We start from the raw sequence: 57,671 nt of genomic DNA on the forward strand, positions 1-57,671 counted from the left end.
GCATATGTGAATTCGCGATTTCACTCACATACCGCGATACTTGCGTTAACGATGCTAACTGCGCTTCCGAAATGACATTATAATGAAGCTTTAATTGAAGGTTGGGAATGATGGAGCTCAGATTGGCATTCCCGCAGCGCTCGCCGTAGCCGTTAATGGTGCCTTGCACCTGTCCGGCGCCTGCCTGCACCGCAGCCAAGCTGTTGGCGACGCCAAGCTCGCAGTCATTGTGGGCATGAATGCCTACCGGCGTGCTGATGTTTTCTTTGACCGCCTTTACGATCGAAGAAATCTCACCTGGCAGCGATCCGCCATTGGTGTCGCACAGGACGATCCAGTCAGCGCCGGCATCCTGGGCTTTGCGAATCGTTTGCAGCGCGTAGTCCGAATTGTTCTTAAAGCCATCGAAGAAATGCTCTGCGTCATAGATGACTTCCAATCCCTTGCTTTTTAAATAACGGACGGAATCGTAAATCATCGCCAAATTTTCTTCAAGTGTCGTTTGGATCGCCGTATGCACGTGGAAATCCCAAGATTTACCAAATATTGTGGCGACCTTCACGCCGGAATCGATCAGTCGGTTGAGATTGATGTCGTCCTCTGCGCGGATATCCTTCCGTCTGGTGCTTCCGAACGCTGTAATCTTGGCATTAGCAAATTTCATATCACGTACACGATCGAAAAATTCAATATCTTTGCTGTTGCTGCCCGGCCATCCGCCTTCAATATAATGAACCCCTAGCTCATCGAGCTTACGGGCAATTTTGATTTTATCCTCGACGGATAAGCTGATGCCTTCTCCTTGAGTTCCGTCGCGCAGCGTAGTATCGAAGATTTTGACTGATGTTGGCATGGTTTTCCTCCTTCAGAAGCTCGCAAATTGGCCGTTAACGTTATTCATTGATGTGAGTGAGCGCGCTTTAAAGCGTTAATGTATAATTTACGATTATAACATAGTTCTTGAATTATGGACATCATAACGCAAAAATACGTTTGCCTCAAAGCCTATTTTTTCGTATGCTGAAATTGCCTTCTTATAGAAGGCTATTATTCGTGAGGAAGGTGAAGGATGTCTGTTCAAAATTATTACCCAAAGCAAGGCAGAGTCATCCTTCATATTGACATGAATGCCTTCTACTGTTCCGTACATGAAGCGGTGGAGCCGCACTTGTATAAAGGGAAGCCGCTGGCCGTCGCCGGCAGCGTTGAGCTTCGTAAAGGCATCATCGTGACCTCCTCGTATGTGGCCCGCAGCATGGGCATCAAGACCGGCATGCAGGTACGACAGGCGCTGCGCATATGCCCGGATCTGATTTTGATCCGTCCTGATTTTGATTTATACCGCGACTTCTCGCGGCGCTTTATGAAGATTGCTTATAGTTATTCACCGATGGTCGAATCGATGTCAATCGATGAATGCTATGTAGATATAACAGGCTCCAAGCAATTCGGAACACCGATGGAAATCGCCACGCAAATTCAAAATCGGATTATGGATGAGCTCCATTTGCCATGCTCGATCGGCGTTGCGCCGAATAAGCTGCTGGCGAAGATGGGCTCGGATATGAAGAAACCGAACGGCATTACCGTAGTGCGCTTACGCGATGTGCCCAGCTTGTTCTGGGATAAGCCGTGCAATGAGCTGTACGGAATTGGCAGGAAGACAGCCGATAAACTAAAGAAGCTGAACATCTATACGCTGGGGCAGCTGGCGAAAGGGGATGAGCGGCTCCTGACCAAACATTTTGGCATTATGGGAGCGCATCTCAAGCAAGCCGCGAACGGTATTGACCATTCGGTCGTCAATCCCGAGCAGGAGCAGAGCAAGTCGATTGGCCATACTACGACACTGCCGAATGATGTAACCAGCAAGAAAGAAGTGTATCGCGTGTTTCTGAATTTGGCCGATCAAGTGGCGCGGCGGCTGCGCAGGCAAAAGTTAATGTCGGCGACTGTGCAAATAACAATTCGCGATCCGGAGATGCGCACGATCACACGTTCGGTGACTTTGCAGACGCCGACGGAGCATCTCGATGATATTTATCATACAGCCTGTGGTCTCTATGATCATCACTGGGAGGAAGGCGAGCCGATCCGGCTGCTGGGCATCACGCTGCAAAATTTATCCGCCAAAGAAGATACCGCCATTCAACTCGATTTATTCGACTATGAGAAGCAGCCGAAGCGGGATCAGCTGAACCGAATTATGGATGAGCTGCGCGATAAATTCGGCGAGAATGCGATATTGACGGCCGGCATGATGGGCGACGACCCGTCTGCACTGATCCGTAATCATAAAACGCGGGGGACTTCGCTGCAGATGGATCATTTAAAACATAACCCGATTCACCGGGAAGAATAGGATGTCATAGAAAATAGGGGAGTTGGATCATGGCCTACTGTATGGGGTTCGCAGGCTTTTCCGATAGCGGCAAAACGACTTTGATCGTGAAGGTTCTTGAAGAGCTGCGGCGTCGGGGTCACCGTGTCGCTGTATTAAAGCATGACGGACATGGGCATTATAAAGAGGCGGAAGGCGCTGACTCCACAGCTTTCGTTGAAGCTGGAGCGGACGCGGTCGTCACGATTTCCCCGAATGGCGTACATCGCTATGAGAAGAAAGAGGCTCCGGATCTGCAGGAGCAGTTGGCCGAACTGGCCCATTATGACCTGGTGCTAATCGAAGGTTTTAAGAAGGATAAGCATCCAAAGGTCGCTGTTTTTCGTACAATAGAACAAAGCCGTATCTTGGAAGAGCTGGACCCGGCACCGATCGGCATTATAACGGAGCTGGCGTTTGAATCCGGAGGAATTCCTGTATTTAGGCCCGATGAGCCCCAAGCAATCAGCGAATTCGTCGAATTTTGTTCAAAGGCTCGTCAATATTAAGGTTTGAACTTTACAAGCATTTATATTATATTTTACATGAGGATATCTTGAGGAGGAGTACAAAGATGGCAAAGTATACGTTTGTTGATAAAGAGACCTGCATCGCTTGCGGCGCATGCGGAGCAACTGCCCCTGACATCTATGATTACGACGATGAGGGCTTGGCTGAAGTTATTTTCGACGGTGATGGTAATAAAGGGGTAACTGAAATTCCTGAAGATCTGTACGATGATCTGCAGGATGCACAAGATGGCTGCCCAACTGACTCCATCAAAGTGGCAGATTCACCTTTCAACTAATCAAAATCAGTTCCTGATTTTGTGACAATCGAAAATGTCGAAAGAGCTCATTTCCTGCATGGGAATGGGCTCTTTTTTTGTTCGATGATGTCAAATCGCGCAACATTTTCATTGCCAATTCATAGATGACCATTCTACAATGAAGCTAGTAAAAGTGCGGGAGGAAACTATGGGCAAGAAGTGGCTGCAACCTTTAGCAGCAGGCCTCGTGATCATGCTGGTAGCCATATATTGTTACACGGTGAGCGCGAACGGCTTGTTTTATTTTATTGAAAACCCACTGCAAGACAACATGCGCAAAGCCAAAACGCTCGATGAGCGGCAGCCTGACGATCGGATCAAAATTGTCAAAATCGATCAGCACTCCCTCGACGCCATTGGTAAGTTCCCTTGGGACCGGGCGGTATATGCACAAGTCATAGAGAAGCTGGAGCAGTCGGGAGCCGCGGCGATCGGCATCGACGTGGTCATGGCTGAGCCCTCCAAAAACTCCGCGGATGATTTAGCGCTGGCTGATGTTCTGGCTAAATACCACAATGTCATCCTGCCTGTTCAATTCAATTATCCCCCCAAGCAGCAGGTTGGCGATCTTATTCCGGAGAAGATTGACTATCCGTCGCCTACGCTAAGCGCGAATCCAAAGCAGATGGCTCATATCAACGTCTTCGTGGATAAAGACGGCAAAGCGCGCAAACTGCCTCTTGGTTTGCCGGATGAGAAAGGGCAATACGTGCCTGCTTTCAGTGTTGCGCTGGCTAATCTTATGCTGAACGATGGCGATAAGGTCATACGAAATGAGGCTAACGGACAATGGATGCGCGGATCGGCGGCAATCCCGGCGGACGGACGCAATCAGGTCACGACGGAGTTCTATACGAAGCCCAGACAGCAGATGGATGCGGAAACCGGTTATGAGACTTTATCGTTCGTCGATGTGCTGGAGAGCGCTAAGCCACTGCCGTTGCAAGGGGCGATTGTACTGGTCGGTCCGTACGTGACGGGCATGCTCGATGAATATCCAACACCGGTCAGTGCGGTGAAAATGTTCGGAATTGAGATTCACGCCAATATGATTCAGACGCTGCTGGAAGGCAAGTATTACCGCGAGGCTGGCAAGCCCGCTGGCATCGGGATCATTCTACTAGTATCCCTAGCGGCAATGTATATTTTTAATAGATTCAAAGGTAGAACTGCGCTATTATTTTTTATTGGCTTATTTGTTTTATACGGTGTCGTATGGATCGTGCTGTATATGGTTTGCTCCTGGTTAGCGCCGCTTGTCTATCCGCAGTTTGCGCTGGCGGCGGTCTACATATGGTCAATTGTGAGCCACTATCTGGACGAACGCAAAGAGCGCAACCGGGTAACCGGGATCTTCGGCCGCTTCGTATCGAAGAGCGTTGTCGATGAACTGCTGCAATCCGGCGAAGAGGTGAAGTTGGGCGGCAGCCGTAAAGATATCACACTTATTTTCGTTGATATCCGCGGGTTTACGCCGATGTCGGAGCGCCTCGAACCCGAGCAGGTCATTCAAGTGCTGAATGAATATTTGGATGTGTGCACGAAGGCGATTTTTAAGTTTAGTGGAACGCTCGATAAGTTTATCGGCGATGGTGTCATGGCGATGTTCGGCGCCCCGATTGCCTACGATGACCATCCGGAAATGGCGGTGCGTGCCGCCATTGAAATGAAATCGCAAGCGAACCTGCTGGAGCAAAAATTGATTGAAAAGTACGGCATCGGTGTCAAGTTCGGACTTGGCATTAATAGTGGGCCGGCGGTCGTCGGCAACATCGGATCTGAGGCGTTGAGACTGGATTATACGGCCATCGGCGATACCGTGAACTTAGCCGCTAGACTGGAATCCAATGCTAAGCCGGGCCAAATTTTGATCAGTGAGCATACATATGCGCGGGTGAAAGATCTGTTTGCGATCGAACCTGTCGGAGAAATCAAAGTCAAAGGAAAAGAACTGCCGGTTATGGTTTATGAAGTGATCGGGAACTTGTCTTGAGATTGAGGAGGAAGCCCTATGCAAGTGGCAAGGAAAATAATTTCGTTATGTTTAAGTTGTTGTCTATTGTTTAGCTTGCTGTCGATGGCACTGGCAAAGCCCGTTGATGCCAAAACCGTCAGGGTGGCGGCGATCACTTCGCTGAGCGGGCAGGTCACGGTGAAAAAAGGCGGCGGCTCCCAAGTGTACGATGCGTATCTGGACATGAGCTTAAATCAAGGCGACACCATTATGACCGGAGCGGATGCTTCGGTGAAGCTGGATCTCAGCAATGGCGACGCGGACATTACACTTGGGGCCAATGCGGAGGTAAATGTCTCTGATTTGAATACGTCAGGCGGCAGCAAGAAGTCCAAGCTCAAAATATGGGCGGGAGCGCTGTGGGTGAAAGTCAAATCGCTGGTCGGCTCGGATGACGAGTTTGAAGTAGAGACGCCGACGGCGGTTATGGGTGTGCGCGGAACGCAATTTTTCGTCGGAGTTGACCCTGTTACAGGGCAAATCAAAATGGCTGTAGGCGCAGGAAAGGTTTCAGCTTCGACGGTTACAACCGGTTCGGACAACCGTCAAACGGTGCAAATTACATATCTGTACCCGACACAGCAGATTGCCCTTGATGCTCGCGATGAGGTGCAGGACTTGTCGTTAAAAGTCCAAATGGTCGATTTGGCAGCGTTCATTCAATCGGCATCCCCAGAAGTAATCAAAGCGATCATTGAGAATAAAGCGGCTATTGATAAGGAGAACGATGCTTTCATTGCCAATAAAAGGAAAGAATTGGAATCGGGTGGCTTGGTTCCTGACGGCACTTCCTTATATGCGCCTGATCTGGCTGCGCTGGATAAAGTGAAGGCGAATTTGGACAATCTGGTGGGCAATATTGCGAAGCAAGCGGTTAGCAGCAGTAAAATCAGCAAGGCGGACATGGATAAACTCGTGGCGCAGACGAACGGGAAAATGAGCCCGACAGACCGCAAGCTCGTTCTGGACGATGTCCAGGACTTGGATAAGACTGCCGGTGTGGATCCAGAGCTGGAGAAGCGGAAGCAAGAAGCTTTGAAGAAGCTTGAGGCCGAGAAGTTGGCCAAACAGACGGCTGAGCAGCAAAAGCTGGCCGAGCTCAAGAAGCAGCTCGAAGCTCAGCTGAAAGCGGCGGAAGAAGCTAAGCAGAAAGCGGAAGAGGCGAGTAAGAAAGCGGAAGCCGAAGCGAAGGCGAAAGCGGAGGCAGAGCTGAAGAAGTCGATGTCTGATATAGAGAAGAAGGCGTACGACGAGGCGAAAAATGGCGGGAGCACGGCTCCTGTAACTGGCGGTGGCAGTGGTGGCAGCAGTGGCGGTGGCGGGAACGATCCGGGAACTCCGGCAAAACCTGCTCCGAGCGTAACGCTAAGCCGGTCGTCCACTGGTAGCAACAATTTTAACTTAAATGTTCAAATGAGTGATTTTGGTACGGAACATGCGCTGTATGCGGTTGAAGTTCATCTGCAGTATGCGCAAAGGCTTCATGGGCAGCAATACGGCATCTATACGAGCGTAGGTCAAAATAAGGAAGTGACTGTAAGCCATGAGGGCAGTGGCCGTATTTTCCAGACAGACACAAGTGTAGAGAGTGCTTATGATTATACAACCAATGATACTAGTGCCAACGTGGCTAATCATGAATTGATTTATACTGTGACGAACTTCGGTTCAGGGTCATCGGAAATTTCGTTCAGCGGGACGAAGACGCTGGTTAGCATTCCGTTTTCATTTTATGGGCCTGTGGCTGAAGATGCGTTAAAGACAATGAAAGTCGGCTATATCAAACTTGTGAAAAAAGACGGTTCGGAAGCAGCGACAGTCACAGTCGTACCCTTGAACATTCAAGGTTGAGCGCTTCCGCAATGACCGAACGAAAGGGGAGCACGATGAAATCTTTTAAATATATCCTTATCCCGTCGCTGGTTGCTGTAGTATGCCTGGCCGGTTCGCCAGTCTCGGCAGCCTCGGCTGCCTCGACGGCTAGCTTATCCGGAGATGCTTTGCTGACCGGTAGCGGCCGGATCATGGCGGATGTCACGACACTCGCTGGGATCGGCGATTTTGACGCGAAAGACGGCGATGCCCTAGACGCAGCGTTCAGAGCGCCGAGCGGCATCCTGCAGTTGGCGGATGGCAGTATCCTGGTCGCTGATTCGCGCAATCAGACGATACGGAGAATCGCGAATGGCCAGGTGACAACTTATGCCGGACCTGCACTCCCCGTGGCCACGAACAGCCTAGGATTTCCGAAGGGCTACCTGCTGGACGGCAAGTCGTCGGCAGCGTTCTTCGACACCCCGACTGGGCTTTCTGCCGATGCCAAAGGGCAAGTCTATGTGGCTGATGCGGGCAACAATGCGATTCGCAAGATCGATGCCAATGGCCAGGTGACAACTTTGGCGGGCAGCGGTGTCTTGGGAAATGAAGACGGGCAAGGGGGCAAGGCGACGTTCAACCATCCAAGCGATGTGGCGGTCGCCCCAGACGGGACGGTCTACGTGGCGGATACGCTCAATCATCTGATCCGCAAAATCACGCCGAACGGGGCGGTCACGACGCTGAACGCGGCTTCGACTAGAGCTGTTCAAGTTCGTCCGGGCGAGGCTGCGTTTGCCGGAGATTATGAGGATGGCCCGCTATCTGCGGCGAAGTTCAATGAACCGTCCGGCTTGGCTTTGGACAGTCAAGGAAATCTGTTCGTCAGCGATGCGGGCAATCAGTGCATTCGGTATATCGATTTGCAAACGAATACCGTTACAACGCTTGCCGGCAAGCCGGCGTTCGCGAATGGCAGTTCCATTTATGGCAAAAATGAACTGTACGCTCCAGGTGATTATACCGACGGTGCTGCGCTGCAAGCCAGGTTTGATTACCCTAAAGGCTTGGCGGTTACGTCCGAAGGCGGCTTGCTGATTGCTGACAGCTTGAACCATGCGATCCGTTATTTGTTCCACGGTCAAGTCACGACAATTGCCGGAACGATGCAAACTGGGGAAGCGGACGGTGTGGAGCAAGCGGCTTCGTTCTATGCACCGACGGATGTGCTGGTGACAGCGCAGGGCAATATTGTGGCAGCGGATACGCTAAATAACAAAATCCGTGTCATCAGCCCGTATCATTTGCCGCAGGATCTGGCAGCGGATGATCAGGTGAAGGTCGTGAACGGCCATACGCGGATTCAATTCGATGCGCAGCCGGAAATTCGCGATGGACGCACGATGGTGCCAGTGCGCGCAATCAGTGAAGCTTTTGGCTATGAAGTGAAATATGTGCAGCGTGAAGGCGGAGCGGTTGTGCAGTTGATCAAAGGCGACGTAACCGTCGAGCTGACGATCGGTCAGACCGGTGTGATGCGTAAGCAAGGGAACAGCCTAGAGAAGACTCAGGAAACCGATGCGGCGCCTTACGTGAAAGAAGGACGCACCTTCGTGCCGGTTCGTTTCTTTGCCGAGCAAATCGGCTTGAATGTGCAGTGGGATGCGCCTCATCGGACGGCCATTTTGCGTACAAATTCGTACTTGGATTAAGTGGATACACTTGCAAAAGCTGCTTCTAGGTAGGAAGGACTACCTTTGGGGGCAGCTTTTTTGTGCCTTCATTTCGTGGTAAATTTAGCCGATAATACGGGGAGAAGATCCATTTAAGGAGGCGTGCTGGTTGAAAAAGAACCGATATGAAGACCAGTTGGAGCGATTTTTCCAGCATAATCCAGTCGAAGATCCCTTGTATTTAAAACGCTACGTGAAAGAGCATCCTGATCATAAAATGGCTTGGTACCTCTTGGGCCGAGAGTATGCGGCACAGGGCAAAGAGGGCAAAGCGGCATATTGTTTTGCGCAGTCAGGAGAAATTTACGAAGCTTTCGAGAAGCAAAAAATTGTCGTGGAGGGACCGGATTCTCCCGCAATAGAGAAGGCGGCGCGGGCCGGGCGCGGCAAATTTGGGCGCAGAGGCAAGCGGGTGGCTTTGCTGGCAATGCTGCTGCCGTTCCTTCTGCTGGGCCCCATCGTCCCGGCGAGTGACAAACACTCGCCGAGGGGAGGGACGCCTTCGGAGCCGGCGAATGCAGTTGGCGCAGTGGCTTCAAGCGCTCTGCCGCTTCAAGAGGATGCAGCCAAGCTTAAGCTATATTATCCGGAAGGGGCGTGGGGAACACTGCTGCAGCGCATTCTCACGGCTCCGCATGAAGCGGCAGGTGAGGCGGTTATCCTGCAGGCTCCCAAGAGCGCTGACGGCGCTTGGGAGGAGTGGAATAAGGCGGTGAGGCCGCTGCTCTCCATCGCACGTGGTGGCAGCGATGCGTCGGCGGCAACGCTCAGCTATTACAATGCCCAGCTGTGCGGCTGCCAGGCTGCGGACAGTGCGCCGCTGCTGCCGGCCGTCGAGAGCTGGGTGCAGGAGCGCGAGCAGGCGGCGGTCCTGCAGAGCGCCATTGCGGCGTACCGGCAGAAGAGCGGAACGCTGCCGCAGCAGCCGGAGCAGCTGGCCCAGGCCTACCCGGACAACTTGTTGCCCGGGTTGACGCCGGCCATGCAGGCGATGTTTCCGCAAGCGCTGAAGGTGGCGCAGGCTGGCGGACCGGCGCGGGGCGCCGAGCAGGCCGCGCAGCCGCCTGCGGCTGAGCCTGGCGCAGCGGCTGGGGCTGAGGCAGCAGCAGCTGCCCAGGGCCGGGCGAGCGCCGCTCCTTTGTCGGAGCCGCTGCGCATCCTTGTCGATACCGACAAGCATCGCTTGGCGCTCGTGAGCGGCAACTTCCTCATCCGCAGCTACCCTGTCGGATTAGGCGGGGAGAAGACGCCGGAGGGCGATTTTGTGATCAGCGAGAAAGTGCGGAATCCCAATGGTAAGTCCAATGGGGAGTTTGGCAGCCGCGGCATGACGCTCTCCGATACGCTGTATGCGATTCACGGCACGAACAAGCCGTCGAGCATTGGCAAAGATGAGTCGCATGGCTGCATTCGGATGAAACAGGCGGACGTCGAGGAGCTGTATGACATGGTTCCGGCGCAAACGAAGGTGACGATCGGCAAAGGGATTGTGCCGGATGCGCCGGAAGGTGACGGGGATGGCAGCGGTGCCGGGCGGGGGAATCCGGCGCAGGCCTTTAAGCTTCCGCTGCAAACGACCGACAGCAACCCGAACAAAGTTTACAAGTGGTTGGATTAAGGTGGATGCGGCGTGGATGGCAGCCTGAGCGGTTTTACCGTAAGAAGGGGCGCTCAGCAGGCGGTGATAGGTCGGAGCGGCTGCAGTCCGACTTTGCCGAATTGGAGCAGATCGGCGGCAAGGCGTAGCAGCTGTAGCTCGATTTTGCCGAACTACAACCTGCTTATCGCCCGTCAACGCTCAATTTCAGCTCTCCAAGCAGGCAGAATCGGACTGCAGCGCCTTTATCGCAATATAAGCTGCTTCCAATTGTGCAAAACCTGACTGCAGAGATTTCGCCTAGTGAGGCGCAGCTGACTAATACGACTGACCTGCACATCTCGAAGAACGAACGGGCTGAGGCCCGCAAGCTAAGGTTAAACAACAAAAGGCTCCAGCAAAAGGAGCCTTGACAACAAAATAGAAAGCGATTACAATTTTCTTTGTGAAGGATTTGATCGTTTTATTCGAAGTTATTTGTTTAAAACGAGCAGTATGCTCATCACAATGATGATAAGTAACATGACAGAAGCAGTCCAGATGATCGCTTTTTTGTTGACTTCATCTTTCGGTTTACGTGTCGCTACAACGGGTTTGCGTTTGGGCATGGGATCGCCTACTTCCTGATAAATTGGGCTTATGCCTCTATCTTATCATAACTAGAACCAATCATTGAATATGAATATTTATGCGGATGCGAAAAATCATAGGTTGACGACCATGTCATTTTATTGTAATATTTAATCACACAAGTGAAATAAAACAATTTAATATGTCAGTTTTAATAACATGTTACCGCAAGGGCATTAGTTATTGAAGAGCGCTTTATATCTTCTATAACTATGCCCTTTTTTATTTTCCCATTGATCCTGCTTGAAAGGGGTTGGTCGCACGCGGATTTGATCGACATGGCTTAAGCTTAGTAACCCTAGAAAGAGAAAAGGTTCCACCAGAATTTATTAAAAAAAGGGAGAAGATGGACACATGAATATGAAAAAATGGTCTACAATGGGCTTGGCTGCATCGATGGTTCTCGTAGCTGCCGGCTGCGGCAAAACAGCTGCGCCAGCATCTGAAACTACTAAACCGGCTGCTTCGACAGCGCCTACAGCTGCGGCTACGGCTGCTGCTTCTGCGGCTCCTACCGCTGCTGCTGCAAAAAAATTAACGGGTGATTTCGAAATTCAATACTTTGTCGGCGGTTACGGCGACAAATGGTGGAAAAAAGTTATTGCTGACTTCCAGGCAGCAAACCCAGATTTGAAAATTAAAGAAAGTGCGGGACCAAAAATCAACGAACAAATGAAACCCCGTTGGATCGCTGGTAACCCACCTGATTTCGTATATATCGATGGTCCTGAGCTGTTCGACCGTCAAATGGTTACAGACGGCTTGCTTGAAGATTTGACTGAATGGTACAAAGATGCGAAAAACGTCGACGGTGACAAAATCTCCGATTTGCTCGCTCAACAGCCGCCGCAATATGATGGCAAAATCTATAACATTCCTTTCGTCTTGAACTCATGGGGTATCTTCTACGATAAAGCCCTGTTCAAAGACAAAGGCTGGGCGGAGCCGAAAGATTTTGAAGACTTCATGAAACAGAGCGAAGCGATCAAAGCTGCCGGCATTAATCCATTTATCCATACTGGTAAATACCCTTACTACATCAACGGCGCGTTCCTGTTCCCAGCGATCGTGTCGGCGAACAATAACGATTACAAGCTGCTGCAAGATATGGCAAACAATAACCCGGAAGCTTGGAAGAACCCGGCTATTCTGAAAGGCTTGGACAAAATCGTGCAAATGCGCGACAAGGGATTCATTGATAAAGCATCCGTACAAATCAACCACACGGATTCCCAATCCTTGTTCCTGCAGCATAAAGACGCCTTCATCCCGAACGGACTGTGGCTGCCGAACGAAATGGCGAAAGACGTTCCACAAGGCTTCGATTTCGGCTTCATTCCATCCATTACGCAAGATAAAGGCGGCAAAGTGGTAGCTAACACATCTACAGCAACATTCGCTATCGCGAAAAAAGCGAAGAACAAAGATGCAGCGAAAGCGTTTATGCAATTCGTATTTGCTAAAGCGCAAGCTGGTCAATGGGCTGAGCTGAGCGGTGCGCCTTCCAACATCAAAGGTGACATCAGCTCTTCCAAAGCGCCTAACTTCGTTAAGGATGCTGCGAAATACCTGTCCTCCAGCGACACAGTAGTCGTTCCAACGGTTTCCTTCGCTGCAGACGTGGATAAAGCGATGCAAGATGCTACCGTCGCGCTCACGATCGGCACGATTACACCGCAAGAGTGGGTTAAACGTGTATCTGACGTTGTAGCTAAGCAGAAGAAGTAAATCTTAGAGAGACAGCGCGGAGGATAAGTGAGGCTGCCCGCCTTACTTGTTCTCCGCAATTTTACTGATAGGACGGTGAAGAGAGAATGAAGACTAGCTCAAAAAAGTTGAGCAGAAACCTGTTCATTGCTTCGTTCATCATTCCGACATTTTTGTTCTTCTGCTTGTTTACAGTATACCCTGTCATACAGGCACTCCAAAAATCGTTGTATGATTGGTCGGGGATGTCAGAAAACAGTAAGTTTATCGGTTTTGACAACTTTAAAGACATGTTCAATGACCCTATTATTTGGACAGCCATTGGCAATGATTATTTTCTCGTTGTCGGCAAAGTCATTGGGATCATGCTGTTGGCGACATTTTTCGCCGTAGCGTTAACCCGGTTTAGATTACGCAGCGCCGGATTTTTTCGAGCGATTTTCTTTATCCCGAATGTCATCTCCGTCGTCGTTATCGGCGTGCTTTGGAACTTCATTTATAACCCGCAAATCGGCTTTCTGAACGCGTTCTTAGCGCTCTTCACGGGAAGTAAAGTAGACATTACTTGGCTGGGCTTTCCCAAACATACGATTTGGATGCTTTTGCCGCCTACCATTTGGGCAGGTATCGGTTTTTATATGATCCTGATGATTGCCGCAATCGTGAATATTCCTGCTTCTTATTATGAAGCAGCTAATATAGACGGAGCGGGTCAATGGTCGCAATTCCGCAACATCACCATGCCGCTCATCTGGGAGCAAATTAAAGTTTCAATTATTAATATCGTTATCACGACATTGAACGGATCGTTCGTTATTGTGCAGTTGATGACCAATGGCGGGCAGCCCGACAATACCACGCATGTTATGGGATCTTATCTGTATCGGATGGCCTTTCAACAGTATCACTTCGGCTACGGAGCCGCCATCGGCGTGGCGATCCTGATCATTTCCCTGATTACGACGCTTATTCTGCAGCGGATCATGCGTCAGGAAACGATCGAAATGCATTAATGCCGTCAACGAACAGGATACGGGGAAGGAGACCATACATATGGCGATTAAAAATCCGTTAGCCAAGCTCATCATCTGGGTCGTACTTCTGATATGGGGTATTGCCGTTATTTATCCGCTCTTGTGGACACTGCTCGACGCTTTGAAAAATAATGAGCAGTTTTTCCTGAATATGCCATGGGCGCTGCCGAAGTTTCCGCTACTGTGGTCAAACTTTAGCTATGTCTGGACCAAGTACAATTTTAGCACCTACTTTTTAAATTCCATTGTCGTGACGGTCGGCAGTACGCTCTTAGGGATGATTTTGTCTGCGATGACGGCCTACATTCTCGCCAGATACGAGTTCAAAGGCAGCAATGTGCTGTTCACCATCTACGTCGCTTCGATGATGATTCCGTTCGCGCTCGCCTTAATCCCATTATTTTTCTTGCTGAACGATCTGCAACTGGTGAACACGTGGCTGGGCTTGATTCTCGTCTATGCGGCGCTGAACCTGCCATTCGGGATCTTCCTCCTGGTCGGCTTCTATAAGTCTCTGCCAAAAGAAATCGAAGAGGCGGCGATCATCGACGGCACCTCGCATTACGGAACGTTTTTTCGGGTGATGCTGCCTTTATCGCAGCCGGGGCTGATCACAGTGATGATCACAAATATGCTGAATAACTGGAATGAGTACTTTCTCGGGGTCGTTCTCACGAATGAACCTACCAAATACACGCTGCCGATCGGACTTGCGGTGATGCAAGCGGAGATGCAGTATCGCGTCGAGTGGGGACCACTGTTCGCGGGACTGCTCATCACGACGCTGCCTACGCTGGTGATCTACATTGTTTTCCAGCGGCAGATTGCGAGCGGTATTACAGCAGGGGCTGTAAAATAAGCTTGTTTTTCGAGAAAAAACACCTTATCCTAGAGGATTTTATCCTTTCGGGAAGGTGTTCTTTCTACTATAATTGGTGATAAACAGAGGCAAACAAGATTCGGCCAAACTTGTGAGCATAACTAGGTGAACTTAGATGAAATTAATGTATATTCTGCAGAAAATCGGACGTTCCTTAATGATTCCTATCGCGGTGCTGCCGGCAGCATCAATCCTTTTGCGCATTGGTAAAATGAAATTCGACGACCCGCTGCTCATCCAGTTAGCGCAGATTTTTGAATCTGGCGGCAGCGCGATTTTTGATCACTTGCCGTTGATCTTCGCAGTCGGCATCGCCATCGGACTGACCTCGGGCGACGGCATTGCCGCACTCGCGGCGACGGTCGGATATCTGGTCTTCGACAACGTCCTGAAGCATTTCCAGGCAGGGACGGATGCGGCGGACCAGCTGGATATGGGGGTGCTCGGCGGGATGCTGGTCGGCATGCTGTCCGCCACATTTTTCGAGCGGTTCCAACATGTGCAGCTGCCGAAATCGCTAGGTTTTTTTGGCGGCAAGCGATTTGTTCCCTTGATTACAGCCTTGGCAATGGTGCTGCTTGGCGCTGTTATGGGGTTGATCTGGCCCCCTGTGCAGAAGGGGATCAGCTCGATCGGTCTGTGGATCGTGGAGAATGGCAATGCCGGCGTATTCATCTACGGATTTATGAACCGGCTGCTCATTCCTACCGGACTTCATCATATCATTAATAATATCGCGTGGTTCCAGATCGGCGATTACGTCACACCAACTGGCAAAGTATTCCATGGGGATATTTCGAGATTTTTTGCCGGAGATCCGGATGCGGGGATGTTTACGACAGGATTTTATCCGGTATTCATGTTCGGCTTGCCGGCTGCAGCGTTTGCAATGATCCGTGGTGCTTCCCTAGCGAATCGGCCCATTTTTGTACCACTGATGCTCAGTGCCAGCTTGACCAGCTTTCTGACAGGGATTACGGAGCCTATTGAATTTGCCTTTATGTTCGTGGCCCCGGGGCTTTATGTCATTCACGCCTTCCTCACTGGGATTTCTATGATAATAATGGAAATTTTGCATGTGAAGATGGGGTTTGGCTTCTCGGCGGGCTTCATCGATTTCGTACTTAATTGGAATATATCCACCAAACCATTATGGGTGATAGTTGTTGGTTTCGGCTATTTCTTCCTATATTACTTTACATTTCGCGCCTATTTGCACTTCTTCCCAATGAAGCTTCCCGGCCGTGAAGAGGCGCAGGATCAGGAACAGGCGGAAGAGCGGGTCCCCACCGAAGATACCAAGGAACTGCGGATCTTGAATATTCTCCAGCAAATCGGCGGACCTTCGAATATTATCTCTGTTGATGCATGCATTACACGGCTTCGGCTGCTGGTCAAAGAGGATCAGCAAATCATCGATAACGAGCTGAAGCAGCTCGGCGCCATCGGCGTGATCAGGCTGGGCAAAGGCAACGTCCATATTGTCTTCGGAACGGAATCCGAACAAATTCGCGAAAGCATACGGCCATTGCTTCAGGCTTACAAACAGAAATCAGGACAGGCCTAAGATCTCGGAGGTGTCTTATGATTGTACGGACTATTGTGCATGTGCTATCGCATAATGTAGTGATGGCGCATCTCTCAACAGGTAAAAATTCTATCGCTTTCGGCAAAGGCATCGGCTTCAAAAAAACGCCAGGCATGGCTATCGCCGAGATTGATGTCACACAGGAATTTTTACTGCATACGTCCGAGGTGCTTAAAAATTACGAGCAAATCTTAAATGCAGTTGATGTGAAAATTATCGGCATCACCGAGGAAGTTATCGCCTATGCGCAAAGCATGCTGGAAGGCGCCTTCTCCGAGACGATTCACGCATCGCTGGTCGATCATATTAATTTTGCGGTGGAAAGGCAAAAGCGCGGCATTTTCATCACGAACCCATTCGCCTATGAAATTCAGTACATGTATCCGGAGGAGTACAAAGTTGCCAAGAAGTCGGTTGATTTCCTCAACGAGCATCTGGACGTGAAGCTTCCCGAAGACGAAGTCGCTTATCTGGCGATGCACTTCAACGGTGCGAGAAAGAAAGAGCAAGCCTCCGACTCCTTGGCTGTCGTCAGGGTCGTGTCGCAGACGATTGAAGCGGCGAAGGAACTTGGCTTTAACTTTGATGATTCCTTTTCAACACTGCGCTTCATCAGTCATTTGAAGGGGTTAATCGAACGGGTGAAGCACAAGAAGACGCTGCAAAACACGCTGCTTGCCAAAATCAAAGAGGAGTACGGAGACACCTACGTCAAAGCGAAAGTTCTTTCGCTGCTGCTGACCGATTCGCTGCAAATGGAAGTGCCTGATGATGAAGCTGGATACTTGACGATGCATCTGGAGCGTTTGCTGCAGCGATCGGAAGCCTAATAGCTCATATTCTTTTCTCAATCCCTTGCGGCCTTATGGATGCGGGGATTTTTCATTTGAAGTTGGCTGCTGCGATTGCATAATTAGACATTGTCAGCTAAACTGTCTGTTAGAGTCTTTAGAGAACGGAGTGCATGGACATGCTGTATAAGAAGTTAGCAAAACCCGTCTTGTTCAAGATGGACCCAGAGAAAGCGCATCATCTTACGATTGACGGACTGAGCACAGTAGGTGCTGTTCCCGGAGGGAAGCAGCTCCTGAAATCGATGTATGGCGTTCCCTATTCGCCGATGATGGCGCAGCAATTATGGGAAATCGAATTCACGAATCCAATCGGACTTGCTGCCGGTTTAGATAAGAACGCCAAGGCGGTACCAGGATTTTCGCAGCTGGGATTTGGTTTTATGGAAGTCGGCACGATTACGCCGAAGCCGCAAGCCGGCAATGAGCAGCCGCGTTTGTTCCGCTTACCGGTGGACGAGGCGCTGATCAACCGCATGGGCTTCAACAATGTCGGTGTGGCCGAAATGGCCCGCAATCTGCAGAAGAGCGGCAAGCGGGACATTCCTGTGGCCATCAACATCGGGAAAAATAAAGTGACGCCGAATGAGCAGGCGGAAGAGGATTATCGCGCATGTATTCAAGCTTTGTATACTTATGGGGACTTCTTCGTGGTGAATATCAGCTCACCAAATACGCCGGATTTGCGTAATTTACAGCATGGGAATGATTTGTGCAGATTACTGGATGCGGTAATGGATGAGATGCAGATTCAAATGGAAAAGCATCGCCATCCGGGTAAACCAGTCCTGGTGAAGATCGCACCGGATCTGACGGATGAAGAGCTGGAAATGACAGCCAGAACGATCAAGGAAAGCGGCGTATCGGGCATCATTGCCACGAATACGACGTTAAGTCGTGCTGGCCTTCGTCATCCGAATAAAGATCAAGCAGGCGGCCTTAGCGGCAAGCCGTTAACGAAGCGGTCGACAGAAGTAATTCGTCGCATTTATCAACTGACGGAAGGAAAGCTGCCGATCATCGGATCGGGCGGGATCTTCACCGCGCAGGATGCTTACGATAAAATCAGGGCCGGCGCGAGTCTGGTTGAGGTGTACTCGGCGCTCATCTACGAAGGGCCTGAGCTTCTCCGTCGTTTGAATGAAGGGCTTCAACAATTACTTAAGCGGGATGGCTTTACACATATTTCCCAGGCAATCGGCGCAGATCAGAAGTGACTTCATTTGGAATGGAGGACAAATAGATGGATGGACGAGACTGGAAAAAGTTTCTTCTGCCTTATGAGCAAGCAGTGGAAGAATTGAAAGTGAAATTTAAGACGCTTCGCGGCGAACTCAAAGCGAGGGACGAATATTCCCCCATTGAATTTGTTACGGGACGTGTGAAGAAGATTTCCAGCGTGTTGGATAAAGCCAAGCGGCTTAACGTTCCGATGGATCAGCTGGAATCGGGCATTGAGGATATCGCCGGCATTCGCATCATGTGCCAATTCGAGGAAGATATTGTGCGACTGGCTGAATCGGTCCGAGCTAGACAAGATATGAGCATTGTCTATGAGAAAGATTATATTACGAATAAAAAGCCAAGCGGCTACCGCAGCTTTCATATTATTATTGAATATCCGGTGCAAACGGCCTTGGGCATGAAGCGCATTTTAGCTGAAATTCAAATCCGTACGCTGGCCATGAATTTTTGGGCGACGATTGAGCATTCCTTAAATTATAAATATAAAGAGAAACTGCCTGAGGACGTGCGGATACGGCTTAGCAGGGCTGCAGAAGCTGCGTACATCCTCGATCAGGAAATGTCGAATATTCGCGGGGAGATTGTCGAAGCGCAAAAAATGTTCGAGGATAACTCGAATCTGGTGAATCGGGTGTTGAACAGCATACAAGGACTTTACTTCTATCATCGTGTCCGGGAAGCGGCCCAGTTCCAACTGCGTTTTAATGAAATCTGGGAAGCTGAAGACACCTGGGCTCTAACTGAGCTGTTGAATGAAATTGAGACGGCGATTTCCAGAGCGAAAAAAGGAGACCAGCCCTAAGCTATGAATACTTATGACCGCTTGTACGTGGCATATTTGTATTATTTCAATGAAATGCGAGATTATTTTGAGTGTCATGAAGTGATGGAGGAGCTTTGGCTGGAGGAAGGCCGAAGCCCGCTATATCAAGGTCTGCTGCAGGTTGCAGTAGGCCTTTATCATCATGCGAATGGAAACGTAAGCGGTTCCATAAAATTATTTAGTGCGGGATTGGATAAATTGTCCAATTACCCTGCAGATGCGCTTGGCATCGATCTCGCCCAACTGCGTGACGACAGTGCCAAATATTTGCTGCAGCTGCATGGCATCCAGCAGGAGATGTTTGCCCCTTATGATTTGGATATCCGCATACTCGATCCCGATCTGCAGACGCTCGTGGACGAAATGAAACTGAATCCGCCGGAGGGTGATCACGACCATGATTGAAGTTCGGCAACTGAGCAAACATTACCGGGTGCATGAGCGTGAGCCGGGGTTCTGGGCTTCGCTGCGCAGCCTATTCAACCGTAAGTTCCGCATCGTGAGAGCGGTGGATGATGTGTCCTTTTACATTCCCGAAGGGCAGATCGTCGCTTTCCTGGGGCCGAACGGAGCCGGCAAAACGACGACGATGAAAGTGCTGACAGGCCTGCTGCACCCTTCCGGGGGCGAAGTGAGAGTCAGCGGTTTTATTCCTTCGCAGCATAAAAAGCAATTCAAGATGAACATCAGCCTCGTCATGGGGCAGAAGAGCCAGCTGATCTGGGATGTGCCTGCCTCGGAAACTTTTCTCGTCAATAAAGTGATCTATGAAATTCCGGATGAAGAGTATCAGGAAACATTGAGCGATCTCGTTCGCTTGCTCGAACTGGAGGACGTTATTCGCAAACCGGTCCGCCAGCTTTCCCTGGGGGAGCGCATGAAATGCGAATTGGCGGCAGCGCTGCTGCACCGCCCGCGCATCGTGTTTCTCGACGAGCCGACGATCGGGCTGGATGTCAATATGCAGGAAGTGATGCGCCGCTTCATTCAGGATTACAATAGCAAATACAAAGCGACGATTTTGCTGACCAGTCACTATATGGCGGATGTGACCGCCCTGTGCGAGCGGGTGCTGGTCATCGGCAAGGGCCGGCTGCTCTATGACGGCGCGATCTCCCAGCTCATCGACACCTACGCGCCGAATAAGCGCATTCAGCTGCAGCTTGCTGAGCGAGTCGAATCCTCGGTGCTCCAGCAAGCGGTAGGCTCACTTGGCCGTGTTGTGGACTTCGCATTCCCGAATGTGGAGCTGGAGGTGCCGCGCGAGCAGGTGTCCGAGCTGTCGGCTAAGCTGCTGACCCATCTGTCCGTGCTCGATTTGACAATTGAAGATCCGACGATGGAATCGGTCATCGCTCAAGCCTTTGAAGCAAAGGAGAGCGGCACAGGGAAGGGAGCGCTGTCGTCATGAAAGCAATGCGGCAGTTTTGGCACAAATACCTCGTCCTGCTGCGGATTGAATGGGCCGTTATGCTTGCCTACCGAAGCGAGTCTTTCATCTGGATGGCCGGAGCGTTCATCCAACCGCTTGTCAGCATGGCGGTCTGGCTCTCCATCAGCGATGGCAATGAGGTTGACGGATTTGACGCGCATGCTTACGTCATCTATTTTCTTGGCGTTCTGCTCGTCGATCGCCTGACCAGCACGTGGGACGTGTGGGATTTGGACGCCAGCATTCAGGATGGCTCCTTGTCGGCCAAGCTCGTGCGGCCATTCCATCCCATCCACTGGAGCATCTCGCAAAACCTCGTGTATAAAGCTTTTTTTGCCCTGTCGCTAATCCCGGTATGGGCTGTTCTCGCGTACTTTTTTCCATTACTGAGACTGGATATTTCCCCCATGATGTACGTGTTGGCGCTGCTAGCTATCGTGCTGTCATCCGCGCTGCGGTTTATCATTGGGTTTAACTTCGGCTTACTTGCCTTCTGGACGAATCGCGCTACGGCGATTTATGGCTTGTACGAGGGCATTCATTTGTTTTTGGCCGGGCGTCTTGCCCCGCTGAGCATGTTTCCGGCTTGGGTGGAGAAAGTGGCGATGTGGCTGCCTTTTTATAGTACGGTCGGTTTTCCGGTGGAGCTGTTGACGGGGCGGTTCGAGCCGGCGTCCCAAGTAGTGCTGCAAAACTTTGCCATACAGTTGGCCTGGCTGCTCCTGCTATGCGTCATTTATCGCTTCGAATGGAAGCAAGGGCTGCAAAAGTACGGTGCTGTAGGCGGCTAACAAAGGAGGGCAACGCGGATGAAGTATATGAGGCTGCTGCGTGAATTTTTGCGAGCTTGCCTGGTGGAAGAGTTCGAATATCGCGCTAATTTTGCAGCGAACTTGCTATCTACGATATTTTGGCTGGCTATGGCTGTGCTGACGGTCCAGTTGTATTTTTATCGCACACAGGAGATCGGCGGCTGGAATTTCTACGAGGTTTTGGTGCTTCTCGGCATCTTTAACGCCATTCACGGCTTTATCGAGTTTTTCCTGCAGCCGAATATGGCTAGACTGGTGGGGCATATCCGCAAAGGGACGCTTGACTTTGTCCTGACGAAACCGGTGGACAGTCAATTCTATATCAGCTTCAGGCATCTGGTGTTTTGGCGGCTGGCGGATGTTGCCTTAGGCCTCGGCTTAGTCGCGTATGCGTTGTTCCAACTGGATAGGCTGCCTACAGTCACTCAATTGCTGCTGTTTTTGATCGTTTTTGCAGCTTCCTTGGTTGTGGTGTATGCGTTATGGATGGGGATGATGATCTTCTCTTTCTGGGCGGTGAAGGTCGATAATCTGTCTTTTCTGTTCAGCTCTTTCTTTGAAACAGCCCGCTTTCCTGTGACGGTATATAAAGGATTGCTGCGGTTTGCGCTGACGTATGTGTTTCCGATTGCCTTTATTACGACGACGCCTGCGGCAGCGCTTATCGGTAGACTGACGGTCTGGCAGGCTGCAGGCAGCGTATTGGTGGCTGTCATCTGCTTCGGTCTGTCGCGCTGGTTCTGGAAGTTCGCCCTGCGCTTCTATACGAGCGCAAGCAGTTAAAAGAAGAACCGTTCCACTAACGTGGAACGGTTCTTTTTGCACATACCAGCTAAGCCTCGAAATTACGCTGCGAAGAAGTGGATGCGGAAGCGGTCGTAGGGTATGTTTCGAAGGCGAGTGTTGCGCCGAAATACGCGAAGACGACATGGATAAGCGAGAAAGAGTAGTCGAAGATGTGGAGCGGGATAAATTTGCCGATGACTAAAATAGCAAGCACGATCAGCGGGGCAAGGCCAACGCTTTTTCGAAAAATTTGCGCGCGATAAGTGGCGAGACCGGTCAATAACAAACCGATAAAAATACAAGGAATAATCGGAATTAAAACAAGCAACTGAAGCGGGAACTTGTCAATGCTCATGTTATTGATTTGATCGGACACCGTTTTGAGGGCGGCCGCATCATGAATGGAGTTAAACAAAATCGGATAGGCGATAATTTGCACCGGTCCATGGAAAATTTCAAACATCATTCCGATAAACAGCAGCGGGAATCCGACCCAGCCCCATGTTCTCAATCCTTGCGATTGGCGAAGAAAAAAGCCGGCTAAGCCTAGCAAAATAAATGTAGACGAAAAAGCGAGCATAACATGGATGTTGACGGCCTGCTGCAAAAACGAAGGGATCGCAGCTACGGATTCGGGCACATCCCCTGCGTGAATCACCTGCCCGACCGCTCCCATGATGCCGCCGATAAACAATGCCCAGCCCGAAAACCGCAAAAAACCTTTTGGTATCCTCATAATAACCAACCTCCTAGTATTTTCCACGCAATTTGTTATACCCTTATCATACGAACCCGTTTTTCCCAGCGAATAGAGGAGGGAGTTCCCGTAACCCGGGAAGTACAATGGGAAATCGAGCGGAGCCTTCCAAAAAGCGTTTACGCTGGCTGTCAGCGACTGCTATAATTTTCTTATCGATGATATTGAAAATGGTGGGGGATAGCATGAAAATCATGCGAATGGCTGTATTCATTCTGTGCTTAGCTACTTTACTTCTGTTTCTTGCGAGCATTCCCGCCTTTTACACAGAAGTCAGCGAACATTGCGCGAGGCAAGTGTGCGCTGCGTATTATGTTCTGCCGCCTGCCGACGGTTGGCTGGAAGCCAATCATGTGAGCGCGGAGCAGTATGCGTTCAGCTATGAGGTCATATACATCCTCTTCGGCTTCGTATTTATCCTGGTAGGTGCGACGATTTTCTATAAAAAGTCGAATGAGCTGTTAGGTTTACTAGGCGCCTTGATGTTCTTTTCGTTAGGCTGCACGTTTACTCCGATTGCCTTTGCGATCTCGGAGCTCCATCCTTTTCGGATCCTGGAATCGATCGGTTTTACAGCGCTTATTTTTTTCTTTTTCTTATTTCCGTCAGGCCGCTTCGTCCCCAAATGGTCTCTCTATGTTGCAATTGTCCTATGTGTACTGCGCGTACCTGGCTTTTTGGCGCCTGGCACCATGTGGGATATGCAGCATTCCGCCCAAATCCTCGGTTTTGTTTGGTTGGTCATCTGGGCCTCATCTATCATCGCGATTCTATGGTACAGGTACCGTAATGAAATGGGCCCGCTGGAACGTCAGCAGACGAAGTGGGTCGTATACGGTATCTCGCTTGCACTGATCGGTCTTGTCGGCCTAACCGTTATTTACCTTCTTTGGCAAACAGATGTTGATAACGATCCGTACCTGACATATGCCTTGGAATGGGGAATTCATCTCAGCATGATGATCATGCCCGTTACGATGCTGATGGCGATACTGCGGCGCAAGCTGTGGGATATTGATCCGCTCGTCAATCGGACGCTGGTCTATGCGATATTGTCCATTTGCGTGATTAGTGTATATGTAGTTAGCGTTTGGTATATTGGAAAATTACTGCGCTCACAGCATCATTTATTCGTATCGCTAGTCGCCACCGGTATTGTGGCTGTCATGTTTGCTCCCGTGAAGGAGAGGCTTCAAAGGTGGGTAAACCGCCTGATGTACGGGGAACAGGACAATCCGCTGTCCGTTTTGACAAAGCTGGGCAAGAAGCTGGAAGAGCCGCTGCCGCCGGAAGAGGTACTGACCGTTGTTATCCGAACGATACGGGAGGCGCTGCGTCTGCCCTATGGCTATGTAGCTTTCGCCCAACATGGTGAAGTATGGATGACGATTCAGGACGGCAAGCCACAAGCGGAATGTGTGGAACATTCGATCATTCATCAAGGTGAAGTCGTAGGCAGCTTATATCTTGCGCCACGCGGCACGGGTGAAACGCTCACGCCTTCCGATCAGAGCTTCTTGGAGCCGCTCATTCGTCAAGCGGGCGCGATCGTCAAAGGCGTCAAAGTTTCTTTGGAATTGAAGCAGCTGGCCGCCGATCTGCAGGAGTCCAGAGAGCGATTGATTATTGCACGAGAGGAAGAGCGAAGACGTTTGCGGAGCAATCTGCATGACGATCTTGCCCCCCGCTTAGCCTCCCTGGCGCTAACGGCGGCAGCTGCGGAGGAACTGCTGGTGACGGACGCTCAGGCGACGAGAACGATTCTAACAGACTTGAGAACCACGATCCGCAGCACGGTCGCTGAGATCAGGAGCATGGTGCACAATCTGCGCCCACCGGCGCTGGATGAATTGGGGCTGATCGGGGCCATTGAGGAAAGAATCAAGGATGCTCAGGCTCCGGTACGGAGCGCCCAAGAATGGGCGGGCATGCCTAAGCTGCAGTTTCAGTTGGCAGTGCCGACTGCGCTGCCTGCGCTGCCTGCAGCTGTAGAAGTAGCCGCCTATCGCATCATCACGGAGGCTATCGTCAATGTTGTCCGTCATGCGAAGGCGAATATGTGCCGGGTAAGCCTAATTGTCGATGAGCCGAGCGGGATGCTGAAGCTTCAAGTGGAGGATGATGGCGTCGGTCTCGAGACGATGACAAAGAAGGAGCGAATCGGCGGAATCGGACTGCCGTCTATGAGGGAGCGTGCCGAGGAGCTCGGCGGTACTTACAGCATCGAGCGTATATCGACAGGTGGGGTGCGCATTACAGCACGGCTGCCTATGAACTTAGAGAAGGAGGAAAAGGGATGACACCTTTACGAATTGTCATTGTTGACGACCATCCGCTATTCAGACACGGAGTTCGCACGTTGTTTAGTACGATACCGGATCTGGAGGTGATCGGTGAGGCGGCCAGCGGTGAGGAAGCCATTCAACTGGCTGACGAGCAGAAGCCGGATGTGATGCTGATGGACATTCGGATGACAGGCCTCAACGGTATTGAAGCGACAAGGCGGATCGTCAGCGCGGACCCGTCGATTCGGATATTAATTCTGACGATGTTTGAGGACGATACATCCGTCTTCACAGCCATGCGGGCCGGCGCCAAGGGCTACGTGTTGAAGGACGCCGAAAAGGATGAACTGCTGCGGGCGATTCGTGCGGTAGGCAGCGGTGAGGCTATTTTCAGCAGCGGCATTGCTTCACGGATGATCGAATATTTCTCCATGGTGCGCCCGGCTGCACAGGAGCAATTATTTCCCGAGCTGTCCGCGCGTGAGCGGGAAGTGCTGTATCTGATGGAGGGAGGCTCGACGAACGCACAAATTGCTCATAAGTTGGATCTGAGTGCGAAAACGGTGGCCAACTATGTCACGAACATTTTGAATAAGCTGCAGGTTGCCGATCGGGAAGAGGCGATGCGTCTGGTCCGAGAGTCGAAATCGCAGCCATAAATAAAGAAAAGCAGCGGGCCTCCGCTGCTTTTCTCGTTCATTTAGCCTTTATATTTCTGGAAAAATGCCTTAAACATATCCGGCGTATTGCCGCTTGAGGAGCCGCCTTCCGGTACGCCGCCTTCGATGCGTCCAGCTTCTACACCGTCTTTATAGTAAACAAGCGTCGGCGTGAATTGGATGTTGTACTTTTGCCAGCCTTCTTTGAACTCTTCGAGGTTAAATTGTTTCACATCGAGGCCGAGTTCCTTTTCCATCGGGACAAGCACGGGAGTCGTCACTTTGCAATGCGGGCAAGTCGAAGCATAAAAATATTGGAAAAAAGATTCCTTGTTTTTCAAACGTTTATCTAAATCTGCCGGCAGAATAACATTTTGGTAGTTCGGATCGTTCAATTGCTTGACTGTTTCAGGGTTGAGCTTGGAAACGGCGACGCCATACGGATTATAAGGATAGTCCTTGCTATCCGCTCCCGATGGCTTGTTCGACTGTTGATTGACGATGTATAAGCCACCGAACAAAATTACGACAATACCTAAGTAGATGAGCAGCTTTTTCATTATGCACCTCTTTTATGAAATCTTCTATTCTTTTTTCTAGAGAGAGTATAGCATATCCTGTTGTTTTTTTGAAAAAAATTGGCTGTTTGGTGACAAGTCAGCTATAATACCGATAGGTTTAAGGAACAGCAAGACGGGAAAGGGATAGATGTAGCATGAATAACAAACTGCCAGCCGCATTTCTTGAGAAAATGATGGATTTATTGGGCAGCGACGAGTTTGAACGATTCCTCGAATCTTATGACCAGCCTCGTGTCTACGGTATGCGGATCAATACACAGAAAATCGAAATTCCCGAATTTTTGGAAAAAAGTCCGTTCGCATTGACGCCAATTCCGTGGGTTTCGGAAGGCTTTTATTACGAGGAAGGACAGAGGCCAGGCAAGCATCCCTATTATCATGCGGGGCTTTACTATATTCAGGAGCCGAGCGCGATGGCGCCGGTCGAATTGCTAGACGTTCAGCCCGGAGACAAAGTGCTTGATCTTTGTGCGGCCCCCGGCGGGAAATCGACTCAGATCGCGGCCAAGCTCAAAGGGGAAGGCGTTCTGGTTGTGAATGATAACCATTCCGATCGGGTTAAGGCGCTGGTAAAAAATCTGGAGCTGTTTGGCGTGCGCAACGCTGTTGTGCTGAATGAGAAGCCGGAGCGGATGATCCCGGTTTTTCGCGGCTACTTTGATAAAATCTTAATCGACGCCCCCTGCTCGGGAGAAGGCATGTTCCGCAAAGAAGAGGATATGATGTCCCAGTGGCAGCGCCATTCGGTGACGGAATGCTCGAGCATGCAGCGCGAGATTCTCGGACAAGCTGCTCAGATGCTGGCGGCAGGCGGCTATATCGTATATTCGACGTGCACGTTTTCGCCAGAGGAGAACGAAGCGCAGATTGCCGAGCTTCTGGATCGGCATCCCGAGTTTGAGGTCGTGCGTATCGACCGGGCGGAATTCGCGCCAGGACGGCCCGACTGGGTCCGGGCGCCTTGGTGCGCGGAGGACGCCTATTCGGAGCAAGCGCTTGCGGCGGTCGCCGGCACGGCCCGGTTGTGGCCTCACCGCTTGAAGGGTGAGGGGCATTACGTCGCCCTGCTGCGCAAGCGGGATTCGGCGCCTGGGGAGATGGCGCCGGCTATGGAGGCTGCCGCTGCAGTGCCGGCGGCAGGAGAGCGCAAGCGCAGCGGCCGGGAGGCGCTGCGGCGTGGCGGCCGCGCGGAAGCACCGCGCGCGGCGGTGAGCCTGGAGCCGCTGCAGGCGTTCGCGGGCGAGCTGCTGCGCAGCGAGCCCTTTGCCGCCGCGCGGCTCGTGTGCTACGGCGACCATGCGTATGCGTCGCCGGCGGGGTTGCCCGAGCTGCACGGACTGAAAGTCGTGCGCCCGGGCTGGTACATCGGCGCGCTGCATCGCGGCCGATTCGAGCCGTCCCATGCGCTGGCGATGGGACTGCGGTTTGACGAAGCCAAGCGGGTTGTTAGCTTGGCTTTGGGGGATGCGCGAGCCCTTCGATATTTGAAGGGCGAGACGCTGGAGGTCGCGGAGGAGGAAGTGATCCGCGACTCGGATACGGGCCAGGCAGCCAAAGGGTACTGCCTGGTGTGTGTGGACGGGCATCCCGTCGGCTGGGGCAAGTGGCACGACGGGATGCTGAAGAACGAATACCCGCCAGGATGGAGGTGGACATAAGCGCTTATGAAACAAACACAACGGCTCGATAAAATACTCGCCCACATGGGCCTCGGCACGCGTTCTGAACTGAAGCGCCTAACGAAAGCCGGGGCGATTGTTGTCAACGGCGTTAAAGTGAAAGATAGCGGGATGCAAGTGAATCCCGAAAAGGATCAAATTTCGGTAAACGGCGAACCGGTCATTTATCGCGAGTTTGTTTATTTGATGCTGAATAAACCGCAGGGCGTCGTTTCCGCGACGGAAGATCATCGCGATCGCACGGTCGTGGATTTATTGGATGCGATGTATGCACCATTTGAAGTCTTTCCTGTCGGCCGTTTGGACAAAGATACAGAAGGTCTCCTGCTCCTGACCAATGATGGCAAATTGGCGCACAATTTACTTTCGCCTCGCAAGCATGTGCCCAAAACCTATTTTGCCAAGGTAGAGTGGGAGGTCACGGATACGGATCGAGAAGCGTTTGCGCAAGGTGTTACGCTGGATGATGGCTACCAAACGCTTCCTGCTGTGTTGAACATTTTGAGTGTAGGCAGTAAGTCGGAAGGGCGACCATCGGAGATTGAGCTCACCATCATGGAAGGAAAGTTTCACCAAGTGAAACGAATGTTTCAAGCCGTAGGGAAAATGGTCGTGTACTTGCAGCGCATCTCGATGGGGCCGCTGGAGTTGGATCGAAGCTTGCGATTAGGCCAATCTCGTGAGCTAAGTGAAGAGGAATTGCTGGCGCTGCGCAATGCTCATGAGGGTACAGAAAACTAAGCATTGAACGTTTTGCTAAATTGTGGTATTTTATATAACAGATAGCAGTATTTTTATATTTTCGTGCGGAAGGACCGCTCTCCCCCTTGTTGTAGATGACAGCGATGGGTTGGGCGGTTTTTTTGTCTATGATCAATTTCAATTTCAGTCTACTAACGAGAAGGAGGCGTGAAAGGAAGTATGAGAAAAAAGATGATGTTGACTTCAGTTTTGTCAGTGTTTTGTTTTACTGGTTGCCAGTCTGTTGAAGCGACGACGGAGGCATTGAAACATACAGGGAAGCCGGCGGTGGTTAACATGATTCATTTTCAAGATATGGCTTCGCATTGGGCTGAATCCTCTGTAAGGAACGGCGTTGCCAAAGGATATGTAGACGGCTACGAGGACAGCACGTTTCGACCGGAACAGCCTGTTACCCGGGGAGAGTTTATTAAGATGGTGATGACCGCGATCAAGTCGCCTGTTGACGGAACCGCGGGCGGGGCGGAGTGGGCTAAACCATATTTGGTGGCGGCTGGCCATAGAGGGATTTGGCGGGAGAATGATTTTGCGGTGGAACAGCTTAACGAGCCCATAAGCCGATTGGAGATGTCGCGAATTGCGTTACGGGCTGCTGATTCAAATCTGCAAAATAAAGCTATGCAGATGGATGATCGCTCGATTATGTTCAATTCCGCCAAAAAAGGCTTGATTCAAGGCTTGGCTGGCGGTGAGTTGGGCTTAAATGAGCCGACTACCCGGGCGCAATCGGTGACGATGATTGAACGTGTGTTGACAGTTCTGGATGGTGGGAAATTGCCGGTTGATAAGGCGGCTGCGAGTTATGCGGAAATTGAGTTGAGGGGGAGCAACTTTGAAACGATGTGGGGGATTCGGGTGAAGGAGTTTCCTTATGACTACCATATTGGAGAAGGATTTGATATGACGATAAATAAGGTCGTTGTAATTGATCATTCGGATTCGAATTCTGCTTACTTTGATCTTTATAAGGACGGTTGGTTAGGTAATGGAACGAACTCGTATACTATGGCTTACGATATAACATTGAAGAATTCATCAATAAAGGATCATTATATTTTTTATCCAAGACAGTCAATCGGTACCGTTGATTACGGGACTTCTTTTAATAAAGAAATTGAGTTAAAGTCTTCTATTTGGATGGATCAGATTGGTGAATATCAAGGATGGCTGGGTTTTAATGTGAAAAAAGAAACTATTGATAGAATATTAAACATAGGGAATTCACCAAGAGTAATTTTAGAGGTTCAATCGGAGTCTCTTGACTTCGGCATCAGGAAGTGATTGTCATGAGGAATATACCCAATAGGATAGTTATGTTTACTATTTTAGCTTTAATAATACAACTTATTTTTCCTTTATTCGATCTTTCTTCATATGCTTCAGTGCCTCAAACAAAACGAATTTTTATCAATTTTGACAACGTTACTGCTGACAATAATCAGAGGGAATATGTGTTTTCAGAAAGTAGTAAGTCTTTTACTTTTAAATTAGATGGGCTGGTTACAGGTGAAATAAAGTCCTGGAAACTATTCGTTAATAGCATCGATAAGAGTTTAAATGCAAATTTACAAGGTTACAATTTAAACGTTAATAATGTGCAAGGCCAATTAGGAACTCTTTATGCCCAACAAAAAACGAATCCTGGTCATCACATCTACAGACTCCCATCAGGAATAGGTTGGGAGCATAAGGGGAAATATACACCTATCATGCAATTTGATGCAGATGTCTCCACTTATGAAGGAAAGACCTATTCCCAGTATCCGAGTTTAATTCCCATACAGGGACATGAGAAGGGGAGTACGGCGATGGTGGACTATCCATCTGATCTGAGATACGATGGCACAAAGGGGGTAGCCCCGAATTGGAGAGGATATGGGGCAGGTGTAACCGCCTCTTACGATCCGCTACCACCATCAATTTTTTATAAAAGCAAACAAGATTATTTAAGTAATAGTCAAGATACTGTGAGCCTCACTAGGCTTGATAGAAGTTCAGTTCAAATTATTGGTGGATATGCAAGGAGTGACCTTTATTCAAACGATGTAATTCCATATGATTGGGGAAGAACAAATAGTGGTGAAAATTATATTAAAATATTTAGAAAGTTCGAGAATCATCTCTTAGAGGGAATAGATTATCTGAAAGAATCAGACCCCACAGGCAAACCCTACGGTGAAGATCGCAACTACCTGATGGAAATCCAAACTGAATGGACAGCCAACGCCTACTTCTACTCCGGCTACATCGATGTCACCTACCAAGAAATCGACAAGCCGGATTTAGTCGCTGTAGATATTGTCCCTTCCGTATCCTGTTTTCAAAACGGGGATAACGTCAAGTTCGAATACCAGCTGAGAAACATAGGCACAGACATTTCAACTTCATTTAAAGTTGAGATCCGGGTGGATGGTGTTTTACTCAAGACGGATGACTGGACGGGGGCAGCAAGTGGAGTCGGGCTTGGCCGAAGTTTCAGCTATATGTTCACCTCCCCATTGTCGAAATCAATTACCATCCATTTGGATTCGGCAGGTGTCATTGATGAGCAATCAGAAGGCAATAACACGATGACCCAAGTTTTCACACCACAAACTAGCTGCGGGTCAATAACGAAGCCTGAAACGGTGAATGGTGATTTCGTCATCGAAAAATCGAGGTTACCATTCGGTGAAGACAATACGGTGAAACTGGTCAATATTTCCGTTTCCGGTGGCGATGGATGTGCTTACTTGAACAGTGAAGCTAAGTTTACACAAGGGGCCAACACCTTGGTCACATCGACGAACGGAATGGTGTTCGCCTTTAACGGCATCCCCTATCCCAAAGGAATGGGAGTAGGAACCATTCATGTGAGTGTCTCCATTAAAACGACATGCGGAACTTACAAAGACCTCGGCAGCAAAACCTTCGAGATTTATATTGATGATTCAGGCCCTAACAGTCCACCTGTATTTGAAGCAGGTTTTGTTCAGCGCGGCGATGTTTACGCAACACAAGCACTCGTCAATGTTACGGTAGGTACTCTGGTAGATTTGCAGATTTTGCACACACCATCCATCCCGCCTAATCAAAAAGCCACCCCATACGATCCGGACGGCGACCCGTTCATCTATAGTTGGGATTTTGATAATACGGATGCAGAGTGGGTTAAAGCCAAATATCAAGAAGCGGGATGGTGGCAGCATGATGAGCGGTACAGTTATTTTATTCCTGACCAATTAGGGACCTTCCATATCCAAGTAACGGCCACAGACTATCGAGGGGCTTCCTCCACGAGGAGGGTTACCCTAAATGTCATTCCTCCGAATCCGATCCCCATCATCACGGTCCCACCTAAAATCGTTGAAGGCAGACCATTCACTCCGGACTTTTCAGGCGCAAACAGCTACAGTCCATTTGGTTACAGTATCGTTAAGTATCTTTGGACTAATAAAAAGGCAGTCTATCCATTTGCTGGCATGGAAAATGTCACATTAGATGTTGTTGACTCTAATGGATTACACGCGTTACATCCAGCAACTGCCCAAGTGAATATTTTGCCGGATTTACCGCCAATTATTGAAGTTGCCTTACCGTCCGTAGCGATCCGTAACGTGGCATCCAATTTTATTGATCACACCTATAGCCCCGATGGAGATGTGATTATAACGCATACGGATACAATTGTTTGTGATGCAAACCAAAATGGCATATTTTCCGATGATCCAGTGACTTCTGTTACACCAGATGAGGCCGGGAAATTCCAGTTCATGGCGAGCGTTGTCGGCAACTGCAGGCTGCATGTTGATGCCAAGGAGGATTGGGGCAAAAGCGCAAGCAAACAATTTGACTTCAAAGTTATTAATCAGCAGCCGACTGTGCAGGCATCCCTAACAGGCGAACAGCCCATTCCTCCAAACATAACGACAGTAAAATATAGAACAAAAGATTTGCTAGACATTACAAATTTCGGTGTGGATGATTTCACAAATGCTTCCAGATATTCTGGTTTTTATTACGATGCAACGGAAGACGCGTTAGCTGCGCCAGATCGAACGGACATGCTTTATTTGGCTCCACAGAACAATGAGATCGTTGCTGACACGAATATGTTGAACATGACAAGTTATACAGGTGAGAATGCTTTCATACCGGACTTCGGGATTACCAATCGAGCCAGTGAGCATGTCTGGTACAATCAAGCTGTTGATGATGGCTGTGAAAGTGGCTGGTGCTATCCTTCAAACCCTGTTAACCTATTCATGTTTAATGACCAGACGCAAACGATCATAGATTATAAGGCACCGACAGCACCAGGTAGTTACTACGGTGGAACAGGGCTTTTCTATATGAATCCTGAGCAGGATACAGTCGCTTTTATGGCTTATCCCGGCTGTGCAGAGAGATATAGATATGAGAATACTCCGGCTCCATGGGACCAGTATAATTTTAAGTTCTCTTCACTAATGACTGGCGCATTTACACCTTTGTCTAAAACAAGCGGCACGTACTCCATGTTCAATTGTAAAAGCGGCCCATTCCCGCAGCCTCAATCACCTTATCAAGACAGGCCAAACCCCTTACATGCATCCTCTTCTGTGCCATTTAACTTGGACATAAATGGCGTTAAATCGACGAATTCTGAATTTGCAATGTCACAAGCGACGGATAGACGCGGAAATTTCTATGCAACCTTTTTACATATTCAGGACTTAGGTGACGGCGCTAGCATTCACAATATCCAACTGGAAAAATTCGACTCATCCGGGCACCTCGTTTGGAGATCACCTAAAGTAGTGTCTAAGACCGTTATGTTCAGTGACCCTAGTAAGCCCAAAATAGTTGTGAAATACACGACACTTGATGATTCTAAAATTGTAACGAGTGACGGTATTTATGATAATCATTCAGGGGCATTTATTGGAACGTTACCCCAATCAAACTCTTATACCAATGTGATTCAAATATACAATGATATTGTCTATTATGCAGACATAAATCAAAAACACACGTTATTTAATTTGAATACCGATGCGATCATTACTATGCCTTACAGAGGGCAAATATCCTCCGATGGAAAATTCGTATCTTTTAATTCTGCAACAATGAACATTGATGTAGCGGATGTTTTCACGGGGAGTTTGTTATATACGTTGCCCCTCAATGCACCTTCAGGATTTAATAATTACATCAACAATAAAAGTGGAATTGATATCTTTATGACCGGTGATGGCAAATACAAAGTTAGACGCTCAGAAAACGCCAGCAGTAGTCGTATTTCCTATCAGGTATTCGGTGTTTCTACGATTCCGCAAGTCAAGACTTCAGCATCTTCCTATAGCTATGGCAACATCACGGATAGAAGCAGGACCTTTTACGATGGTAATTTGTACCTGTCTATGAAATATGCACGAGATAGCTATAGCGAATACAGCGGGGCAGGCATTTCTTTTCGTGTGCAAGATCATAAAAATATGTACCGGGCCGAATTAACGACGAAGGGTGTCATCCTAGCCAAAATTGTTAACGGAGAAAAAACAATACTGGATAAACAGACAAATCCGTTGACGTTCGGTCAATACAACACATTAAAGGTTCAAACGAAAGCAGACCGAATTGTGGTCTATGTGAACGGTGTTCCTTTTATCAATGTAAAAGATTCCGCTTTTAGTGCCGGTAAAATCGGTTTATACGCCGAAGCGCCCAACGTTTGGCTCAAAGGCTTTCGTTCGGAGATTTATGATGCGAATAGCACAAGAATCGCGAATACGGTCATTGTCGACTCCGAAATTCAATATGATTCCACTTATTCGGATCCTGAGAACGATCCTTTCATTCCGGACTTAACCACATGGACCTATACGAATACGGCGCCTGAAAAGTTTTTGGATGCCGGAGACGGCCACTCCGATACGAATACAACGAACGCTTACGTGAATGTGAAATCTACAGGTACCATCCCTATATTGCATAAAGTCGGCTTATTTGCCATCGACTACACGGAGACAGACGATCCAGCCCCGGCTGAATATCGTTATCCGGTCCCTCTATACAAAGACTTTCGCCAAACTTCAGATCCGGCCACGAATGTACTTATCGTTCACCGTCAGCCTGTGGCGCTTTTTACTGCGGAACAGTATGCTGATCATACCATTGTATATCATGACCAAAGTTACGATCCTGACCGATGGCTGAATGCTGCCCAATATTCGCATGAAAAAGCGGAGTATGCCAGCAATCGAGGCATTTATCAGCAGCGGTTCAGCTATTCAACGCCTAGCGGAGACTATTATGAAGGCAAAATGGTTCGTCCAAGCGAAACGGGCACCTATACGCTGCGACAAGCGGTAGCAGATGAATACGGGGCTTGGTCAAATTGGTACGAGGTCGAGCTCTATGTGGATGCGCTGCCAGTCAATCATCCGCCGACGGTCGTGTTGACTTTCCCGACAGGGACGTTTAATCAGCCGACGCATGTGACCTCGCTGACACCGGAGATTGCGTGGAATCAAGCGGACCCGGACGTAGCCACTACATTCACGCAAGCCCGCATTCTCGTGAAGGACGAGCAAGGACATGAGGTGCTTGACCGAACTTACCAGCAGAACACCACATCCCAGAATGGCAGCTGGCAAGTGGATACAGCACTCAAAGCTGGAGGGAAATACCAGGTACAGGTGATGGTTGCAGACGATGGCGGTTCATGGTCATCATGGTCTAATGTGGGGTGGATGGTGACGAATCGTCCGCCAACTGCGGTGATGATGATTCCAAGCGGTACGCAGGAAGTACCAACTATTTTTGATAGCGTACGTCCAACATTCCATTGGCATCAAATGGACCCTGACGCAGAGACGGAATTTAGTTACTTCCAAATGCAAATAACGAATGAGGCGAATGACACACTGATTTTGGATTCTGGCCAGCATTGGCAAAAAACTAGCTCTGCATTAGGCACTTGGACAGCCAATCAAGATTTGCCGGCAGGCCAAAAGCTGCGCGTCAGGGTTAGAGTGTATGACGGTCATGTATGGTCAGACTACTCTCCACAGACTTGGTTTTATATCAATCGAGCGCCTGTTGCCGATTTCGACTGGTCGCCGAAGCCGGTTTGGGAAGGGGATACCGTTCAGTTCCACAACACGTCCTATGATGCTGATGGGGATGATCTTTCTTATGAATGGCATATTCTTGGACCTGATGCCAGCGTGCAGAGCTTATTTTCGCGAAACTTCTCGCGGCTGTTCCTGCAACCTGGCTCTTATCAAATAACGCTGACGGTTTCTGACGGATACCTGCAATCAACGGCAGTTCAAACGGTTGTCGTTAGTCCCCTAGGCATTCATGCGGACGTTAACTATACGGATGAATGGCGCAAACTGCATGAAGAGATGGGGCATCAGACCGAACAGCATCCGAAATCATTTTATTCTGGAGAGATATTCGTCGTTTCGGTGCACAGTTCACCTGCGCCTGTGGAACACGTCATGGCCTGGATCGATACGACTGCGTTGGATGGGCATTCTTTATACGTGTGGGAAAGTTTGGTCGAGTCCGACGAAGATGCGACATTATTTCTAGGCGAGTTGTTTGATCCCAAGTTCCAGTCCTATACGGAAGGATTACCACCAGGAACGCTGGACGTGCATTTTCAGATTCGGTACCAAAATGGCGTGGTGAGAACAGCGGATGTTCCCGTTCAGATTATCGGCAACGTCAATCAATCGGTAGGCGTGCATCGCGTCCAATAATGCACCCAAAAACGCAACCAGGGTGTCTTTAATAAGCTGTCTTTTTTGTAAATGAGATGAATGCCTGGGTTTCCTGTGGTACAATAGGGCAAAAATAGATGGTGAGGGAGAGAGCCATGAAGTTTAAACTTATCGCACTGGATGTAGACGGGACTTTGCTCGATGATGACCATAACTTGACGGAGCGTACGAAACAGACGATTCAGGACGTTCATGATGCTGGATGCCATATTGTACTATGTACAGGAAGGGCCCCGGCGAGCACGCTTCCTATTTTGCAGGAGCTTGGACTTGAAGGTACGATGATTACTCATAACGGGGCTGCTACCGTATACGCGGATGAAAAGGGACAGGCGCTCGTCAACGAGTTCACGTTTACCTTGAGTGAAATTCAGCCGATGCTGGATTACGTGAGAAGAGAAGGCATTCATTTTGACGTATGTACCCCGTTTAATATGTACATTGAACGCATTGGCGAGGAAGAAAGATTGATGTACCAGAAGTATTTGATCAGCCCGAAGCTCGTCACCGATGTGACCGAACTAGGTATTCCGCTTGTCAAATTGACACTTTTTGGCCAGCCGGAGGTGCTCGACCGGGTACAGCGGGAATGGGATGAACAGAAGCTGTACGGAGATCTGCGCATGATTCGCAGCGGCGATCTATTCATTGATGTGATGAGCGCAAAAGCGAACAAAGGCAATGCCCTGAAGGCGCTGGCGGATGAGCTGGAGATTGAGCCTGAGGCGATTATGGCGATCGGCAATTATTATAACGATATGGAAATGATGGCTTTTGCCGGATTGGGCATCGCGGTTGCGAACTCGCCGGAGGATGTCAAGCAGGCGGCTGACGAAGTAACAGCATCGAATAACGATGAAGGCGTTCATCAAGCGCTGGTGAAATATTGCTTGGAGCTGGTGTAAGCCTAAATAGCTAGTACGCTAAACAAAACCCTCAATATGAGGGTTTTTGTTATTTTTAGGCTGTTTACTCGCGATGGTGCCTACTGCTGCTAAGATTGTCTAACCACACATAATATGGGCGAAAATGGGACAATCTAGAATTGAATGAATGATCTGTAGAGGAGGCGAATCAAGTCGTGACCCCTATCATGCTAAGGACAGACCTGAAAACGGCAGGCGGAGAAGTCTGCGATATTATGTACAATGAGGAGTTTGTCGGAACGTTAATGCTTGTTTACAGAGAGTCGGATCGGCTGACAGGATCCATTCAACTGGAAGAGCAGTCCTTGAACGATGACCAAAAAGAGGACGTGTACGCTTTCTTGCAATCGTACATTCAAAACCTGATGGATGCTCTTGCCGTCAGGGAATGTGAGGTGTTTGCCACTTACAGTGATTATGATTATGTCATTGCCACGAATCACGCGCTGCAAGAACCGGCCTCAGACTGGGAGGATGATGCCTACGATCTGCATGATGATGAAATGGATTATGAGTGGGTCAGAGACGAAACACGCTTTGACGACATAGATCCTGAGAATCGTGAAGATGTAGATATGATTCAAGCGCGTAAGACGGAGCTCGGCTATGAACTGGTTATCGTCGGCGAGAAACGGAACAGGGTATCGTACCATGTGTACGACAGAGATTCCGAAATCGTTGCAGAAGCGGATCTTTTCATCAATGGAACCGAAGTTGTCGGCGATATCGAGTGGGACTTTGATCCGTTTGAAGAAGAAATGGACCAGGTCGCGGATTTGCTCGTTTCTGATTTTAACGATGCGGAACATAATACCTTTGTTTTGAACATGAATTATAACGGTGAAACGATAGATACGATTGAAATGACGCATATCGAGCTCTTGGATGGCGATGAAGAGATATGGTCCGAATTCACAACGACGCCGGATCGCGACGATTACTCAATCATTTTGGCTCGTGATGATGGCGATACGTTAACTTATGAGATATACCAGTTATCTTACGGCGACTTACCGATTGGCACAGCGACGATCGACATCAGCGAAAAGCAAATTACGGGTTTCATTGATTTTCGCGAGCCTGGCAATTCGAACGATCGTGAGTTGATCGCCATGCTGCTGATGGAGGAGCTGGAGAAGGAAAAAGATTACAATACGTTCAATCTCTCGATGCTCTATCGCAATAAATTGATCGAAGAGATCATGTTTGAGTCTGAACAGATCCACTAAAGGAACAAAAAAAGAAGGCATGCGCCTCCGAACGGAGAAGCGACATGCCTCCTTCTTTATTTATTAAAACGAGTTGGATACCGTGATTTGATCCAAGGAAAGACGGCCGGATGGGCGTCCAGGCGCAGCAGGCAAGCCTACGCTAATCAGCATAACAGGCACATAACGGGCAGGAACGTTGAAGGCTTCAACGAATTTAGCCGCGTCATATCCTCCCATTGGGCAAGTGTCATAGCCCATCGCTTTAGCAGCGACCATCAGCTGCATAGCGGCAAGGGATGCGTTCTTGATCGCTTCATCGCGGGCAACTTGCGGATATTGATAGGCGCCTTCGATTTGGCCAACCAAGTTATCGTACAGTTCTTTAGTAATAAATCCGCCTTCAACCGCAGGGCCGAATACGAGCGGAGCATTTTTGTTCGCTTCAAGATCACCCAGAACAGCGATGACCACAGAGCTTTCAATAACTTGTTTTTGGCCGTAAGCGATTGGCAGCAGCTTTTCTTTGTGCGCTTGATCTTCGATGACAACCAGTTTCCAGTGTTGAAGGTTCCAAGCGGATGGCGCTTGGGAAGTGGAAGTCAGAAGCTGTTCCAGATCTTCCTTCGGCATTTTGTGACCTGCTTGATATTGTTTAACGGAACGGCGGTCAGCAAGAACTTGTAAAACTTCGGATTTAACAGTTTGTTGGCTCATTTGTATAATTCCCTCCATAAATAAAATAATTTCATTATAGTTTCTTTCTCAGTGGAAAAAGCATTCAGGAAGTCCTGTCAAAAAAGATGCCAATGGAACCTTATTGAGGATTGGACTGACGTTCGGCCTTCCCTGCATTTGGGAAAAAACTGTAATGGAGTAAGTAACAATTTACTGTAATCATAAATGTTATAGTTTGAGTTGTCAAGGGGCTCTTTTCCGCTGTCGGAAAATGTTGGATAATGGAACGAGGAAAGGGGAGACTCCTGTTTGAAAATGACGCAAGAGCAATTGAGTCATCTCATATTTTTATCTGAAGTTGTGCTGACAGCGGACAAAAAGAGCCTCATGGATGAGACTCTTCAATGTTTATTATATATAGTGAAATCACTAGAGGAAATTGACCTCCCGGACTCCGTGGTGCAGCAAATCGAAAGCTTGATCCAGATGATCGAACATGATTTGCGCGAGGAAAATGAACGTGGGCAGGAGATCCGCAGCCATCTGGACTGGCCTCAAAGCGGACGGCGCAACCCTTTGGGGTAATGGTTCTTGATTTGTCCGCCGCTTTCCTTCCCCCAACCGAGCGGGAAGCCGTCAATCGTGATGACAACCCAGCCGTTCTCATTGCGGCTGGTGGTTAAAGCTTCGCCGCGTAAATAAGCTTCGGCTTCTTTGGAATCGGCTGCGAGATCATACGTGCGGGCTGAACGCAGCTTGTCCTCTGTTAAGGCCAGCGCGAGTGCATGCGACGGCTCGAACCGGTTCTTTTTCAACTCCCCGACATGCAGCCCTGGACGCAGCACCTTCAAGCCATTCAGTTGCACACTGCCAATCGCGCCGACGGCTGGAAGCATGTACAACTGCTCCCCATAAAGCACTGGCTCAGCCGGGCTATCCCATTCCCAATCTGGTAGCACCTCTTGGCAAAATTGCCCGAAAAGCTGCTTTGCTTCTACGATCTGTTTATTCGCTTTTGCCGGTTTATCCTTGCCTTTCGCTTTAACACCGCTCCTGTTGTCTACGCCATGATCAGCATCACCGCTGCTCTCATTTTTCTTCAATAAGGCGACGAAATGCCCTTCGCCCTTCTGTTTATGCGGCCAAATCCGTTCCGTTTGCAGGAGCGTAAGTTCAGGGAACCTCTGCAGCAGTGCTTCAATGGTAGCTTCATTTTCAGCTACATTAAAAGTGCAAGTGGAGTACGCCAGCAATCCTCCATCTTTCAGCATTGCTACAGCATCAGGCAAAATATCCATCTGCCGCGCCGCACACATCCGCACATGATCCAAGGACCACTCATCAATTGCGTCAGGGTCTTTGCGGAACATACCTTCGCCGGAGCAAGGAGCATCGAGCATAATTTTATCGAAAAAGGCGGGGAACTTCGCGGCCAGCTTATCAGGCGCGGCGCTCGTCACAACCGCGTTTTGGATGCCCATGCGCTCGATATTTTCCGATAAAATCTTGGCGCGGGCCGGATGAATTTCGTTGGCGACGAGCAAGCCTTCGCCGCGCAGGCATCCGGCGATTTGTGTGGATTTGCCGCCGGGAGCGCCGGCCAGGTCGAGCACGATCTCGCCGGGAGCGGGCTTCAGCAGCGCCACAGACGACATCGCCGACGGCTCCTGAATGTAATAGAGGCCTGCGGCATGATACGGATGCCGGCCAGGACGCTGCGGCTCCTCGTAGTAATAGCCTGTCTGGCACCATGGCACGGGCTCAAGCTGGAATTCGCGAATCAGCTTATCCGCAAACGCGGATCCTTCCTTGATCTTCAGCGTATTAAGGCGCAGCCCCTGAGTACGCGGCAGCCGGTAACTCGCCAGGAAGGCTTCGGCCTCAGCGCCGAGAATAGCTTTCATTTGTTCTATATATTCAGATGGCAATTGCAGCATAGAAATGTGACTCCTTTATGAAATTAAGGAATAATAGGGGAAACAGGAATTATTATACCCGTTCTCATGGATTGTGAGAAGTCAACCAACCGTGGTATAATGAAAAGTATTGTTTTTTCATAGACGAGGTGATAGATATGGGGTATGAAATCCCAAGAGATGTACAAGTTTTGGGGCGCGACATCACGGAGAATCAACTTAAATATCATCACAAATCCGTATTGGTTTCCAAGGAATTTACGTTTGATAGTGCGCATCATCTGCACTGTTATGAAGGAAAATGTAAAAATCTGCACGGGCATACCTATAAACTGCAAGTCATTATGCGCGGTAAAGTAGATAACCGGGGGATCGCTATAGATTTTGGAGATATTAAACGTATTGCTAAGGCGCGTGTCATTGATAAGCTGGATCATCAATATTTAAATGAAGTGCTGCCGCCGATGAATACAACGGCTGAGAATATGGTCGTGTGGATTTACGAGCAGATCCAGCAAGGGCTGGTGGAAGAGCAGCTGTATCCAGCGATTATGCTGGAAGAAATTCGACTGTGGGAAACTCCGACCAGCTACGCGGCTGTGACCCGCGCAATGATGGAGGAGGAAGCGTGATGAATGACTATCGCATTCCGATGGTGGAAATTTTTGAGACGGTTGAAGGTGAAGGGACCCGGGCCGGGTTCCCGACCATCTTTGTCCGTCTTTTTGGTTGCAACCTGCGCTGTACGTGGTGTGACACGAAGTACAGCTACCCGCCGGCGGAAGCGGAGAATGTGCTGACCATCGCTGAAATTGTCAGCGAAGTCAGCAAATACCGCTCCCGGCATATTTGCCTCACAGGCGGCGAGCCGCTCCTGTATGGCGACAAATCGCTCGCCTTGGTCGAGGCGCTCGCGGCACTTGAGCAGGTCGACGACCTGCACATCGAGACGAATGGCGCGATTGACTTGGCGCCGTTCGTCAGCCGGATCGCTTCGCCGAAGGTGCGATACATTATGGACTTTAAGCTGCCGGACTCCGGTGAGATGGGGCAGATGGTCATGAGCAACCTCGGCCTGCTGCGCAAACAGGACGAGCTGAAGTTCGTGATCGGCAGCGACGAAGATTTCCGCACTGCGGTTGAGGTGCTGGCAAAGCATCCGACGAAGGCGCTGCCGATGTTCTCGCCGGTTTGGGAGACAATGCCGCCGCGCAAGCTGGTCGAGCTGATGCTCCAAGCCGGATTGTCCGGTGTGAAGCTGAACATGCAGCTTCACAAAATCATTTGGGACCCGGCGATGCGCGGCGTCTAACAGCATTTAGATAGGAGTGAAACAATATGAGTAATCAAGTTGAAACGAACAACAAAAAAGCGGTCGTTATTTTGAGCGGCGGGTTGGATAGCACAACATGTATGGGGCTTGCCGAAGCAGCGGGGTACGAGCTATTCCCGATTTCTTTTGATTACGGCCAGCGCCATAAGATTGAACTGGAGAATGCCAAGCAAGTTGCTGAGCATTACGGCGTGAGTCATCGCCACAAAATCATTAAGCTCGATTTTCTGCGTGATTTCGGCGGCAGCGCTTTGACTGATGATAAGATTGATGTACCGAATGTGACTAAAGGAGAAGCGGCTGAGGATGAAATCCCTGTCACTTATGTGCCCGGACGCAATCTGCTTTTCTTGTCCATCGCCACGTCTTACGCGGAAGTTACCGGTTCTTCTGCTATTTATATCGGCGTGAATGCGCTCGATTACAGCGGCTACCCGGATTGCCGTCCGGAATTTATCAGTAAGGTGGAGGAAGTGATCGCGCTTGCTACCAAAGTTGGCGTTGAAGGCAAAGGCATCACGATCGAGACGCCGCTGATCAACTGGACGAAGGCGCAAATCATTCAAGAAGGCCTGAAGATCGGCGTTCCATACGAATTGACCACTTCCTGCTACAACGGTAAAGCGGAAGCTTGCGGAGAGTGCGACAGCTGCCGGCTGCGCTTGAAAGGGTTCGAAGAAGCGGGTTCGAAAGATCCGATTCCTTATCTTTAATGCGAAGAGGGGCGGGAGACGGCTATGGCCAAAATATTGGTAGTCGATGACGATCCAGCCATTCGTGAACTGATTCGTGTATACCTGGAAGGTGAGGGTCTGTTGGTTGTGGAAGCATCCAACGGAGTGGAGGCGCTCCAGAAATTGAAGAGCTCGCAGGCCGACCTCGTCGTCCTGGATGTCATGATGCCATTGATGGACGGATGGGATTTATGCCGCGAGCTGCGGGCCAATTACGGCGATCTGCCACTGTTGATGGTAACCGCGAAGGGGGAATCGGCCGACAAGGTCAAAGGCTTTAACCTGGGCACGGACGATTACCTAGTGAAACCTTTTGACCCGGTCGAGCTTGCCATGCGCGTTAAGGCGCTGCTGAAGCGCTATCGCATTACGGCTTCGCAAACCGTGCAGCTCGGCGACATCCTGATCGACCGCACGGCTTACGAAGTCAGGGTTGACACTCAGCGCATTGCCCTGCCGCTCAAGGAATTTGAATTGCTGTACAAGCTCGCCAGCTATCCTTCGCAAATTTTTACCCGCGCGCAATTGATCGAGCAGATCTGGGGCATCGATTACGAGGGAGATGAGCGGACGGTAGATGTACATATCAAACGGCTGCGCGAGCGATTCGAACCGCTGACAGAGCAGTTTCATATCGCCACGATCCGCGGGCTCGGCTATCGCCTTGAGGTGAAAGCATGATCAAGACGCTCTATTTGCGCGTCGTGCTGACGTTTTCGACTGTCGTTGTCATTAGTGTATGTCTGGCATTTCCGATCGCCATGTTCTTGTATACTGACGATATTTCCACGGAAGTGGAACAGGTATTGACGAAAATCGGCAATCAAATTATTTCGATGAGCAAGGAGTTAGATCCGGAAGACTTGGACGCTTTCTTAGAAGGGACGACCGAGCTGAATGAAAGCTATGCGTTAACCCTTTTTGACAGTGATAAAAAGCCGCACGCGTTCGGTATGCCGAATAAAGATTTCATGAAGCTGCAACCGGAAGTGATCGATCAAGTGCTGCAAGGGCAAACTTACAAAAAATTACAATTGCAGTTCGGGAAATTCCAAGACCCGGCCAAGGTCAATATTGGTCTGCCCTTAACTGTGGACGGTAAGCAATATGCCTTGTTCATTTCACCCAAAATTACCGATAAATCCAAAGCGCAAATCCGTACCGGTGTCGCCTTCGTGCTGCTCATTGTCCTCATTATCGGCAGCTTGCTGATTCTGATCGCATCCCGGTATATCGTGAGCCCGATTAAGAAATTGACGGTGGCAACCAACCGGCTTGCCCGGGGCAATTTCAACGTCAATCTGAAAGTCAATCAAAAGGACGAGATCGGTCTCTTGACGGAGAGCTTTATTCATATGGCCAGTGAGCTGAAGCAGTTGGAACAGATGCGGCAAGATTTTGTCTCCAATGTCTCGCATGAGATTCAGTCGCCGCTAACGTCGATCCGCGGTTTTTCGAAAGCGCTGCGTAAGCACGATTTGCCTGAAGCGGACCGCCAACGCTATCTCGAAATTATCGAGCGTGAGAGCGAGCGGCTGTCGAGGCTCAGCGAGAACTTGCTGAAGCTCGCCTCCTTGGATACCGAGCATCATCCGTTTACGCCGATGACGTATGATTTGGATGAGCAGCTGCGCCGGGTTGTCGTCTTTTATGAGCCGCAGTGGTCGGAGAAGCACTTGGAGTTGGATCTGGATTTGCCGCGGGTCAAAATCGTTGCTGATATCGACCAATTGAATCAGGTGTGGATCAACCTGCTGGGCAACGCGATCAAGTTCACGCCAGAGCATGGCAAGATCAGCGTAAGGCTGGAACCGCGCACAGACCACATTCGCGTGCTGGTGGAAGACACCGGCATCGGGATTCGCAAGGAAGATCAGGATCGGATCTTTGAAAGGTTTTATAAAGCCGATGCTTCACGGCAGCGCGATATCGGCGGCAACGGTCTAGGCTTGTCCATCGTGAGGAAAATCGTAGAGATGCATCAGGGCTTCATCGAGGTCCAGAGCAAGCCGGGAGAGGGCACGCTGTTTATTGTCATTTTGCCTGTTATGGCCCGTCGCCAAAAGCAAACGAAAGCATGAAAACCTTAGAAAAGAAATTTTCTAAGGTTTTTATATTTTGTTCATATTGAGTTCATATTCGAATTGTATCTTGAGTCTATTGAAATCAACTGACTTATGCAGTGCATTGGATATGAGGGGAGTGCAGGAATGAATCGACTTACAAAGTTTTCAATGAAGAACGTCGCCGCACTGTTTATCATCATGATTATGCTGTTCGTTGGCGGATTGTATTCGGCTACGCAGCTTAAGGTTGAGAACATGCCGAACGTTTCTTTTCCTGTTGTTGCGGTAACAACAACGTATACAGGAGCGCCTAAGGACGTCATGGATGAGATTACCGATCCGATTGAGAAGAAATTGGCCAATATCGAAGATTTGGATTCCATGACTTCTACATCGAGCGATAATTTTTCCATGGTTATTTTGATGTTTAAGCAAAATGTGGACACGGACAAGAAGAAACAGGATGTGCAAGACCTGCTAGCTGAGGTGAAGCTGCCGGCTTCCGCGGGCACACCGAAAGCTTCCACATTCGGAGCGGCATCGTTCCCTTCCAACTATTTGGTTGCTTATGCCGCGAATGACGCGAGCCAGACCGAGTTGGATAAACACTTTAAGGATACGATTAAGCCGGGTCTTGAAGGTCTCAAAGGGATTGACCATATGGACATCATCGGTGCCCGCGACACGTCCTTGGACATCGAGCTGGATGCCAGCGCGTTAGCGAATTTTGGTCTGACCCCAGGTCAAGTGACGAATGCGATCAATTCCGCTGTTGCCAAAAGCCCAATCGGCAGTGTAGAAGTCGACGGCAATGACAAGATGACGCGGGTAACAGGCAACATCAACAGCTTGTATGAGCTGCAGCAAGTCGAGATTACGACCCCGAAAGGCGATATCGTGAAGCTGGACCAAGTAGCGAAAGTTCAATCGATCACCGAGTCCGATTTCAATGGACGTTTGGACGGCAAGCCGGCGATCGGCATGATCTTGTATAAAGCAAGCAGCGCCAATGCGGTCGAATTCTCCGATAACATTAACAAGCTGCTAACAGAATGGAAATCGACAATGCCGAACGTGGAGTTCAAGAACACGTACGACAGTTCCATTCAAATTAAAGATTCCATTAACGGCTTAATTCGTGAGGGCATCGTCGGTGCAGTATTGGCTTCCCTAATGATTCTGATCTTCCTCAGAAACGTGCGAATGACGCTGATCGTTCTGGTGTCCATTCCGCTGTCGATTCTGATCACCCTACTGCTGATGACGCAACTCGGTTTGACACTGAATACGATGACGCTCGGCGGTATCTTTATTGCCGTAGGACGGGTCGTCGACGACTCGATTGTCGTTATTGAGAACATCTATGCATCCCTGGAAAAAGCGCAGGAGCGCAAAGAATCCGTCATTGCATTAGCGACTAGCCAAGTGGCGATGGCGATTACTTCTTCCACGCTGGCTACAGTTGGGGTGTTCGCGCCGCTGGCGCTTGTTACCGGCGTTGTCGGTGGATTCTTCCGACCATTTGCTTTAACCATTGGCTGTGCACTTTTATCATCGCTTATCGTAGCCTTAACCGTAATTCCTATGTTGGCTAAGCTGCTCGTACTTCGCGGCAAGCCTGGCAAAGCTCATCATGATGAAGCCGCACCTGGCAAAGTGACGATTTTCTATGAGAAAGTATTGACTTGGAGCTTGAAACACCGGATTAAGACCCTGCTCATCTCCGGCTTGCTGTTCGTAGTCACGATCGCAGCGACGGTTCCGTTCTTGTCAGTGTCGTTCTTGCCAAGTTCGAAGCCTTCCACGACGATGTATTTCCAGATGAAATTGCCTTACGAAACATCGTTTGAAGCAACGGATCTCAAGACCAAAGAAATTGAGAGAGTGCTGCAAGACACGAAAGATTCCAACGGCAAACCTGTTTTCCAATTCGTCGAAGCCTTGGTTGGCTATGGCGGTAACGATGACGAGCGTGTGCCGTATGTATCCCGAATCTTCGTACAAGTGAATGATTCCGTAGATCCGACTAAAGTGAAAGATCAAATTAAAGATTTCATGCTATCTGAGCTTCCAGCCGGCTCTGAAGTTGAGCCTAAAGAGATGGAAGGAGACTACGGCGTCTCGTCGACGGACTTCGCTTATGAGCTGAAAGGCGATGATCAGCTGCAGCTGGAGAAAGCGGCGAAGCTGGTTAAAGATAAGCTTGCCACATTCCCTGAGCTGAGCGAGATCGAAGACAACCTGAGCGATGCGAAGACAGAGATCGAGATCGCCGTCGATCAGAATAAAGCAAGAGCTTACGGCCTTAGCGCGAGCACGGTTCGTGACACCGCGCGGACCTGGATCTCCAAGCAAGCTTTGGGTGATATGAAATTTGACAACATCACGTATACCACAACGGTTTCTTTAGATAAATCGGATCGAAATTCACTGGAGAAACTTGGTGACATTCCTCTGACAGCTGCCAACGGCTCTACCGTTCTGCTGAAAGAGGTAGCGAAGATCAACGAGATTAAAGGTGCCGCTTCGCTTGGCAGAGAAGACCAGCAGCAGTTAGTTAAAGTAACGGCGAAGATCAACTCGGATAATAAAAATGCGGTCAGCCGCACATTGAGCGAAGCGCTCAAAACGGTCGAACTTCCCGAAGGTGTAAGTCCGAAGGTAACCGGCGTATCCGAAGATATTACAAAAAGCTTTACACAGTTGTTTGTGGCTATGGCAGCAGCCATCTTCGTGGTTTACTTGATCATGGTGCTTGCGTTCGGTAACGCGGGCGCGCCGTTTGCGATTCTGTTCTCGCTGCCGCTGGCTGCAATTGGCGGACTCCTCGGTCTGGTTATCGCCCGTGAGCCGCTGACAGTTACCTCTATGATTGGCTTCCTGATGCTAATCGGTATCGTTGTTACGAATGCGATCGTCTTGATCGACCGCGCGCAGCAGCTTAGAGAAGAAGGATATACAGTCCGTCATGCACTTATTGAAGCTGGTAAAGTGCGTCTGCGTCCGATCATCATGACGGCCGGTGCGACGATTATGGCGCTGTTCCCGCTGGCGCTCGGTATTTCCGGCGAAGGCGGCCTGATCGGTAAAGGCCTTGGCGTCGTCGTAATCGGCGGTCTGGCCACATCGACGGTTCTGACACTTGTCGTTGTTCCAATTGTGTATGAATTGATCGAAAGCGTGAAGAACCGCTTCGGCCGCATGTTCAAACGGAACAAAAAAGAATCGAACGCAATATCCAGCTAATTACAAGCTAAATGCTATCTTGAAATAAATTAGGAGGCACGTAGATGAAAAAACGGACGATATCCATCTTTGCTCTGCTGGCTGCAGCCGCGGTATTAACCGCGGGCTGCTCGGTTCCGGGAAAAGGCGGTCCCGCCACAGCTCAGCTTGCGCCGAGAGCTATTAAGACAGAGGCGATTACGAAACAGAAAATCAGCAGCCCGATTGAGCAGGTGGCTGACGTTGCGGCAGGCACGACGCTGGACGTCGTTGCCAAAGCGAACGGCGAAGTAACGCAAGTGTTGAAAAAACGCGGCGAATACGTGGAGAAAGGCGATGTGCTGTTCGTGATTGACAGCAAGGACGCGGAATCGAACAAGCGGAAAAGTGAACTGAGCGTGACCAGCGCGCAGGAAGCACTGAAGCAAGCACGCGACAATAAAGTGAACAATCGCAAAGATTTGGTCGATGGTGTAAGCAAATCGCAAACGGCTTACGATAATGCGCAGCAAGATTACAACAAAATGCGCAATGACTACGATTCCGGTCTGGTTACTCAGCATCAAGTGGAACAATCGCAGCAAGCGGTGGACAATGCGCGCATGGCTTTGGAATCGGCGCAAAGCAAGCTATCCGCTTTTGACAATACGGATTCGATCGCATCCGCACAAACACAGGCTGAATCGGCAAACTTGGCACTGGATGATGCGACTCGCGCCCTTGAAAATTATGAAGTGAAGGCGCCGGGAAGCGGCATTTTGACGGATTTCAACGTTGTTATCGGGCAAACAGTATCTGCAGCCGCAGGCAAAGTTGGTCAAGTTCAACAAGTTGATCCGGTTAAGATCAAAACAGAATTGTCTGAGACGAATTATCAACAAGTGAAAGGCAAGCAGGAGCTTGTTTATTACAACCCAGATACGCCGGATAAAAAAGCGACAGCAAAAATCAGCTATTTGGCCCCAATTATGAGTGCTACTACGAAAACTTATACATTAGAGCTGGAAGTTCCGAATGCGGATCATCAGCTGCAGCCAGGCACGCGCTTCATGGTACAGCTGACAACCGATACGGAAGAGCAAGTTGCTGCGATTCCAACACTGAGCGTCATTCGTGAAGAAGCAGATACGTTCGTTTTTGTGAAGCAAGGCGATGTGTATCAGAAACGTAAAGTGAAGTTGGGACGCATCAACGGAGAGTACCAAGAAGTTCTGGACGGTGTGAAAGAGGGCGAACAGCTCGTCGTTACGGGTCAGAACACGTTGAAAGACGGTCAGAAAGTAGAAGCGACTACAGCCCCAGCGGCGTCGGCGACCCCGGCGGCATCCGCAACACCAGCAGCGAAATAATTTCAGCATGATCAAAGGAGCGATAAACGTATGAGAAATAAACCTTGGAAAACAGGTCTTGCAGCAATTGTATTAGGTACGATGATCATTCAAGGAGCAATTCCAGTCCTGGCGGATGGTGTTGGATCGGCGGCGGCAGTGGTCTCCGCACCGTCTGTCAATTACGGACTGACTAACGACATTCGCGCAGCGATCAAGAGCGTAGCCGTAACACCGACGGCGAATGGTTCACAAATCTCCGCCACAGTTCGTTTGTACAACGGCGGCGAGAGCGTAAACCGTGTACCTGAGCACGAATTGCGTGTGCGCACGACAAGCGGTATCGTATATACACTGAAACCAAGCGTTAGCAATAAAGCGGCACTACAGCCGCATGAGATTGGCGAACTCGTGTACATGGCGGATATCGACAGTAAAGAGATTACACAAATCGATCAGCTATCGTTTGTGAATGTGGATCTTTACTCCTACCCTAAGAAAGAAACGACACTGCTGGCTATGCCGACCACTTCGGTATGGTACGGTACAGGCGCTTCAGCACCACAAGTGCCGGATACGATGAATTGGGGGCAAGCCTTCACGATTCCAGGTGTGAATTCCGGATTAGTTTACACGCCGGTTGATGTTACTATGCAAAACACAAGCACAGGCCGCGCGGCGGTCGTTACCGTATTGGCTGAAAATCCAGGCACTGGACGTGAGATTGTGCCGGATTTCCGCTTAGACGCACAATCTGAGCAAAAAAGCTATGTGGGAACGCGGACGGAAACGGGTTCTGTCGCTTTGGAAGCCGGCGAGAAGAAATACATTCATTTCGCCATCCCAGTAGAAAACAGTGTAACACCTTCTAAGCTGCTCGTTGTTTCTACAGATAACTTTGTTGCTGCCGCAGGCAGCCAGCCAGTCGTCTTGGCGACGGGGAAAGCAGCGATCGCTTGGCCGGTGAGCACAGGTTCGGGAGTAGCTGCGCCAGCTTACACGATTGGCACACCGATTGCTTTTGACAATTTGACAACTGTCATCGATAAGAAAACACAAGTATCGCTCATGGAGCTGACCCTGCATGAGAATCCGGGCGAAGGCTACAAAACAGCGGTGGCCAAGTTCAAATTGACGAATACAAGTGATGTGCCAACCGCAACACCTGCTTTCTTGTCGCAGCTCAGCAATGCACAAGGTGTCACTTACCAAGGTACGCGCCAAACGAACGTAACATCGATGATGAACCCTGGACTTAGCTATGTGGTAAGTTACTCGTTTATCGTACCGCAAAGTGAAACAGGCACCAGCTTTGCCCTGAAGCTGCTTGACGGCCAATCGGTTGCTCCATTCACAACGACGATTGCCGCACTGCAAACGAATGTACAGGAAGACAGCACAGATGATGTGATCTCGATGTATCCATTTGATTTGAAATTCAACAGCATTACTGTAGGTTCCATTACGACACCACAATTGACTTATACGTATAAATTCACGCTTGACCTGGATATTACGCAAAAAGAAAATATTGTCGTCGACAATAACTTCTCCAAACTCAGATTTGAAATCGTCGATAACGCAGGCCGTGTCGTCGGTTCCAAAGATGCTGCTCTAACAGGCGATAACAAACTTGTCAGCGGCAAACAAACGCTCGATGCAAGCAATATTGCATCGGATCAAATGAGCTCGCCATTCACTGTGAATGTGTATGAGGTCATTGATACGCCAAGCGGTACAGCGAAGCGTCTGCTGAAAACCGTTAAATCGTAATATGGAATGAAAAAGGATCGACCCCTGCCGGGAGGCAGACGGGACGATCCTTTTTTTGTATGCTAAGCTTCAAGTCCTGCAGCTTGATATACTTTGGCAAATCCATCTCGCGATCTTTGCAGCAAAGTTTCCACAGGATCCGCCGGCGGCTGCGCCGTGAGTATTTCCTGGGAAATAACCCCTGTGTAACCGATTTGCTTCAGAGCGCGGAGGAATCCGGCTAAATCGATCACGCCTTCGCCAGGATATAAGCGGCCGTTGTCGAGCACCTCGGAGACCGGAACAGCCGGGGCATCATTGATGTGTACGTGGACAATTTGCTCCACCTTCAAGTTCAAAATGTCGTCAATGCTATGCTCATTCGTATACCAGTGATAGGCGTCGAATAAGAGACCAACATTCTTCTCATTAATAGTTTCGATCCAATCGAGTGTGCTCGGCAGGTCCCAAACAAACGGATTATTCCAGCGCGTGCGCAAATGATGCGGACCTACGAACTCCAAGCCTAGGCTGATGCCATATGCGCCAAGCACTTGCGCGCAAGTACGCAGCCGGCGGGTGGCCAGCGCCATAAAGTGCGCCGCATTGTGATCCGTGGAAGGCAGCACATACGTGCAGCAAGCTTTACATCCTAGCGCAGCCGCGGCTTCCGCATCGCGCGTCAAGCGGGTCAAACCGCTGCGGAATGCCTCTTCTGTCGTGCGCCATTCAACGGATAACCCGATGGAACCGATTTGCACGCCATATTCCTTCAAAAGCGCTTGAGCACCGCTTAGCCCACGTGCAGCAATCAGCGTCTCCAGCTCTTCTCCGCTCGTATCAACGGCCGCAAAGCCGTACTCTGAAGCCAAGCGAATCAATGATTCCAAATCACCAGCGCCGGCGCCCAGTCCAGCCCGTGTTAATCCTTTGATCATACGAATCACTCCTACATCATGTGTAAAATTTTTCTTATTTTCCGAGATATCTAGTTCTTCTGTCCCATACCTATGGTAAAATAAAATGAATATGGAAGCATGCCAAATCTTCTTGATCTATCTGAAATTTTCGAGCACCTCTATGTAACAACCATCGAACAAGTCGAAGGAGTGGCAGGAGAATCGTGAATAGGAAGAGCTGGACTTACGCAGCATCTGGCTTGCTGATCGGAATTATCCTGCTCATCAGCTACTGGGTTATGGGGAGGACGGAGCAGCGAATTACCGATGTATTGAACGTCGTGCAACCTCAAGAGACGCTGCCGCAAACGCCGGCACCTGCCGTACCATCAGCCGATGAGCTGGCCAAACGAATGGATGAAATACGCGGGTGGAAACAGTCCGAGCACCGTTTCAGTACGGATACCGATGATCCGCTCATTCTTTTGCAAAATCAACAACAGGTCGTCTATGTTCAGCATAATCAAATCCGCTATGAAGTGATCGGCAGCCCGGGATATCCGACGATTCCTTTGAGTGTTCCAGGCGCACGAGCCGGAACGGTCTGGCGGAACGGGACGACGGCCTATATTGGTCTGGCATCCAGCGCTGCAGGCAGCCCCTCCTCGGCACAAGGCGATTGGTACGAAATCAATCTCGCCGCCGCTAGCGGCAACCCGTTGAAAAGGCTCGGAGACTTGCAGCTCTCACCGGAGGACGTGCTGTCTGTCACCTTTGCCAATAAGCCCGCTGGGGCGCTATTTTTGGAGAAGACGGCGCATGGCATTCAAGAGTTTTGGGTTCATGGCCTGGGCAAAGGACAGTTCTTCGTCAATGATTACTCGCCGCCGGGGCCTTCCGGGCGACCGCCTGCACCAGGCGCAGATCAAGCTGTGTTTTCGAATATTCTGGACGTAAATAACATGACGATCCTGGAGGATGAGCGGGGACTGTTGATAGCTCAAAATGGGGCGGTAAGTCCAACTATTTTTCGGTTATCGGGGTATAAGCTCTCGCAATCCGTCAGCCTGGCTGTCGATTCGCCGCTGCGCGTCATGTCCCCCTACGCGGGTCATAGTGCCGCGTTATTAACGATCACTCGCCGCGATGGCGGGCCGCCGATGGGCGTGCTGCTGCCAGCTAACAACCCCACACCGTTCCCCTTGTCGCCGAAGCTGATGGAACCCGGCTGGATGCTGGTTGATGGCATGACATTTGTACGTCAACAAGACGGTGGGCTGCAGGTGGTGTCCTACCCGATACCGATGAGTACAGGGCAAGGGGAGGCAGAGCCGCGTGAAGCTTCATTATCGCTTGCAGGCACCACAAGCTGGAGCCGGTCCGGAATGGAGCTGGAAGGGGAGTTCAACGGGAGCAAAAAGTACCTGTCGCTCTACGATCTAATCAACAGCAGGCTGGAAGCTTCATCCTCTTCGTTATGGATGAATGTACTGCAGCCGGGCCGCATCGTGAGCGCAGATAAACCGGAAGCGGTGGCTAAAGAGATCAGCGTCGTGCTCCCGAAGCATAAGACGGAAGACGGGGAAGCGGCCGGGCAAGCGGATCCGGCGATTCCTGAGCGCTTGCGCCAAGCGCTTGAGAAACGGGATGCCATAGGCAGCGGCGATCTGACGAACCGCCATATCATCCGTCAGGCTGATGCGCAATGGTATGTGCTGACAGCGGATCAGCTGGAAAGCTGGGATGCGGCGCTCGGGTTCAAAACGGTGGGCAAGCTGCCGGTTAAAGTCCACTGTTCCACGAGTAATTATGCGGTATGTACGTCGGCGCGGGACTTTGTTAAAATAGGTGATTTCTGGTACGTGGCGGATACTTATGCCGACCGGATCATCAAGTTGGACGACTCCTTAGCCGTCGTCGATCAGGCAGAAATGGAGATGCCATCCCGGCTGAGCTACGATGCGAAGACGAAGCGATTGTCCGCAGAGGGGCTGTCGGGTACGGCTGAATATACCGAGGACTTGAAGCGGGTAACGATGAAGCCCGTGCTTCCCACCGCAATCGGGCACGTGCCCAAGGACGAACTGATGCTGTGGCCGGAGGGCTACTATGAGGATCCGAACGGGCTGCATTGGGCTTTTCAAACGAATCGGCTATATGGCTATGATCCGTTGAAACAAACGATGGTCAGTTATTTTACCGGAGCTATGACCAATGCGTCGGGAAGGGCGAAATTGTTCCCTTATATGGATAAAATTTGGCTGCTGCTGGATGACCGGATTCATGTGTTTGATTCCAGAGGTGCGTGGTTAAACGAAATAAAGTTTCCACGTTCGCAGCCTGATGGCATTTATAATACGTCGCCCGTAGGTGAGGGCTCTTACGTGCTCGATCGCGATCAAGGCATGCTGTACCTGATTCAAGGCTACAAATTGCTGCAAATTGATCTCCATCATCGTCGGGTCAAGCCGCTGCTCTGGCAAATTCAGGCCAATATGAACAAAGTGCTCTACGACCGGGGCAAGCTCTACGTGACCCTGCACACGGATAAAGGTAATGAGCCCTCTGATATGAGTCAGGAGCTGGTCATTTGCGATACGCAAACGGAGCTGGTCAGCCGGTACAAAATTCCCGAAGGTTACGTCACCGATACGATTTCTAAAGATCATGAGCTGCTCCTGCGGCAGAGCAGCACGTTCGCCGGCGGCGATCCCAATGCGAGGATGGTCTATAAGCTTAATGAACAGGGGCTGCCGGAGTAAGGAGTAAAGGGAAGTCGTGCAGGACAAAACAAAAGCCTGAGGTGTCTGGCAAGCAGACGGAAGCTTTAGCTTCGTCATTTGCCATGAGTCCTCAGGCTTTTCTATTCGGCGGGAGCGTCCGATTCTTGATTCCTCCGCTGCCGATCTTTCCAGAACAAGACGCTCAGCATGCGTTCAACCCATTCTTTATCTTCGTCGGTCAGCACCATGCCATCGAACATCAGTTCGTTCTCGCGGATAAAACGGCGCAAGTTCACAGGTGCACTGGGCAAGACCTCTCCGGTGTGTGCACCTTGTGTTGATTCCAAGTATCCGGCAATCTCCATCAGCTCGGAGTAGGAAGAATTAAGCCCTTCGGACAGCTTCATCAAAACATCCGGCGAAGGAATGCCGCGATTGCCGTTCTCCAGTTGGGAAATATAGGCAGCGGAGACGCCGGAACGGTCGGCGAGTTCTCGGATCGTGAATCCTTTGAGCTTCCGCATATCTTTTAATTTGCTGTAAAAATACATCCGCTTCACCCTCACTATGAACGAAAGTAAACAGTAGTTAACAATTTTATATTAACAGTTTACTATTGTCGTTTCAAACCACTCAAAGGTGAAAGTTCAGGCGAATGGAGGTTCAAACCCGATTACGATTCAAACTTTTTAAAAATAAGGACGGCATTATGGCCGCCGAAGCCGAATGAATTGGACAAGCCGATCTGTACGTCAGCACGGCGCGCTTGTAATGGCACATAGTCCAGATCGCACTGAGGATCCGGATTCTGCAGATTGATCGTCGGTGGAATCAGGCCGTCCTGCAGCGTTTTGATGAGCGCCACAGCTTCGACGCCCCCAGCTGCGCCAAGCATGTGCCCGATCATCGATTTGTTGGCGCTGATCGGCACTTCGTAGGCGCGCTTGCCGAGCAGACGTTTCACGGCAAGCGTCTCCGACAGATCGCCGGCCACAGTGCTCGTCGCATGCGCGTTGATCGTGCCGATCTCGTCTGCCGCCAGCCCAGCGTCGGCGAGCGCTTCGCGCATGGCGCGGTAAGCACCCGCGCCTTCAGGATCGGTCGCCACGATATGGTAGGCGTCCGAGGAAACCCCATAGCCGATGAGCTCGGCATGGATATGGGCCCCGCGCCGCTCGGCATGCTCGAGCGACTCCAATACGAGCACGCCGGCGCCTTCGGCGGGCACGAACCCGTCGCGCTGCGCGTCGAACGGGCGGCTTGCCTCATCCGGCGCGCCGTCGCGTGTCGACAGCGCCGTCGCGTTGCCGAAGCCTGCCAGCGCGAGGTCGGTGATCGTCGCCTCGGCCCCGCCGGCAATGACGACGTCCGCGCCCCCGCGCTGGATCAGCTTCATCGCTTCGCCGATGGCGTTGTTGCCTGTCGCGCAGGCCGTAACCGGCGCCAGCACCGGGCCTTTAGCCCCGTACATGATGCTGACCTGCGCCGCCGCCATATTGGCGATCATCATCGGCACGACCGTGGGGCTGACCCGGCTTGGTCCGCGCTCCAGCAGCGTGCGGTAGTTCTCCAGCATCGTATGAATGCCGCCGATGCCTGAGCCGATATAAACGCCGACCCGTTCGGCGTTGTGCTCATCGATGGAGAACTTCGCATCCTCCAGTGCTTGCTTCGCTGCTGCGACGGCGAATTGGGTGTAGCGGTCCATGCGCCGCACCTCGCGCCGGCCGACGGCCGCTTCCGCATCAAAGTTGCGAACAAGGCCCGCAATATCGCTTTTATAGGCGGATACATCCATTGTATCGATTTTGCTGATGCCCGATTGGCCTTGGCTAAGCTGATTCCAGAACGTCTCCACATCGTTGCCGATCGGTGTGATGACCCCCATCCCTGTAATAACGACTCTTTTCATATTATTGACCTCCGTAAGGTTGTTGTTAGATTCATTATATCCATAGATTGTCACAAGCGTTATCCTATTACAAGTTAGCGTTTATACGGGTATAATAAGTGCTAGGATAATGGTATAGGAGATGAATCAACGTGGATACGAAGGAAAGATTACATGCGCTGTCGGAGTTTCTCAAAACGCACCGCGCCAAAATTCAGCCTGGGGAAGCTGGGCTGATTAGCGGAGGCAGAAGGCGGACCCCGGGACTGCGCAGAGAGGAAGTCGCCGCGATCGCCGGCGTTAGTACGACCTGGTACACATGGCTGGAGCAGGGGCGCGACATCAAAATGTCCGTTTCC

General features: G+C 50.1%; 47 protein-coding genes (2 of these 47 only partly in view). 38 read left to right on the plus strand and 9 right to left on the minus strand.

The annotated features are described in order from the left end of the window. A protein-coding gene (gene cimA, locus O9139_RS13920; RefSeq protein ID WP_270880082.1) for a citramalate synthase crosses the window boundary here: on the minus strand, nucleotides 1–853 show its 5' portion. Its footprint begins 767 nt before the window's first position; the window shows 853 of its 1,620 coding nt (coding positions 1–853); its start codon is at nucleotides 851–853; its stop codon lies off the left edge, out of view. A 216-nt stretch (nucleotides 854–1,069) separates the two neighbouring features. Between cimA and O9139_RS13925 the strand changes: the two genes are divergently transcribed. The 8 genes from O9139_RS13925 (at nucleotide 1,070) to O9139_RS13960 (ending at nucleotide 10,517) form a co-directional block, all read left to right on the plus strand. Continuing rightward, on the plus strand, nucleotides 1,070–2,362 hold the full coding sequence (locus O9139_RS13925) for a DNA polymerase IV (RefSeq protein WP_270880083.1): 1,293 nt from the start codon (nucleotides 1,070–1,072) through the stop codon (nucleotides 2,360–2,362). A 29-nt stretch (nucleotides 2,363–2,391) separates the two neighbouring features. Continuing rightward, nucleotides 2,392–2,889 (plus strand): molybdopterin-guanine dinucleotide biosynthesis protein B, encoded by a 498-nt coding sequence (mobB, locus tag O9139_RS13930; RefSeq protein ID WP_270880084.1) that lies wholly within the window; start codon nucleotides 2,392–2,394, stop codon nucleotides 2,887–2,889. A gap of 65 nt (nucleotides 2,890–2,954) precedes the next feature. After that, entirely contained in the window at nucleotides 2,955–3,188 is a 234-nt protein-coding gene (locus tag O9139_RS13935) for a ferredoxin (protein WP_188174906.1), read from the plus strand. A gap of 169 nt (nucleotides 3,189–3,357) precedes the next feature. Continuing rightward, nucleotides 3,358–5,202 carry a CHASE2 domain-containing protein gene (locus O9139_RS13940; RefSeq protein ID WP_270880085.1) on the plus strand — a complete coding sequence of 615 codons (1,845 nt, stop codon included), beginning with the start codon at nucleotides 3,358–3,360 and terminating at the stop codon, nucleotides 5,200–5,202. A gap of 18 nt (nucleotides 5,203–5,220) precedes the next feature. After that, on the plus strand, nucleotides 5,221–7,074 hold the full coding sequence (locus tag O9139_RS13945; protein WP_270880086.1) for a FecR domain-containing protein: 1,854 nt from the start codon (nucleotides 5,221–5,223) through the stop codon (nucleotides 7,072–7,074). 35 nt (nucleotides 7,075–7,109) lie between these two features. Further along, complete coding sequence (locus O9139_RS13950) at nucleotides 7,110–8,750, plus strand: stalk domain-containing protein (protein WP_270880087.1); 1,641 nt, start codon at nucleotides 7,110–7,112, stop codon at nucleotides 8,748–8,750. A 238-nt stretch (nucleotides 8,751–8,988) separates the two neighbouring features. Continuing rightward, entirely contained in the window at nucleotides 8,989–10,389 is a 1,401-nt protein-coding gene (locus tag O9139_RS13955; RefSeq protein WP_408638363.1) for a L,D-transpeptidase, read from the plus strand. Nucleotides 10,390–10,394: 5 nt separating this feature from the next. After that, nucleotides 10,395–10,517 (plus strand): hypothetical protein, encoded by a 123-nt coding sequence (locus tag O9139_RS13960; RefSeq protein WP_270880089.1) that lies wholly within the window; start codon nucleotides 10,395–10,397, stop codon nucleotides 10,515–10,517. A gap of 324 nt (nucleotides 10,518–10,841) precedes the next feature. Here the strand turns inward: O9139_RS13960 and O9139_RS13965 are convergent, their stop codons facing one another. Beyond that, the gene (locus tag O9139_RS13965) at nucleotides 10,842–10,976 is read right to left on the minus strand and encodes a hypothetical protein (protein WP_270880090.1); all 135 of its coding nucleotides are present in this window, start codon (nucleotides 10,974–10,976) and stop codon (nucleotides 10,842–10,844) included. 376 nt (nucleotides 10,977–11,352) lie between these two features. On the opposite strand from O9139_RS13965, the gene O9139_RS13970 reads away from it, so the two are divergent. From O9139_RS13970 to O9139_RS14020, 11 genes are all read left to right on the plus strand, one after another. Next, on the plus strand, nucleotides 11,353–12,726 hold the full coding sequence (locus O9139_RS13970; protein WP_270880091.1) for an ABC transporter substrate-binding protein: 1,374 nt from the start codon (nucleotides 11,353–11,355) through the stop codon (nucleotides 12,724–12,726). 86 nt (nucleotides 12,727–12,812) lie between these two features. Continuing rightward, complete coding sequence (locus O9139_RS13975; RefSeq protein WP_270880092.1) at nucleotides 12,813–13,718, plus strand: carbohydrate ABC transporter permease; 906 nt, start codon at nucleotides 12,813–12,815, stop codon at nucleotides 13,716–13,718. Nucleotides 13,719–13,758: 40 nt separating this feature from the next. After that, nucleotides 13,759–14,598 carry a carbohydrate ABC transporter permease gene (locus tag O9139_RS13980; protein WP_333742634.1) on the plus strand — a complete coding sequence of 280 codons (840 nt, stop codon included), beginning with the start codon at nucleotides 13,759–13,761 and terminating at the stop codon, nucleotides 14,596–14,598. 136 nt (nucleotides 14,599–14,734) lie between these two features. After that, nucleotides 14,735–16,186: a PTS transporter subunit EIIC gene (locus tag O9139_RS13985; RefSeq protein WP_270880093.1), complete on the plus strand. Its 1,452-nt coding sequence runs from the start codon at nucleotides 14,735–14,737 to the stop codon at nucleotides 16,184–16,186. 17 nt (nucleotides 16,187–16,203) lie between these two features. After that, nucleotides 16,204–17,037 (plus strand): PRD domain-containing protein, encoded by an 834-nt coding sequence (locus tag O9139_RS13990; RefSeq protein ID WP_270880094.1) that lies wholly within the window; start codon nucleotides 16,204–16,206, stop codon nucleotides 17,035–17,037. Between the two features lie 140 nt (nucleotides 17,038–17,177). After that, nucleotides 17,178–18,275, plus strand: a complete 1,098-nt coding sequence (locus O9139_RS13995; RefSeq protein WP_270880095.1) for a quinone-dependent dihydroorotate dehydrogenase — start codon at nucleotides 17,178–17,180, stop codon at nucleotides 18,273–18,275. Nucleotides 18,276–18,301: 26 nt separating this feature from the next. Beyond that, complete coding sequence (locus O9139_RS14000; RefSeq protein ID WP_270880096.1) at nucleotides 18,302–19,105, plus strand: GTP pyrophosphokinase; 804 nt, start codon at nucleotides 18,302–18,304, stop codon at nucleotides 19,103–19,105. A 3-nt stretch (nucleotides 19,106–19,108) separates the two neighbouring features. After that, nucleotides 19,109–19,531, plus strand: a complete 423-nt coding sequence (locus O9139_RS14005; protein ID WP_270880097.1) for a DUF309 domain-containing protein — start codon at nucleotides 19,109–19,111, stop codon at nucleotides 19,529–19,531. After that, nucleotides 19,524–20,537, plus strand: a complete 1,014-nt coding sequence (locus O9139_RS14010) for an ABC transporter ATP-binding protein (protein WP_270880098.1) — start codon at nucleotides 19,524–19,526, stop codon at nucleotides 20,535–20,537. Before O9139_RS14005 ends, O9139_RS14010 begins: the two co-directional genes overlap by 8 nt. Beyond that, nucleotides 20,534–21,349, plus strand: coding sequence for an ABC transporter permease (locus O9139_RS14015; protein WP_270880099.1), 816 nt, complete (start codon nucleotides 20,534–20,536; stop codon nucleotides 21,347–21,349). The genes O9139_RS14010 and O9139_RS14015 overlap by 4 nt, the downstream gene beginning before the upstream one ends. Before the next feature lie 18 nt (nucleotides 21,350–21,367). Then, nucleotides 21,368–22,153: an ABC transporter permease gene (locus tag O9139_RS14020; protein ID WP_270880100.1), complete on the plus strand. Its 786-nt coding sequence runs from the start codon at nucleotides 21,368–21,370 to the stop codon at nucleotides 22,151–22,153. A 49-nt stretch (nucleotides 22,154–22,202) separates the two neighbouring features. Here the strand turns inward: O9139_RS14020 and O9139_RS14025 are convergent, their stop codons facing one another. Then, nucleotides 22,203–22,892, minus strand: coding sequence for a hypothetical protein (locus tag O9139_RS14025; protein WP_270880101.1), 690 nt, complete (start codon nucleotides 22,890–22,892; stop codon nucleotides 22,203–22,205). Between the two features lie 206 nt (nucleotides 22,893–23,098). On the opposite strand from O9139_RS14025, the gene O9139_RS14030 reads away from it, so the two are divergent. Together O9139_RS14030 and O9139_RS14035 are read left to right on the plus strand one after the other, a co-directional pair. After that, nucleotides 23,099–25,213 (plus strand): sensor histidine kinase, encoded by a 2,115-nt coding sequence (locus O9139_RS14030; protein ID WP_270880102.1) that lies wholly within the window; start codon nucleotides 23,099–23,101, stop codon nucleotides 25,211–25,213. Continuing rightward, complete coding sequence (locus O9139_RS14035; RefSeq protein WP_270880103.1) at nucleotides 25,210–25,857, plus strand: response regulator transcription factor; 648 nt, start codon at nucleotides 25,210–25,212, stop codon at nucleotides 25,855–25,857. Before O9139_RS14030 ends, O9139_RS14035 begins: the two co-directional genes overlap by 4 nt. Before the next feature lie 41 nt (nucleotides 25,858–25,898). Here O9139_RS14035 and O9139_RS14040 read toward each other — a convergent pair whose 3' ends face one another. Then, nucleotides 25,899–26,417 carry a thioredoxin family protein gene (locus tag O9139_RS14040; RefSeq protein WP_270880104.1) on the minus strand — a complete coding sequence of 173 codons (519 nt, stop codon included), beginning with the start codon at nucleotides 26,415–26,417 and terminating at the stop codon, nucleotides 25,899–25,901. A 155-nt stretch (nucleotides 26,418–26,572) separates the two neighbouring features. On the opposite strand from O9139_RS14040, the gene O9139_RS14045 reads away from it, so the two are divergent. The 6 genes from O9139_RS14045 to O9139_RS14070 all read left to right on the plus strand — a co-directional run bounded on the left by O9139_RS14045 (nucleotide 26,573) and on the right by O9139_RS14070 (nucleotide 38,788). Beyond that, nucleotides 26,573–28,096, plus strand: coding sequence for an RsmF rRNA methyltransferase first C-terminal domain-containing protein (locus tag O9139_RS14045; protein ID WP_270880105.1), 1,524 nt, complete (start codon nucleotides 26,573–26,575; stop codon nucleotides 28,094–28,096). Between the two features lie 6 nt (nucleotides 28,097–28,102). Then, the gene (locus O9139_RS14050) at nucleotides 28,103–28,858 is read left to right on the plus strand and encodes a pseudouridine synthase (RefSeq protein ID WP_270880106.1); all 756 of its coding nucleotides are present in this window, start codon (nucleotides 28,103–28,105) and stop codon (nucleotides 28,856–28,858) included. Between the two features lie 180 nt (nucleotides 28,859–29,038). Then, nucleotides 29,039–30,160 carry an S-layer homology domain-containing protein gene (locus tag O9139_RS14055; protein ID WP_270880107.1) on the plus strand — a complete coding sequence of 374 codons (1,122 nt, stop codon included), beginning with the start codon at nucleotides 29,039–29,041 and terminating at the stop codon, nucleotides 30,158–30,160. A gap of 32 nt (nucleotides 30,161–30,192) precedes the next feature. After that, entirely contained in the window at nucleotides 30,193–36,612 is a 6,420-nt protein-coding gene (locus O9139_RS14060; protein WP_270880108.1) for a PKD domain-containing protein, read from the plus strand. A gap of 116 nt (nucleotides 36,613–36,728) precedes the next feature. After that, entirely contained in the window at nucleotides 36,729–37,538 is an 810-nt protein-coding gene (locus tag O9139_RS14065) for a Cof-type HAD-IIB family hydrolase (RefSeq protein ID WP_270880109.1), read from the plus strand. Nucleotides 37,539–37,714: 176 nt separating this feature from the next. Next, nucleotides 37,715–38,788 (plus strand): hypothetical protein, encoded by a 1,074-nt coding sequence (locus O9139_RS14070; protein ID WP_270880110.1) that lies wholly within the window; start codon nucleotides 37,715–37,717, stop codon nucleotides 38,786–38,788. A 63-nt stretch (nucleotides 38,789–38,851) separates the two neighbouring features. On the opposite strand, the gene O9139_RS14075 is transcribed toward O9139_RS14070, so the two are convergent. Then, complete coding sequence (locus O9139_RS14075; protein WP_270880111.1) at nucleotides 38,852–39,484, minus strand: nitroreductase family protein; 633 nt, start codon at nucleotides 39,482–39,484, stop codon at nucleotides 38,852–38,854. Between the two features lie 276 nt (nucleotides 39,485–39,760). Here O9139_RS14075 and O9139_RS14080 point away from each other — a divergent pair, with 276 nt between their 5' ends. Then, on the plus strand, nucleotides 39,761–40,030 hold the full coding sequence (locus tag O9139_RS14080; protein WP_270880139.1) for a hypothetical protein: 270 nt from the start codon (nucleotides 39,761–39,763) through the stop codon (nucleotides 40,028–40,030). Here the strand turns inward: O9139_RS14080 and O9139_RS14085 are convergent. Further along, nucleotides 40,000–41,382 carry an RsmF rRNA methyltransferase first C-terminal domain-containing protein gene (locus O9139_RS14085; protein WP_270880112.1) on the minus strand — a complete coding sequence of 461 codons (1,383 nt, stop codon included), beginning with the start codon at nucleotides 41,380–41,382 and terminating at the stop codon, nucleotides 40,000–40,002. The genes O9139_RS14080 and O9139_RS14085 overlap by 31 nt on opposite strands. Before the next feature lie 137 nt (nucleotides 41,383–41,519). Between O9139_RS14085 and queD the strand changes: the two genes are divergently transcribed. From queD to O9139_RS14125, 8 genes are all read left to right on the plus strand, one after another. After that, nucleotides 41,520–41,993, plus strand: a complete 474-nt coding sequence (queD, locus tag O9139_RS14090) for a 6-carboxytetrahydropterin synthase QueD (protein WP_270880113.1) — start codon at nucleotides 41,520–41,522, stop codon at nucleotides 41,991–41,993. Continuing rightward, nucleotides 41,993–42,673: a 7-carboxy-7-deazaguanine synthase QueE gene (locus O9139_RS14095; protein WP_270880114.1), complete on the plus strand. Its 681-nt coding sequence runs from the start codon at nucleotides 41,993–41,995 to the stop codon at nucleotides 42,671–42,673. The genes queD and O9139_RS14095 overlap by 1 nt, the downstream gene beginning before the upstream one ends. A gap of 26 nt (nucleotides 42,674–42,699) precedes the next feature. Continuing rightward, complete coding sequence (queC, locus tag O9139_RS14100; protein WP_270880115.1) at nucleotides 42,700–43,407, plus strand: 7-cyano-7-deazaguanine synthase QueC; 708 nt, start codon at nucleotides 42,700–42,702, stop codon at nucleotides 43,405–43,407. A gap of 24 nt (nucleotides 43,408–43,431) precedes the next feature. Further along, nucleotides 43,432–44,109: a response regulator transcription factor gene (locus O9139_RS14105; protein WP_270880116.1), complete on the plus strand. Its 678-nt coding sequence runs from the start codon at nucleotides 43,432–43,434 to the stop codon at nucleotides 44,107–44,109. Further along, on the plus strand, nucleotides 44,106–45,509 hold the full coding sequence (locus O9139_RS14110) for a sensor histidine kinase (protein ID WP_270880117.1): 1,404 nt from the start codon (nucleotides 44,106–44,108) through the stop codon (nucleotides 45,507–45,509). Before O9139_RS14105 ends, O9139_RS14110 begins: the two co-directional genes overlap by 4 nt. A gap of 129 nt (nucleotides 45,510–45,638) precedes the next feature. Further along, on the plus strand, nucleotides 45,639–48,740 hold the full coding sequence (locus O9139_RS14115; RefSeq protein WP_270880118.1) for an efflux RND transporter permease subunit: 3,102 nt from the start codon (nucleotides 45,639–45,641) through the stop codon (nucleotides 48,738–48,740). A gap of 44 nt (nucleotides 48,741–48,784) precedes the next feature. Continuing rightward, on the plus strand, nucleotides 48,785–50,068 hold the full coding sequence (locus O9139_RS14120) for an efflux RND transporter periplasmic adaptor subunit (RefSeq protein WP_270880119.1): 1,284 nt from the start codon (nucleotides 48,785–48,787) through the stop codon (nucleotides 50,066–50,068). 30 nt (nucleotides 50,069–50,098) lie between these two features. After that, nucleotides 50,099–51,820, plus strand: a complete 1,722-nt coding sequence (locus O9139_RS14125) for a hypothetical protein (RefSeq protein ID WP_270880120.1) — start codon at nucleotides 50,099–50,101, stop codon at nucleotides 51,818–51,820. Between the two features lie 62 nt (nucleotides 51,821–51,882). On the opposite strand, the gene O9139_RS14130 is transcribed toward O9139_RS14125, so the two are convergent. Further along, the gene (locus O9139_RS14130) at nucleotides 51,883–52,737 is read right to left on the minus strand and encodes a sugar phosphate isomerase/epimerase family protein (protein WP_270880121.1); all 855 of its coding nucleotides are present in this window, start codon (nucleotides 52,735–52,737) and stop codon (nucleotides 51,883–51,885) included. 185 nt (nucleotides 52,738–52,922) lie between these two features. Here O9139_RS14130 and O9139_RS14135 point away from each other — a divergent pair, with 185 nt between their 5' ends. Then, the gene (locus tag O9139_RS14135; RefSeq protein ID WP_270880122.1) at nucleotides 52,923–55,460 is read left to right on the plus strand and encodes a hypothetical protein; all 2,538 of its coding nucleotides are present in this window, start codon (nucleotides 52,923–52,925) and stop codon (nucleotides 55,458–55,460) included. A 101-nt stretch (nucleotides 55,461–55,561) separates the two neighbouring features. Here the strand turns inward: O9139_RS14135 and O9139_RS14140 are convergent, their stop codons facing one another. Together O9139_RS14140 and fabF are read right to left on the minus strand one after the other, a co-directional pair. Continuing rightward, nucleotides 55,562–55,972 carry a helix-turn-helix domain-containing protein gene (locus tag O9139_RS14140; protein WP_270880123.1) on the minus strand — a complete coding sequence of 137 codons (411 nt, stop codon included), beginning with the start codon at nucleotides 55,970–55,972 and terminating at the stop codon, nucleotides 55,562–55,564. Between the two features lie 122 nt (nucleotides 55,973–56,094). Beyond that, nucleotides 56,095–57,333, minus strand: a complete 1,239-nt coding sequence (gene fabF / locus O9139_RS14145; protein ID WP_270880124.1) for a beta-ketoacyl-ACP synthase II — start codon at nucleotides 57,331–57,333, stop codon at nucleotides 56,095–56,097. A 131-nt stretch (nucleotides 57,334–57,464) separates the two neighbouring features. On the opposite strand from fabF, the gene O9139_RS14150 reads away from it, so the two are divergent. After that, nucleotides 57,465–57,671: the 5' end (the start) of a helix-turn-helix transcriptional regulator gene (locus O9139_RS14150; RefSeq protein ID WP_270880125.1), read on the plus strand. 648 nt of this gene lie beyond the right edge of the window; the window shows 207 of its 855 coding nt (coding positions 1–207); its start codon is at nucleotides 57,465–57,467; the stop codon falls past the right edge of the window.

The sequence above is a fragment of the Paenibacillus aestuarii genome (genome assembly GCF_027789125.1).
GTDB lineage: Bacteria > Bacillota > Bacilli > Paenibacillales > NBRC-103111 > Paenibacillus_E > Paenibacillus_E aestuarii.

Bases quoted from the DNA above. Each gene is read 5' to 3' on its own strand.
- O9139_RS13925 (WP_270880083.1), top strand. From the start codon at position 1,070: ATGTCTGTTCAAAATTATTACCCAAAGCAAGGCAGAGTCATCCTTCAT.
- mobB (WP_270880084.1), top strand. From the start codon at position 2,392: ATGGCCTACTGTATGGGGTTCGCAGGCTTTTCCGATAGCGGCAAAACG.
- O9139_RS13935 (WP_188174906.1), top strand. From the start codon at position 2,955: ATGGCAAAGTATACGTTTGTTGATAAAGAGACCTGCATCGCTTGCGGC.
- O9139_RS13940 (WP_270880085.1), top strand. From the start codon at position 3,358: ATGGGCAAGAAGTGGCTGCAACCTTTAGCAGCAGGCCTCGTGATCATG.
- O9139_RS13945 (WP_270880086.1), top strand. From the start codon at position 5,221: ATGCAAGTGGCAAGGAAAATAATTTCGTTATGTTTAAGTTGTTGTCTA.
- O9139_RS13950 (WP_270880087.1), top strand. From the start codon at position 7,110: ATGAAATCTTTTAAATATATCCTTATCCCGTCGCTGGTTGCTGTAGTA.
- O9139_RS13955 (WP_408638363.1), top strand. From the start codon at position 8,989: ATGGCTTGGTACCTCTTGGGCCGAGAGTATGCGGCACAGGGCAAAGAG.
- O9139_RS13960 (WP_270880089.1), top strand. From the start codon at position 10,395: ATGCGGCGTGGATGGCAGCCTGAGCGGTTTTACCGTAAGAAGGGGCGC.
- O9139_RS13965 (WP_270880090.1), bottom strand. From the start codon at position 10,976: ATGCCCAAACGCAAACCCGTTGTAGCGACACGTAAACCGAAAGATGAA.
- O9139_RS13970 (WP_270880091.1), top strand. From the start codon at position 11,353: ATGAATATGAAAAAATGGTCTACAATGGGCTTGGCTGCATCGATGGTT.
- O9139_RS13975 (WP_270880092.1), top strand. From the start codon at position 12,813: ATGAAGACTAGCTCAAAAAAGTTGAGCAGAAACCTGTTCATTGCTTCG.
- O9139_RS13980 (WP_333742634.1), top strand. From the start codon at position 13,759: ATGGCGATTAAAAATCCGTTAGCCAAGCTCATCATCTGGGTCGTACTT.
- O9139_RS13985 (WP_270880093.1), top strand. From the start codon at position 14,735: ATGAAATTAATGTATATTCTGCAGAAAATCGGACGTTCCTTAATGATT.
- O9139_RS13990 (WP_270880094.1), top strand. From the start codon at position 16,204: ATGATTGTACGGACTATTGTGCATGTGCTATCGCATAATGTAGTGATG.
- O9139_RS13995 (WP_270880095.1), top strand. From the start codon at position 17,178: ATGCTGTATAAGAAGTTAGCAAAACCCGTCTTGTTCAAGATGGACCCA.
- O9139_RS14000 (WP_270880096.1), top strand. From the start codon at position 18,302: ATGGATGGACGAGACTGGAAAAAGTTTCTTCTGCCTTATGAGCAAGCA.
- O9139_RS14005 (WP_270880097.1), top strand. From the start codon at position 19,109: ATGAATACTTATGACCGCTTGTACGTGGCATATTTGTATTATTTCAAT.
- O9139_RS14010 (WP_270880098.1), top strand. From the start codon at position 19,524: ATGATTGAAGTTCGGCAACTGAGCAAACATTACCGGGTGCATGAGCGT.
- O9139_RS14015 (WP_270880099.1), top strand. From the start codon at position 20,534: ATGAAAGCAATGCGGCAGTTTTGGCACAAATACCTCGTCCTGCTGCGG.
- O9139_RS14020 (WP_270880100.1), top strand. From the start codon at position 21,368: ATGAAGTATATGAGGCTGCTGCGTGAATTTTTGCGAGCTTGCCTGGTG.
- O9139_RS14025 (WP_270880101.1), bottom strand. From the start codon at position 22,892: ATGAGGATACCAAAAGGTTTTTTGCGGTTTTCGGGCTGGGCATTGTTT.
- O9139_RS14030 (WP_270880102.1), top strand. From the start codon at position 23,099: ATGAAAATCATGCGAATGGCTGTATTCATTCTGTGCTTAGCTACTTTA.
- O9139_RS14035 (WP_270880103.1), top strand. From the start codon at position 25,210: ATGACACCTTTACGAATTGTCATTGTTGACGACCATCCGCTATTCAGA.
- O9139_RS14040 (WP_270880104.1), bottom strand. From the start codon at position 26,417: ATGAAAAAGCTGCTCATCTACTTAGGTATTGTCGTAATTTTGTTCGGT.
- O9139_RS14045 (WP_270880105.1), top strand. From the start codon at position 26,573: ATGAATAACAAACTGCCAGCCGCATTTCTTGAGAAAATGATGGATTTA.
- O9139_RS14050 (WP_270880106.1), top strand. From the start codon at position 28,103: ATGAAACAAACACAACGGCTCGATAAAATACTCGCCCACATGGGCCTC.
- O9139_RS14055 (WP_270880107.1), top strand. From the start codon at position 29,039: ATGAGAAAAAAGATGATGTTGACTTCAGTTTTGTCAGTGTTTTGTTTT.
- O9139_RS14060 (WP_270880108.1), top strand. From the start codon at position 30,193: ATGTTTACTATTTTAGCTTTAATAATACAACTTATTTTTCCTTTATTC.
- O9139_RS14065 (WP_270880109.1), top strand. From the start codon at position 36,729: ATGAAGTTTAAACTTATCGCACTGGATGTAGACGGGACTTTGCTCGAT.
- O9139_RS14075 (WP_270880111.1), bottom strand. From the start codon at position 39,484: ATGAGCCAACAAACTGTTAAATCCGAAGTTTTACAAGTTCTTGCTGAC.
- O9139_RS14080 (WP_270880139.1), top strand. From the start codon at position 39,761: ATGACGCAAGAGCAATTGAGTCATCTCATATTTTTATCTGAAGTTGTG.
- O9139_RS14085 (WP_270880112.1), bottom strand. From the start codon at position 41,382: ATGCTGCAATTGCCATCTGAATATATAGAACAAATGAAAGCTATTCTC.
- queD (WP_270880113.1), top strand. From the start codon at position 41,520: ATGGGGTATGAAATCCCAAGAGATGTACAAGTTTTGGGGCGCGACATC.
- O9139_RS14095 (WP_270880114.1), top strand. From the start codon at position 41,993: ATGAATGACTATCGCATTCCGATGGTGGAAATTTTTGAGACGGTTGAA.
- queC (WP_270880115.1), top strand. From the start codon at position 42,700: ATGAGTAATCAAGTTGAAACGAACAACAAAAAAGCGGTCGTTATTTTG.
- O9139_RS14105 (WP_270880116.1), top strand. From the start codon at position 43,432: ATGGCCAAAATATTGGTAGTCGATGACGATCCAGCCATTCGTGAACTG.
- O9139_RS14110 (WP_270880117.1), top strand. From the start codon at position 44,106: ATGATCAAGACGCTCTATTTGCGCGTCGTGCTGACGTTTTCGACTGTC.
- O9139_RS14115 (WP_270880118.1), top strand. From the start codon at position 45,639: ATGAATCGACTTACAAAGTTTTCAATGAAGAACGTCGCCGCACTGTTT.
- O9139_RS14120 (WP_270880119.1), top strand. From the start codon at position 48,785: ATGAAAAAACGGACGATATCCATCTTTGCTCTGCTGGCTGCAGCCGCG.
- O9139_RS14125 (WP_270880120.1), top strand. From the start codon at position 50,099: ATGAGAAATAAACCTTGGAAAACAGGTCTTGCAGCAATTGTATTAGGT.
- O9139_RS14130 (WP_270880121.1), bottom strand. From the start codon at position 52,737: ATGATCAAAGGATTAACACGGGCTGGACTGGGCGCCGGCGCTGGTGAT.
- O9139_RS14140 (WP_270880123.1), bottom strand. From the start codon at position 55,972: ATGTATTTTTACAGCAAATTAAAAGATATGCGGAAGCTCAAAGGATTC.
- fabF (WP_270880124.1), bottom strand. From the start codon at position 57,333: ATGAAAAGAGTCGTTATTACAGGGATGGGGGTCATCACACCGATCGGC.